49 protein-coding genes (1 of these 49 running past the window's edge) are annotated in these 57,671 nt (G+C 55.6%); 18 read left to right on the plus strand and 31 right to left on the minus strand.

All coding sequences use genetic code 11. The annotated features are described in order from the left end of the window. The first annotated feature begins 52 nt into the window (after positions 1 to 52). The gene (locus tag K0I31_RS17190; RefSeq protein ID WP_220079161.1) at positions 53 to 1,222 is read left to right on the plus strand and encodes an MFS transporter; all 1,170 of its coding nucleotides are present in this window, start codon (positions 53 to 55) and stop codon (positions 1,220 to 1,222) included. Here K0I31_RS17190 and K0I31_RS17195 read toward each other — a convergent pair. Both K0I31_RS17195 and K0I31_RS17200 read right to left on the minus strand, forming a co-directional pair. Then, positions 1,219 to 2,460: a cation:proton antiporter gene (locus tag K0I31_RS17195; protein WP_220079162.1), complete on the minus strand. Its 1,242-nt coding sequence runs from the start codon at positions 2,458 to 2,460 to the stop codon at positions 1,219 to 1,221. The genes K0I31_RS17190 and K0I31_RS17195 overlap by 4 nt on opposite strands. Before the next feature lie 78 nt (positions 2,461 to 2,538). Further along, positions 2,539 to 3,984: an MBL fold metallo-hydrolase RNA specificity domain-containing protein gene (locus tag K0I31_RS17200; RefSeq protein ID WP_220079163.1), complete on the minus strand. Its 1,446-nt coding sequence runs from the start codon at positions 3,982 to 3,984 to the stop codon at positions 2,539 to 2,541. 461 nt (positions 3,985 to 4,445) lie between these two features. Between K0I31_RS17200 and K0I31_RS17205 the strand changes: the two genes are divergently transcribed. From K0I31_RS17205 to K0I31_RS17215, 3 genes are all read left to right on the plus strand, one after another. Beyond that, positions 4,446 to 7,097, plus strand: a complete 2,652-nt coding sequence (locus K0I31_RS17205; RefSeq protein WP_220079164.1) for a DUF6242 domain-containing protein — start codon at positions 4,446 to 4,448, stop codon at positions 7,095 to 7,097. 250 nt (positions 7,098 to 7,347) lie between these two features. Continuing rightward, a complete protein-coding gene (locus K0I31_RS17210) occupies positions 7,348 to 9,279 on the plus strand; it encodes a bifunctional diguanylate cyclase/phosphodiesterase (RefSeq protein WP_220079165.1) in 1,932 nt (643 codons plus the stop codon). A 177-nt stretch (positions 9,280 to 9,456) separates the two neighbouring features. Beyond that, on the plus strand, positions 9,457 to 10,662 hold the full coding sequence (locus tag K0I31_RS17215) for a GGDEF domain-containing protein (protein ID WP_220079166.1): 1,206 nt from the start codon (positions 9,457 to 9,459) through the stop codon (positions 10,660 to 10,662). Here the strand turns inward: K0I31_RS17215 and K0I31_RS17220 are convergent. The 6 genes from K0I31_RS17220 to K0I31_RS17245 form a co-directional block, all read right to left on the minus strand. After that, positions 10,646 to 11,422 (minus strand): Crp/Fnr family transcriptional regulator, encoded by a 777-nt coding sequence (locus tag K0I31_RS17220; protein WP_220079167.1) that lies wholly within the window; start codon positions 11,420 to 11,422, stop codon positions 10,646 to 10,648. The two genes, K0I31_RS17215 and K0I31_RS17220, sit on opposite strands and share 17 nt — an antisense overlap. A gap of 122 nt (positions 11,423 to 11,544) precedes the next feature. Then, complete coding sequence (locus K0I31_RS17225; protein ID WP_220079168.1) at positions 11,545 to 11,997, minus strand: copper chaperone PCu(A)C; 453 nt, start codon at positions 11,995 to 11,997, stop codon at positions 11,545 to 11,547. Between the two features lie 20 nt (positions 11,998 to 12,017). Further along, positions 12,018 to 12,656 (minus strand): SCO family protein, encoded by a 639-nt coding sequence (locus tag K0I31_RS17230; RefSeq protein ID WP_220043425.1) that lies wholly within the window; start codon positions 12,654 to 12,656, stop codon positions 12,018 to 12,020. A 17-nt stretch (positions 12,657 to 12,673) separates the two neighbouring features. Beyond that, a complete protein-coding gene (locus K0I31_RS17235; RefSeq protein WP_220079169.1) occupies positions 12,674 to 13,510 on the minus strand; it encodes a hypothetical protein in 837 nt (278 codons plus the stop codon). A gap of 86 nt (positions 13,511 to 13,596) precedes the next feature. After that, positions 13,597 to 14,775 carry a copper-containing nitrite reductase gene (gene nirK, locus K0I31_RS17240; protein ID WP_220079170.1) on the minus strand — a complete coding sequence of 393 codons (1,179 nt, stop codon included), beginning with the start codon at positions 14,773 to 14,775 and terminating at the stop codon, positions 13,597 to 13,599. Between the two features lie 406 nt (positions 14,776 to 15,181). Continuing rightward, complete coding sequence (locus K0I31_RS17245) at positions 15,182 to 15,682, minus strand: MarR family winged helix-turn-helix transcriptional regulator (RefSeq protein WP_220079171.1); 501 nt, start codon at positions 15,680 to 15,682, stop codon at positions 15,182 to 15,184. Positions 15,683 to 15,859: 177 nt separating this feature from the next. On the opposite strand from K0I31_RS17245, the gene K0I31_RS17250 reads away from it, so the two are divergent. Beyond that, positions 15,860 to 16,756: a DMT family transporter gene (locus K0I31_RS17250; protein WP_220079172.1), complete on the plus strand. Its 897-nt coding sequence runs from the start codon at positions 15,860 to 15,862 to the stop codon at positions 16,754 to 16,756. Between the two features lie 88 nt (positions 16,757 to 16,844). Continuing rightward, positions 16,845 to 17,054, plus strand: a complete 210-nt coding sequence (locus K0I31_RS17255; RefSeq protein ID WP_144202655.1) for a TOBE domain-containing protein — start codon at positions 16,845 to 16,847, stop codon at positions 17,052 to 17,054. A 155-nt stretch (positions 17,055 to 17,209) separates the two neighbouring features. Here the strand turns inward: K0I31_RS17255 and K0I31_RS17260 are convergent, their stop codons facing one another. Then, a complete protein-coding gene (locus tag K0I31_RS17260; RefSeq protein ID WP_220079173.1) occupies positions 17,210 to 17,584 on the minus strand; it encodes a GFA family protein in 375 nt (124 codons plus the stop codon). A gap of 105 nt (positions 17,585 to 17,689) precedes the next feature. After that, positions 17,690 to 17,845, minus strand: a complete 156-nt coding sequence (locus tag K0I31_RS17265; RefSeq protein WP_190272400.1) for a hypothetical protein — start codon at positions 17,843 to 17,845, stop codon at positions 17,690 to 17,692. A 514-nt stretch (positions 17,846 to 18,359) separates the two neighbouring features. Between K0I31_RS17265 and K0I31_RS17270 the strand changes: the two genes are divergently transcribed. Next, positions 18,360 to 20,417, plus strand: coding sequence for a TonB-dependent receptor (locus K0I31_RS17270; protein ID WP_220079174.1), 2,058 nt, complete (start codon positions 18,360 to 18,362; stop codon positions 20,415 to 20,417). A gap of 75 nt (positions 20,418 to 20,492) precedes the next feature. Here the strand turns inward: K0I31_RS17270 and K0I31_RS17275 are convergent, their stop codons facing one another. The 5 genes from K0I31_RS17275 to yegS form a co-directional block, all read right to left on the minus strand. Continuing rightward, entirely contained in the window at positions 20,493 to 21,473 is a 981-nt protein-coding gene (locus K0I31_RS17275; protein WP_011867137.1) for a sensor domain-containing diguanylate cyclase, read from the minus strand. A gap of 200 nt (positions 21,474 to 21,673) precedes the next feature. Continuing rightward, on the minus strand, positions 21,674 to 22,210 hold the full coding sequence (locus K0I31_RS17280) for a response regulator transcription factor (protein WP_220079175.1): 537 nt from the start codon (positions 22,208 to 22,210) through the stop codon (positions 21,674 to 21,676). Next, positions 22,207 to 23,388 (minus strand): sensor histidine kinase, encoded by a 1,182-nt coding sequence (locus K0I31_RS17285; RefSeq protein WP_258406663.1) that lies wholly within the window; start codon positions 23,386 to 23,388, stop codon positions 22,207 to 22,209. Before K0I31_RS17285 ends, K0I31_RS17280 begins: the two co-directional genes overlap by 4 nt. 69 nt (positions 23,389 to 23,457) lie before the next feature. After that, positions 23,458 to 24,381, minus strand: coding sequence for a dTDP-4-dehydrorhamnose reductase family protein (locus K0I31_RS17290; protein ID WP_220079177.1), 924 nt, complete (start codon positions 24,379 to 24,381; stop codon positions 23,458 to 23,460). Then, the gene (gene yegS / locus K0I31_RS17295; RefSeq protein ID WP_220079178.1) at positions 24,381 to 25,304 is read right to left on the minus strand and encodes a lipid kinase YegS; all 924 of its coding nucleotides are present in this window, start codon (positions 25,302 to 25,304) and stop codon (positions 24,381 to 24,383) included. Before yegS ends, K0I31_RS17290 begins: the two co-directional genes overlap by 1 nt. A 201-nt stretch (positions 25,305 to 25,505) precedes the next feature. On the opposite strand from yegS, the gene K0I31_RS17300 reads away from it, so the two are divergent. Both K0I31_RS17300 and K0I31_RS17305 read left to right on the plus strand, forming a co-directional pair. After that, positions 25,506 to 26,201: an MliC family protein gene (locus tag K0I31_RS17300; RefSeq protein WP_220079179.1), complete on the plus strand. Its 696-nt coding sequence runs from the start codon at positions 25,506 to 25,508 to the stop codon at positions 26,199 to 26,201. 32 nt (positions 26,202 to 26,233) lie between these two features. Beyond that, complete coding sequence (locus K0I31_RS17305; RefSeq protein ID WP_220080890.1) at positions 26,234 to 28,084, plus strand: alkaline phosphatase D family protein; 1,851 nt, start codon at positions 26,234 to 26,236, stop codon at positions 28,082 to 28,084. 34 nt (positions 28,085 to 28,118) lie between these two features. Here K0I31_RS17305 and K0I31_RS17310 read toward each other — a convergent pair whose 3' ends face one another. From K0I31_RS17310 to K0I31_RS17320, 3 genes are all read right to left on the minus strand, one after another. Next, positions 28,119 to 29,027, minus strand: a complete 909-nt coding sequence (locus K0I31_RS17310) for a pseudouridine synthase (RefSeq protein WP_258406528.1) — start codon at positions 29,025 to 29,027, stop codon at positions 28,119 to 28,121. Positions 29,028 to 29,093: 66 nt separating this feature from the next. Then, positions 29,094 to 29,672 carry an LON peptidase substrate-binding domain-containing protein gene (locus K0I31_RS17315; protein ID WP_011867145.1) on the minus strand — a complete coding sequence of 193 codons (579 nt, stop codon included), beginning with the start codon at positions 29,670 to 29,672 and terminating at the stop codon, positions 29,094 to 29,096. A gap of 210 nt (positions 29,673 to 29,882) precedes the next feature. Further along, positions 29,883 to 30,938: an alpha/beta hydrolase gene (locus K0I31_RS17320; RefSeq protein ID WP_220079181.1), complete on the minus strand. Its 1,056-nt coding sequence runs from the start codon at positions 30,936 to 30,938 to the stop codon at positions 29,883 to 29,885. 117 nt (positions 30,939 to 31,055) lie between these two features. On the opposite strand from K0I31_RS17320, the gene K0I31_RS17325 reads away from it, so the two are divergent. From K0I31_RS17325 to K0I31_RS17340, 4 genes are all read left to right on the plus strand, one after another. Next, a complete protein-coding gene (locus tag K0I31_RS17325) occupies positions 31,056 to 31,496 on the plus strand; it encodes a hypothetical protein (RefSeq protein ID WP_220079182.1) in 441 nt (146 codons plus the stop codon). A gap of 28 nt (positions 31,497 to 31,524) precedes the next feature. Beyond that, the gene (locus tag K0I31_RS17330; RefSeq protein ID WP_220079183.1) at positions 31,525 to 32,583 is read left to right on the plus strand and encodes a DUF3080 family protein; all 1,059 of its coding nucleotides are present in this window, start codon (positions 31,525 to 31,527) and stop codon (positions 32,581 to 32,583) included. Between the two features lie 89 nt (positions 32,584 to 32,672). Further along, the gene (locus tag K0I31_RS17335; RefSeq protein WP_220079184.1) at positions 32,673 to 33,134 is read left to right on the plus strand and encodes a NanQ anomerase/TabA/YiaL family protein; all 462 of its coding nucleotides are present in this window, start codon (positions 32,673 to 32,675) and stop codon (positions 33,132 to 33,134) included. A gap of 362 nt (positions 33,135 to 33,496) precedes the next feature. Continuing rightward, positions 33,497 to 35,776: an aminotransferase class V-fold PLP-dependent enzyme gene (locus K0I31_RS17340; protein WP_220079185.1), complete on the plus strand. Its 2,280-nt coding sequence runs from the start codon at positions 33,497 to 33,499 to the stop codon at positions 35,774 to 35,776. Between the two features lie 81 nt (positions 35,777 to 35,857). Here K0I31_RS17340 and K0I31_RS17345 read toward each other — a convergent pair whose 3' ends face one another. The 8 genes from K0I31_RS17345 to K0I31_RS17380 form a co-directional block, all read right to left on the minus strand. Beyond that, positions 35,858 to 37,078, minus strand: a complete 1,221-nt coding sequence (locus K0I31_RS17345) for an OprO/OprP family phosphate-selective porin (protein ID WP_220080891.1) — start codon at positions 37,076 to 37,078, stop codon at positions 35,858 to 35,860. Positions 37,079 to 37,862: 784 nt separating this feature from the next. Continuing rightward, entirely contained in the window at positions 37,863 to 38,777 is a 915-nt protein-coding gene (locus tag K0I31_RS17350; RefSeq protein ID WP_220079186.1) for a pepsin/retropepsin-like aspartic protease family protein, read from the minus strand. Positions 38,778 to 39,099: 322 nt separating this feature from the next. Beyond that, a complete protein-coding gene (locus K0I31_RS17355) occupies positions 39,100 to 42,330 on the minus strand; it encodes an efflux RND transporter permease subunit (RefSeq protein ID WP_220079187.1) in 3,231 nt (1,076 codons plus the stop codon). A gap of 12 nt (positions 42,331 to 42,342) precedes the next feature. Next, positions 42,343 to 43,572 (minus strand): efflux RND transporter periplasmic adaptor subunit, encoded by a 1,230-nt coding sequence (locus K0I31_RS17360; protein ID WP_220079188.1) that lies wholly within the window; start codon positions 43,570 to 43,572, stop codon positions 42,343 to 42,345. Positions 43,573 to 43,639: 67 nt separating this feature from the next. Next, complete coding sequence (locus K0I31_RS17365; protein ID WP_220079189.1) at positions 43,640 to 44,920, minus strand: TolC family protein; 1,281 nt, start codon at positions 44,918 to 44,920, stop codon at positions 43,640 to 43,642. A 211-nt stretch (positions 44,921 to 45,131) separates the two neighbouring features. Continuing rightward, positions 45,132 to 45,563, minus strand: a complete 432-nt coding sequence (locus tag K0I31_RS17370; protein ID WP_144202619.1) for a hypothetical protein — start codon at positions 45,561 to 45,563, stop codon at positions 45,132 to 45,134. Between the two features lie 141 nt (positions 45,564 to 45,704). After that, the gene (locus K0I31_RS17375; RefSeq protein ID WP_011867156.1) at positions 45,705 to 45,887 is read right to left on the minus strand and encodes a DUF3012 domain-containing protein; all 183 of its coding nucleotides are present in this window, start codon (positions 45,885 to 45,887) and stop codon (positions 45,705 to 45,707) included. 49 nt (positions 45,888 to 45,936) lie between these two features. Continuing rightward, on the minus strand, positions 45,937 to 46,320 hold the full coding sequence (locus K0I31_RS17380) for a SpoIIAA family protein (RefSeq protein ID WP_011867157.1): 384 nt from the start codon (positions 46,318 to 46,320) through the stop codon (positions 45,937 to 45,939). 112 nt (positions 46,321 to 46,432) lie between these two features. Between K0I31_RS17380 and arfB the strand changes: the two genes are divergently transcribed. The 4 genes from arfB (at position 46,433) to accC (ending at position 49,237) form a co-directional block, all read left to right on the plus strand. Further along, entirely contained in the window at positions 46,433 to 46,843 is a 411-nt protein-coding gene (gene arfB, locus K0I31_RS17385) for an alternative ribosome rescue aminoacyl-tRNA hydrolase ArfB (RefSeq protein ID WP_220079190.1), read from the plus strand. A gap of 116 nt (positions 46,844 to 46,959) precedes the next feature. After that, positions 46,960 to 47,412 (plus strand): type II 3-dehydroquinate dehydratase, encoded by a 453-nt coding sequence (aroQ, locus tag K0I31_RS17390; protein ID WP_220079191.1) that lies wholly within the window; start codon positions 46,960 to 46,962, stop codon positions 47,410 to 47,412. Positions 47,413 to 47,418: 6 nt separating this feature from the next. Next, positions 47,419 to 47,850, plus strand: a complete 432-nt coding sequence (gene accB / locus K0I31_RS17395; RefSeq protein WP_220079192.1) for an acetyl-CoA carboxylase biotin carboxyl carrier protein — start codon at positions 47,419 to 47,421, stop codon at positions 47,848 to 47,850. 34 nt (positions 47,851 to 47,884) lie between these two features. Beyond that, complete coding sequence (gene accC / locus K0I31_RS17400) at positions 47,885 to 49,237, plus strand: acetyl-CoA carboxylase biotin carboxylase subunit (RefSeq protein WP_220080892.1); 1,353 nt, start codon at positions 47,885 to 47,887, stop codon at positions 49,235 to 49,237. A 70-nt stretch (positions 49,238 to 49,307) separates the two neighbouring features. Here the strand turns inward: accC and K0I31_RS17405 are convergent, their stop codons facing one another. From K0I31_RS17405 to K0I31_RS17420, 4 genes are all read right to left on the minus strand, one after another. Next, the gene (locus tag K0I31_RS17405; protein WP_220079193.1) at positions 49,308 to 52,505 is read right to left on the minus strand and encodes an HD domain-containing phosphohydrolase; all 3,198 of its coding nucleotides are present in this window, start codon (positions 52,503 to 52,505) and stop codon (positions 49,308 to 49,310) included. Between the two features lie 80 nt (positions 52,506 to 52,585). Further along, positions 52,586 to 53,638 (minus strand): MJ1255/VC2487 family glycosyltransferase, encoded by a 1,053-nt coding sequence (locus K0I31_RS17410; protein WP_220079194.1) that lies wholly within the window; start codon positions 53,636 to 53,638, stop codon positions 52,586 to 52,588. 25 nt (positions 53,639 to 53,663) lie between these two features. Beyond that, entirely contained in the window at positions 53,664 to 54,194 is a 531-nt protein-coding gene (locus tag K0I31_RS17415) for a phosphatase PAP2 family protein (RefSeq protein ID WP_220079195.1), read from the minus strand. Between the two features lie 104 nt (positions 54,195 to 54,298). After that, complete coding sequence (locus K0I31_RS17420; protein ID WP_011867165.1) at positions 54,299 to 54,553, minus strand: YgjV family protein; 255 nt, start codon at positions 54,551 to 54,553, stop codon at positions 54,299 to 54,301. A gap of 335 nt (positions 54,554 to 54,888) precedes the next feature. Here K0I31_RS17420 and rraA point away from each other — a divergent pair, with 335 nt between their 5' ends. Further along, a complete protein-coding gene (gene rraA, locus K0I31_RS17425) occupies positions 54,889 to 55,374 on the plus strand; it encodes a ribonuclease E activity regulator RraA (RefSeq protein ID WP_011867166.1) in 486 nt (161 codons plus the stop codon). A gap of 793 nt (positions 55,375 to 56,167) precedes the next feature. Here the strand turns inward: rraA and K0I31_RS17430 are convergent. Further along, a protein-coding gene (locus K0I31_RS17430; RefSeq protein ID WP_220079196.1) for an NACHT domain-containing protein crosses the window boundary here: on the minus strand, positions 56,168 to 57,671 show its 3' portion. 236 nt of this gene lie beyond the right edge of the window; 1,504 of the gene's 1,740 nt are visible here — the last part of the coding sequence; the start codon falls outside the window, past its right edge — the gene reads right to left on this strand; its stop codon occupies positions 56,168 to 56,170.

Below are 57,671 nucleotides of genomic sequence, written 5' to 3' on the forward strand. Positions count from 1 at the left end.
CACACACTTCCTTCCAAGGTGCCATTTACCCTACTTAATTTGGAGATTATTGGTGTTAGACGTCGCCGATAACTGTAAATCGAACAATCCTACGGCACCCGTAATAGGTCTCTCTTTCTTTGCCGTCGCCTCAGGTTTTCTGATGAGCCTGATCCCCCTATCATTGGGCAACTTCGGCCTGTCGTCGGATCTCGCCCCTTGGCTCGCCAGCATCTTCTATCTGGGGTTGCTCTTCGGCGCATTGAGGGTCGAGCGCCTGATCGCCAAAATGGGCCACAGACGCGGCTTTGTGCTGTTTCTCTCCCTGCTGATCGCCAGCATAGTGGCCATGTTGCTCTTGCCTGGTGCCGGCGTCTGGCTCACGGCACGCCTGCTCGCGGGTTTCGCCGTCGCGGGCGTCTTCGTGGTGGTCGAATCCTGGTTACTGATGGCCGATAGCGTCAAGGCGCGCGCCAGACGACTGGGGATCTACATGGCCGCGCTTTATGGCGGCAGCGCCCTCGGTCAGCTGGCCATAGGTGAACTGGGCACTCAGGGGGTCTTACCCTATCTGTTTGTCATCGTCCTGCTCCTGCTGGCCATAATGGCCCCAGTGCTGATCCGCTCTGGCGAGCCGGCCCACCAGGCGCAGCAGAGACTCTCGCTCAAGGAGAGCACCAACCTGAGTCGCCCGGCGATCATAGGCTGCCTGGTCTCAGGCCTGCTGCTCGGCCCCATCTATGGCCTGATGCCCGTCTATATCCACAATCAGGTAGACGAGCCGACCCAGACGGGACTCTTGATGGCGGCGATTATCTTAGGTGGCATGGCGGTGCAGCCGCTGATCAGCTATCTCTCGCCGCGGATGGACAAGCGCCTGCTGATGGCCATGTGCACTCTGGTGGGCTTGGTCGGTGTGGTCGGGGCCATAGAAAGCAACGCCTTTATGTTTAAGGGATTGAGCTACTTCATCCTGGGGGCGGCCAGTTTCGCCCTCTACCCTATCGCCATCTCGCTGGCCTGCGACAGACTGCCGAGCACCAAGATAGTGTCGGCGACCGAGGTGATGTTGCTCTGCTATAGCCTGGGCTCTGTGGCCGGCCCCCTGCTGGCCTTGAGCCTGAGCGACAAAGGCCACGGCATGATGATCTACCTGGCCATCTGTCTGCTGAGCACCTGCCTCTACATGCTACTCAAGAGCCTGCAGAAACTCGACGGTCAGACAGATCGTCTGCAGAGCTAAACAATACTGTCCTCGCCATCGGTATCAGCCTCAGCAGGCCGATGGCGTTTGGCATACCAGTTGGCCAATGGCTGAGCCGATAGACCATGGGCCAATATGCTCATCAAGACGGTCACAGTTACCACGGCATAGAGGGTCTCGAACCCCTTGATGCTGCCCATCTCGTGGGCGACGATCAGCACATAGAGGATAGAGGCGATCCCCCTGGGCCCGAACCAGGCGATAAAGGCACGGGTCGCCAGATCTAACTTAGTCCCTATCAGAGAGATCATCACAGGCAACATGCGCAGCAGCGTCAGGCTAAGCAGAGCGTAGATCATCACTTCCATGGTGACATAGGGCAGCGTGGTTGGCACAAACGCCAGGCCGAAGATGAAGAAGCTTATCAACACCAAGAGCTCCCCCTCGCTCTCGGCAAAGTCTTCGATATGCCCCCTGGCCATCTCGCTGGTGTTGCCGGCATAGAGGCCGGCGAAGAAAGCGGCGATAAACCCATTACCCGAAAACTCCTCCGCAAGATAGAAGGCCAATATCGCTAAGGCGATGGGGATCAGGTTGAGGTAGGTCTCTACCATGCCATCACGCTTGAAACAGAAGATCTGCAACTTGGTACCCAGATAGCCGACGGCGCCGCCCACCAGGGCGCCGAACAGGATCTGCTGCATCACGTAGACCAGCCAATGTTGATCCTGGGCGTGATCCAGACCACTCATGATTAAGGCCACCACAGTAATTAACACGGGGAAGATAATGCCGTCGTTCAGTCCGCTCTCCACATTGATGGTGGAGCGTATCGTCTTGGGCACCTTAGGGTCCGAGACCACCGCCTTACCCAGGGCTGCATCCGTCGGGGTCAGCAGCAGGGCTAACATCAGCAGATAGAGAAAGGGTTGGTCGGGAAAGAAGAATCCCGCCACCAGTGTGCCAGCCGCGACCGTGATCGGCAGGCCAATAAACAGCAGGCGCGCCGGTAGCTGCCATGACTGCTTAAGCAACCTGAGATCCAGCAGGGCGGCGTCGCTAAACAACACCAATACCAAGGCGATTTCCACCATGATAGTGACAAACTCGGCATCCACCTTCACCTGAGTCACATCCAGGCCGAAGGGGGACAGCAGCAGGCCGAAGGCGGTAAATACCATGGGACCTGAGATGTCGAAACGCGCCAACCACTTAGAGATATAGCCGTAGAGCAATACGACTAACGCAATGATAAGTATGACGATATGTTCATCCATTGGGGCTTTCCTTGGCTAGCTGATGGCTTGTAGCTTAAGCTAGCAGAAATTATTCCCCATGGCTCTAGCTGAAACGGACTATTCTCGGTCTAGCAGCCAAACCAGCTCCGGCAAGGCCGTCAGGTCTAAGGTATCGCCCCGCTCGGCGATCACCACATGGGGCGACTGGCTTCCCTCGGGCACCAATTCGGCCTTGAGCCGCTCCTGCGCCTCACGCTCACCATGGATCAGAATCAGCGGCGGCATGTGTTTAAAGTGTCGATACCAATGGATAAGCTCGGCCTGATCTGCGTGAGCCGACAACCCGCCGACCGTATGTATCTTGGCCTTCACCGGAATATCGCGACCATGTATGGTGAGCGACTCGGCGCCATCCACCAGCAGGCGTCCCGGCGTACCCAAGGCCTGGAAACCACAGATGATCACATCCGACTGGGGATTGGCCAGGTTATGCTCCAGATGGCTGCGGATCCGCCCGCCGTTGCACATGCCGCTACCGGCGATGATGATCAAGCCCTGATGGATCTCGTTAAGCTCCATCGACTCTTGGGTGCTGTCGATAAAGTCCACATTCGAGAGCAGCGGATGTTTGCCCGGCGACAGTCGGGTGAAGCGCTTAAAGTCCTCATCCATCAGCTCATAGTTGGCCACATAGATCTGGGTCGCCTTGATCGCCATGGGGCTGTCGAGACAGATACGCCAGTTGGACAGCGCCCACTCCTTGGCATAGAGGTGAAACAGATAGAGCAGCTCCTGGGCCCGCCCGACGGAGAATGCGGGTAGCAGAATATTGCCGCGGCTCTCCTTGATCGTCTTGGCGAAGATCGCCTTAAGCTCCTCTAGGGTATCGTCCCAGCTGCGGTGCAACCTGTCGCCATAGGTGCTCTCCATCAACACCAGATCGGCGTCGTCGATCAGCGTAGGATCATCCAGAATCGGCATGCCCGCCCGCCCCAGATCGCCGCTAAACACCAGCTTCTTGCGCTCGCTTCCCTCCCCCAGCCACAACTCGACCACGGCCGAGCCTAGAATATGGCCGGCATCGCTTAGACAAGCCGTCAACTGAGGCACCACCTGTACCGACTGACCATAATCCAGGGCGACAAACTGCTTGATCACCAGCGCCACATCTTCTTCGTCGAACAGGGGCTCAAGCGGCGGTAGATCCATCTTCACCCTCTTCTTGTTGAGGCGATCCACATCGCGTACCTGCAGCATGGCGGCATCCCTGAGCATCACCTCACACAGCTCTACCGTCGCCTTATGGGTATAGATAGGGCCGGTAAAGCCAGACTTGACCAGCAGAGGGAGACGCCCCGAATGATCGATATGGGCATGGCTGAGCACCACGGCATGAATTTCTGTAGGTTCGAAGAGGAAGGGCTCGTGATTGCGCAGTGCATCGAGCTTACCGCCCTGGATAAGGCCGCAGTCGAGCAGCACCTGACGACCCGAGATGTCGAGAAGATGACAGGAGCCCGTCACCTCCTGGGCCGCACCGAGAAAAGAGAGCGTCATCTGCATAACAGTGTCCTTTGAATAACAATGCCATTTGAATACTAAGATCCTTTGAGTAACAGGGCCTTAGAGTGCCCGTAAGCGGTAAGACAAAGAGAATACCTGGCCCAAACGAGCATGAAAGAAATGATTCGGCTTATGGTTAAAAGATAGTCTTTTTAGTAGCTTCCAACCAGTTGTCTCAAAGAGAATCACAACCCCAGAAGCGATAAATCTGGTTCTGCCCACACCAAAAAGGCTAATGAGCCTGACTAGGAGTAGACGCGAATATTCTCATTCCTTAGTCTTATTTTCTTGTGTCTTTATCATTGACCAATACACAACAAGCAAATAACATATCGACAACAAATCTTATTGATGTACAAAGACTTAATTAAGTAAAAACGAATCTAATACGAGATAAGATAGGGGGATGCACTCAGGCATTTCCCAAAATAACAACAAACAGAAAGATAGGGACATTCGCTATGCTTAAGGGATTAATGCGTATAGGCTGCTTGCTTATACTCGCCTCGCAACTCAGTGCCTGTGGCGGTGGAAGCGGCTCATCAGAAACAGATAAAACCGCGGTCAAACTCAACCAAACACTCAGCTTTAGTCAAAGTGGCACCATAGAGAAAACCTACGGTGACCAAGCCTTTAGCAACTCGCTTCAAGGTTTTTTGGGAACTGGAGCCATAAGTTATACCAGCTCTAACCCAGAAGTCGTCACCGTCTCCAATGATGGTTTGGTCGCGATATTAACAGCGGGTTCCAGCACTATTACCGCTCATATCGCCGAAGATGCCAAGTACCTGGCAGCCTCCGCCGCCTATCAAGTTAATGTCGCCAAGGCGGAGAGAGCAATCGCCTTTGAAAACACAGGCACAGTGGCGCTCTTTATCGATCAAACTTATCTGAATCCCGTCAATGTCGATGTTGCTAACGTCACCTTTAGCAGCCAAGATCCTGCCGTGGCCTCGGTGGATACCAGTGGACAGGTGACGGCGCATACGCCAGGCGAGGCGCAGATCTTTGCCGAGATCGCCGAGACCGCTAACTACCTTAAAGCCAGCAGCAGCTTCTTTGCTTCTGTCGCGCCAAAGTCGCTAACACTTAAGTTGCTGATAGGAACCGATAACACAAAAGTATTTACTGATGTAGATACTCCTCTGCAACTCGCCAGAACCACTCAGGCCGACTGTGACTTTAACAATCTCAGCAACTGCGATAACGGGCTGGTCGACAAGCTATCCACACAACCGCTAATAGACAGCAGCTTAACCACGACGAGTGATGCCTACTATAACCTCTTCCACGGCCAACATGCTGGTCAGGCAACCTATGTCGCCAACAATAACCTCACTCGCCGCACTTCGGCCAAGGCCGTTTCCTTCAATGGCTATCTCTGGCTTATCGGCGGCTATGAGCAAGCAGGCAATGATGCCAGTATCTGGCGATCGAGCGATGGCAACATCTGGCAAAAAGTGGTTGATGAGGCTCCTTTTGGCGTGCGTCCTCCTGTGGCTGTCATTACATTTTCAGACCATATCTGGCTCATAGGAAACCGACGTGACACTACGCTTAACGACGTATGGCGCTCAGCAGATGGCATCAATTGGACACAAGTAAATGCCGATATTGGCTTTGGCGAACGCAACAACTATTCGGTGACGACTTTCAAAAACAAGATGTGGATATATGGCGGCTTTGATTTGCAGACTCGCGAGCATGTCAAAGAGATCTACTCCTCTACCGATGGCATCACCTGGAACCTGGAATCGTCAGACTCGACAGCAACCCAGAGAGTAAGCACCGCCTTTGCTGAATTTAATGGCAAGCTGTGGCAATTTAGCGGCAGAAACGATACCGGGAGAGTCGCCGACATATGGAACTCAGACGACGGTATTCATTGGACATTGGTGACAGACACACCAGAATTCTCGGCTAGAGAAAAGCATGAAGTTAGGCAAGTCGGTAATCAACTAATTTTGCTGGGCGGTTATATTGATCAGCTCGATCCGAATCGCTCTCAGAATCCAAACGATGTATGGACCTCCACCGATGGCGCCTCTTGGACGTTAGCAACAGATGACGCTAACTTCGGTGTACAGTCGCCATACATGGCCGATAGGATACGCTTATACTTCACCACCGCGGTACATAATGATGCCCTGGTCGTTATCGGCGGCAAAAGTGATAATGGCGTCTTACTCAACGACAACTGGCAAACGACAGACGGCAAGCATTGGCTGCCGCTCAACAATCAGTTGCCATCCATGAAGGATATTCAGGCGGTCAGTCACCAGGGAGAGATACAACTGCTTTCCGGCGCCAACGAAGATTCCGAGAAAGTAAATACTCGTTGGCACTCTGCTGACGCTTTCAGCTGGACATTAGATGATTCCACTACGCTTCCCTTTCCGACGGACAGCAAACTACTTACTTTTTCCGGTAAAATTTGGGCCTTGCACGCAAGTGGTAGCTACTCATCACTCGATGGTAAATCCTGGACTCAAGAGGCGCTCACCGGGCCAAATGTTGGCACGCAAAACGGTCAATACTCAGTCTATCCATTCGACAATAAATTATGGGCTATCGACACACAAAACGGCGTCGTATATCGCTCAGAAGATGGCATCAACTGGACAGATGTAGGCAACAATAATTTCCCCGCACGCGCCGTAACCCAAATCAGCAGCTTTGGCGGAAAACTATGGGTGATAGCGGGTCATGAAACCCTATCTCGAACGACTCAACTCAGTGATATCTGGTCAACCACAGATGGCATCACCTGGACAAAGCAGGCAGATACCACTGGATTAGGCGCGAGACATATACACCAGCTCGTCGAGTTTGACGGTAAATTATGGGCCTTTGGCGGATATGACGCTAACCAAACCTTAACCGATCTCTGGTATTCCCAAGATGGCACCAACTGGACCAAGGCCATGGATCATTTATCCTTCGAGGCTAAGCGTGGTTATCGCGCCATGGTTCACGGCGGTCAACTCTTCGTTTTGGGAGGGATAATGCCCTATCCCTTAGATGCCACCAATCAAACCACCGCCAACCAAGTCTGGATGACGACTAACGGCACCGAGTGGCGCCGAGCGCTACAGCAAACGCTAAATTTCTAAGCCCAAGCGGCTAGCGGCAAGAACGAAAAGGCTCAATGAGATAACCACTCATCGGGTCTTTTTTGTTTTCGGCCTATGTCATCGCGCCAATCAAGTAAGCTTTTGCGTTAAAGCAAACCGAAAAGATAAGCAAAAAATAGCACTAAACCTGCCGCTGATTAAAAAAACAACAAACCAGCGAAAGACAGGGATGAAATCTTTAGGTTATAGTTAGTTAAACGGATGGCACACGCGCTTTTCAGGATCCCCTATGAAGCCCTATCAAGACGCTCTCTCATTGCTGGAGCAAGACCCACTCTTCAGCCAGACTCAGGTCAACACGGCCCAGCTTGCGGTGCCGGATGAGATGTTTAACGGCTGGCAGCAAACCTTAGATCTGCTGTCGGAAATCGTCGACACCCCGGCCATCCTGATCATGCGGGTGACGGAAAAAGATATCTCTGTCTTCACCACCAGCCATCATCCAGATAATCCCTATAAACGCCATGACACCGAGAGCCTGGGCCATGGTCTCTACTGCGAGACGGTTATCAAGCGCCAAGCTGAGCTGGTCGTGCCCAACGCCTTAAAAGATAAGGAGTGGGATCGCAATCCCGATATCAAATTGGGGATGATCGCCTACTGCGGCCTGCCGCTCACCTGGCCCAACGGCCAACCCTTCGGCACCCTGTGTATGCTGGATAACAAGGAGAGGGACTACGGCCGCACCTTTCGCCATCTGCTGGCGCGGTTTCAAAACGCCATCAATGCCAATCTCGCCAGCCTGTATCAGAGCGCCAAACTCTTCCATCTCAACCAAGTTTTAGAGACCAAGGTGCAGCAACGTACCCAAGAACTCACCAGGCTCAACAAGAAGCTATTGAGCGAGATAGAGCAACGTACCGTTATCGAGAATTCGCTTCAATTTCATAAGGATCACGATCCATTGACTGGCCTTGCCAATCGACTGGGGTTCGTGAATCAGCTCTCACAGCAACTCAGCCAACCCGATGAACTGTCTACCTATGTGATCTACTTTGGCCTGCGTAACTTCAAGTCGATCAACGAGAGCTATGGCTATGTGGTCGGCGACAAGGTGTTGCAACTCTTCAGCCAGCGCATCAAGCGCATCCTGGATAAGGATACCTTGTTTGCCCGCATCGCTGGCGCCGAGTTCGTCATCGCCCACAGGGGCAAGAATCCCCTGGAGCTTCCCCTGATCGACAGCATAATACAAACCGCCAATATTCCCTTCGCCCTGGCAGAGTTCAGCATCAATATTCCCTGCTGCATAGGGGTCGCGGTCGCACCGACGGACGCACAGGAGGCCTCTGAGCTGATGCAGAAAGCCGGTGCCGCCATGAGCATCAGCAAGGCCGAGGCCACGCCCTACAGCTTCTTTAACAAGCATACTCAGACCAATATCGAGCGCCGCTGCCTGCTGGAGTCGCACCTGGTGGATGCCCTCAAACATCAGGAGCTGAGCCTGCATTACCAGCCGCTGTTTAGCCTGCAACACAAGCGGGTTATCGGTGCTGAGGCCCTGCTCCGCTGGCACAGCCCACAGCTGGGCGATGTACCGCCGGATCAATTTATCAGCCTGGCGGAGCACAATGGTCAGATCATCGCCATCGGTAACTTCGTGCTGCATACCGCCATCGAACAGGCCGCCAAGTGGCGCAGCCAAGATCCCAACAGGCCGTTTAGGGTGGCGATCAACATCTCGCCGCTGCAGTTTCGCGACACCGATTTTGCCGACTATATTGCCAACCTCTTGAGTCTCTACCGCCTGCCGGCCTCCGCCCTGGAAATGGAGATCACCGAAGGCGTGCTGCTGCAAGATGAGCAGCTGGCGCAGCATATCATAGGCCAGTTGCAGGCCCTGGGGGTAAGGATCTCCCTCGACGATTTCGGCACCGGCTACTCCTCACTGAGCTACCTGCAAAAATACTCCTTCGACACCCTTAAGATAGATCGCTGCTTCATCACGAATCTGGAGAAGAACGAGCAGGACAGAGAGCTAACCCGGGCGATCATCGCTATGGGCAAGAAGCTGACACTCAATGTGATCGCCGAAGGGGTAGAGACTCAGGCGCAGGATGCCTTTATCCGTCAGGAGGAGTGCGACTTCGGTCAGGGTTATCTGTATGGCAGGCCTGTGGATGCGCAGACCTTCGAACGCGACTATCTGAGCGCTGACTAAACTTAAGTTAAGCCACGACAGTTCTAGAAGTTCATGGCCAGACCGAATCACCCAGCGTCGCGACGCCTGATAAGCGCGAGCCCGCTGACCGACAAGACGAATACAACAATTTAGTAACAAACAGTTTCACTCGACGCCACGGCTGCTTTATAGTGTAAAAAAATAAAAAGATCGCTTATGAATATTGACCCCATTGCCGAGCTCTTGGTGCTGTTTATCTGTCTGCTCGCCAGTACCTCTACCCTTGCCTGGGGCCTGATGGCCTACCCGCTGCGCATCGCTCCCCGCGCCAGCACCTATTTCTCCCTTGCCAACCTATTGATCTTAATGGGAGTGCTCCTCACCACGCTCAGGGACCAGACGCCGAGCTATCTCTACTGGTTGGGAGCAGACATGCTGCTGTTACTCGGTTTCGTGCTGCTTCGTAGCGGCACCCAACGCCTGTTTCGCCTGCCAAGCAGCATCAAAATAGATCTCACCTTACTGCTCCTGACGGGGCTCTTGATGCTAACTCAGCCACCCAGCATAGCAGCCAGCGATACCCTGGGCATCTTCTTCTCCTTCATGGCCGCCTGCACCTTCTTGCTGATGGCCAAGGACAATCTGGTCGCCCTAGAACACACGGTCAAACGCCCCATCGCCGTGATCCTCTTGAGCCCCATCGCCCTGATGGGCGTCATTTTTGGCCTCAGGGCGCTATTGCTGCTCATCGAGCCTACTCTAAAATCCCATCTGGCCAGCATTCAGAGCGCCGACGCCATCCCCATGTTATGGCTGTATGTGGTCATGACCCTATGGATCAACGTGATCATGATGGGCAACGCCCTCACCCGCCTGGTGCAGAAGATGCGCCAACAGGCAGACAGAGACTATCTCACAGGGCTGTGGAATCGGCGCGCCATGCAGCAGCAACTGGAGCAGCTGCATCAGCGTTGGCTCAGGGATGGACAGGCCTATAGCCTGATCCTGTTCGACCTGGATTTCTTCAAACAGATCAATGACAAGTTTGGTCACTCTGCCGGGGACGCCGTGCTCGTTAAGACGGCGCAGCAGATAGGTAAGGTCACCCGCGCCATGGACATCTTCTGCCGACTCGGCGGCGAGGAGTTTCTGCTGGTGTTACCTGGCACAGATGGCGCGGTGGCGGAGATCATCGCCCAGAAATTGCAGCAGGCCCTGAGACAATCCAGCCTCAGCTGGCAGGGCAGCCTGATCCCCATCAGCGCCAGCTTCGGCATAGTCACTACGGCAACAGGCGATACACCGGACAGCCTGTTGGCGCTGGCCGACAAGGCGATGTACCGCGCCAAGGAGACCGGCAGGGATCGCTGCTGCACGGCAGAGCGAAGGCTAGAGCAGGTTCAGGCTACACCATCTCAATAGCGATTTGCTGACAGGGCGCCTTACCCGAGCGAATGAGCGGCTCGCTGGTCTGCATTGCCTGATTGGCAAGTGGCATGTTGGCGCTGGTGTAGAGCTTAGCGAGATCTTTGATATCTATGGCACCACGAGACTCGCCGATGATCCCTTCGGTCACCATCTTCTTCATCAGGCGGGAAAAAGTTTCTGGCTGAATCGACAGGCGCGATGCCAACACACGTTTAGGAATATCCAACTCGACCCGTCCCTGGTTGTCGCCGATCTTCTGCATGTTGCGCAGCAGAAAAAGCAGCAGGCGCGACTGGGCATTCTGCACAGATAGCAGCTCTACCTCATTGATATCCTTGCGTAACCTGACACTCATCTCCGCCATGATGGCGATACAGGCATCGGGATTGCCCCTGAGCATGGCGAGGTAACCTTCGCTGTCGAAGCTGACCAGGGTGCAGTGGGATACGGCCTGGGCCGACACAGGGTAGGAGGCCTGGCGACTAAACATCAGCGCCTCGGCGAAGGTGCGCCCCTCGCGTACTACCTCTATCACCTTATCCTGCCCCTGCAGGCTGGTGCGATAGAGTTGCAGATGCCCCTGAATCACCAGGTAGAAACGTTTGGCCAGATCGCCCTGATAGAACAAATTTTCGTGGGCGGCCAGGGTGATCTTTGCGGCTTGCCCCAGCAGGCGACACAGCTCCTCTTCGCCCAGTGCCGAAAACAGGTGGTGTTGGTGAATGCAGGCCTTAATCTGTGGATCTGTTATCATCGCGCCTTCCTTAGTCCTGTCGCTCCGTTAATCTAAATCACAACCTGATAACAAGTCGTGATCTAGATCATAATGAACAGGTATTAAAGATGAATCAAATTCAAAAAGCGCGTGAAGCTAAATTAGTGGTGCATGCTGTGGTCGTGAGCCTCTCCCTGAGCCGTGACTTTGGCCATCACCGACAGGGTCTCGCCATCCGCCAGGGTAAGTGTCAACGCCACCTCTTCACCCAAAGCCGGCACGCCGGTCTTAAAGTCCGACATCATGCCGTGATAGCCGCCGGGCGCCAGTTTCACCATGCCATGGGGTGGGATCTGTATCGCCTCCACTCCTTGCATCCGCATCACCTCGTTCTCCATCAGCGTCTGGTGCAGCTCCACCACGCCGCGTGGGCTAGTAATCCCCTTGAGCACCAAGGGCTTGTCGCTCGGGTTATGTAGGGAGAGGTAGACGGGCACCACTCTTGAGGTGGGCGGCATGCCGCGGATCCAGGCGTCGTGTACCATCAGCTCGCTGGCCTGGGCGGCACCGAAACAGCTACAAAGCAACACAAATAAGCAGAAACGACCTTTCATATGATTTCCTTTTTTCATGATTAGAGCAGACTCTCGATCTGTTGACGCATCTCGTCTATGGGGGTGCCTGTGTAGAAGAAACCGCGCACCCGCTGTTTGCCATCGAGCACGAAGATCTTGGCGGTGTGGGAATAGAGATACCCCTGACGCTTAGGCGCCTTGCTATCTTCCAGGCTCAGCTTCTTATACTCGGTGGTCACCTTCTCCTCGGCAAGCTTGGTGTAATCGGCCTTAAACAGCGCGGCGACCTCATCTATCTTCTCCCGCTCATCCACCAAGCCGATAAAGCTGGGGTCGAAATAGCTGAGGTATTTGTTCAGATGCTTGGGCGTGTCGTAGTCGCTGTCGATACTGATAAAGAGCACCTGAATGCGATCTCGGGTCTCGCTCGGCAACTGATGCATCAGCTGGCTGATGTGGGCCATGGTGGTCGGGCAGATGTCGGCGCAGTTGGTGTAACCGAAAAACATCATCACCACCTTGTCGTGAAAGTCCGACAGACGAACCTCGCCCCCCTTGCTGCTGCGCAGGCTAAAATCGCCACCTATCCCCTTAAGGATCGGCATGTTCGCCATGCTAGCAGCGCTCATCAGGCTACCCATGAGCAGCACGCAGAGGCTCAGGGCCAGATGAAACTTACCTTGGTTAACTCGTGTCATAGTCAATTCCTTCTCTGCTAACAACGCACCTCGGCGCCAAGATCTGTCACCGGCGGCAGGTACTCGGCACGGTACAGCACTACCTTGGCCCCCTCTGGTGTCACGGCGAGCAGCATAGTCACGCCGACTCGCGCCAGCTCGACCTCGCCCTCGCTGTTGGTGGCCGTCCACTGATACTCGAAACTCAAACGGTATTGCCCTGCCTCGGGCGTCAGGCTGTAGTTCTTGATCACCCGCCGGCTGTCGCTGTGATTCAGGCTGTGCAGGTAGGCAAGATACTGACTCGGGGTCTGGCTAGCATCTTCGGGGCCGGTAAAGCTTGCATCCTTAGCTAACAGACTGAGCAGAGTCACGTCATCCAACCTATCTAGCGACTCGGTCCAGCGATAGAGCGCGGCGCGAACCAGATTGATCTCGGCGGCGGGGCGATAACGGGAAGTAAAGTCATCATACTCGTTGACCAGAGTGACGCTGCTGCGCACCAATCCTCGATTATCCAGGCTCAGGCGCTGCACCACATATTGCCCCTTCACGTCGCTCTCGTCTTCGGTTGGCGAGGCCAGCTGAAACTCTGTCTCCACCTCGACCTCGACACCCTCCTGACTGCGGGCGATAGGGGTGATAGACATGAGATGATGGGCGCCCTGGCTTGGCAGGCTGCCGGCATACTCGGCGTAGTCCACTAGATCGCTTTCTGGCGCCAAGCGCTTGTCGGCCTGGCCCATATCCAGATTGGCGTACCAGAGATAGACATTTGCCTCCAGGCCATAGTCCACCTCGGCGGCCGCTGCGCTGGAGGTTATAACAAACCCGCCCAGCATCATCAGCAATCCCATCAGGAGTAACCTTTGCATCCGCATCTCCCATCGTTGCGACGATAATTGGCTCGAGCCTCACCTAGACCCGAGCCCTTTTTGCCTAAACCCCTAGCGCTTAGCCCTTAGGCCGTGGCTATGCTAGATGGCTTCTTGAGCTGCACCATCAGGTTGTCATCCCACTCGCCGTCGACCTTCACGTGAGCAGCGGCGCCCTTGATGATCGCCTCGATCAGGTTGTGGTTCACATAGGCATACAGGCCTGGCTGGCGGAAGGTGTATAGGGCAGCGCAGGCACTGCCCCCGGCGACCATCCAGGTTTCCAGGTTGGTCTGCGGCGCATCGGTAAATGAACCCGCTGGCCAGACATAGTCACCGTGTCCGCCGATGATATGAGGACGGGTGTCGCGGTTCGCCTGAGAGTGTACGAAGAGCACAGACTCACCCACCTTGGCGGTCATGGCGTTCTTGCCTGTCAGGGCACCCACTGCGCCGTTGAACACCACGTGAGATGGGGTAAGTGTCTTCATCACCTCAAGCACCTCACTCATGCTGCCCATCACAGTGTCATAGGCCTTGTATTTGCCGTTGGCATCCTTTGGCACATAGAAGTCGGCCTCGCCAATGTAGTAGGCCTTGTCATATTTAACTGGCTTGCCTTCGGCATCTTTCAGGCCGTCACGAGGTAGCACCATGATGGCGCCGTGCATGCCCATGGCGACGTGCCAAGGGATCATCACCCCGCCCGGCGCGCAGTGATACACGAAGGTACCCGCCTTGGTCGCCTTGAAGCGGAAGGTCACCTCCTGGCCGGGCGAAACCAGAGTCAGCTCACCGCCGCCCAGGGCGCCGGTGGCCGCATGCAGGTCGATGTTATGGGCCAGGGCATTGGTCGCAGGGTTCACCAGGGTCAACTCGACGAAGTCATGTTGATGACAGACGATGAGCGGGCCAGGCACGCTACCGTTGAAGGCGCAGACCCAGGCCTTGGTGCCGTTTTCCAGCTCCACCTGCTTCTCTTCTACCACCAGCTTCACCTGCACCACCTTAGGCTTACCCTTGGCGACCTGATCATGCTTAGGCACCATAGGTGGTGGCACCAGATCTAAGGTGACGCGCTCAAGCTGCTCCGCCTTATAGTTGGCCATACGGTCTGACTTGGTCTGCGTGGTGGCCGAGGCACTGCTTGATACCAAGCCGGCCGCCATACCCGCGCCCACCAGGCCCAGACCGACTGAACCACTCAAGAAGCTACGACGTTGCTGATCGACATTCACTGCAGGGGTAGAAGATTGCTTTTCCATAAAATACTCCGTTGTTAGCGCATTTCACCAAAGGGGTTCAAACTGCCAGAGCCACTGTGATGAAGGTGTTATTACCTTGTTGCAGTTAAGACTATGCCTTTGACGCAGATTGAAATTGACTTTGGTCAATTCGCTCAAGAAATTTCAAATTGGCTAAATTAGCCGAGAAAAGCGGGAGGTTTCAGGCGAGAAACGGGGTGAAAAAACAGACAAAAAACCTCGCTATCCCAGACGGGACGGCGGGGTTAAAAGGACAATAGGCGGCGAGGTTCAGGCTGTCAAAGTGACCGGGAAAGCCCCAGCAAGCCTTACCAATTGTAATGATAAGTTTACAGAAATGAGAAAGCCAGACGGTGAAAGAGTCGGCAGATTCAGGTTGCTCTCTACCGACAGAAGAAGGATAAAGTTAAGACTCGAATGCCTGCAGCCAATGTTTAAACAGCGCATCCAGCTGCTGTTTCTCATCGGGCGACAGACGACTGGTCAGAGCCTGCTGCGCCACCACGTGGGCCTCTATCGCCTCGTCGATCAACGCGAGTCCCGCCTCGGTCAGGCCGACACTGACGCTACGCCTGTCTTCCTGACAATGGCTGCGGGAGACCAGCCCCTTCTTCTCCAGACCATCGACACGGTTGGTCATGGCACCCGAGGTGAGCATCATGGCCGCCAGCAGATCCGAGGGCGTCAGACGATAGGGCTCACCCGAGCGACGCAGGGTCGCCAGCACATCGAACTCCCCCATGCTGATACCAAACTGCTTATGACAGGCACTGACCTCTGTCTCCAGATGTTTATAGATACGCATCATACGGCCGAGGATCGCCATCGGTAGGGTATCCAGTTGCGGCTTCTCCTTGGCCCATTGGGCCCTTAGGCGATCGACGCCATCGAGGTGATTTGAGTTCATCTGCTCTCCGAGAACACATAAAGTGGTGTCAGGCTCAGTGGTCACGGCCATATAGGAAACGGTAACCACAGGCATTTATCTTCAGGTAAAGATAATTAATCCTTAGATACTTTACAAGCAGAATCAAAAGGTGCAGACTTATATCTTCACGTAAAGATACTTTTTATTGAGATAAATATGAATGTACTGCTAGCCATGATCCCCGCCTTCTTCTGGGGCACCACCTACGCGGTGACCCAATATACGCTGCCGGACTGGCCTCCTCTGTTGCTTGGTGCCTTGCGAGCGCTGCCGGCCGGCCTTATCCTGCTGGCGATCAGGCCCAGCCTGCCAAAGCGTCAGGAGTGGAGCCTGCTGATTCGCTTAGGCTTTATCAATATCGCCGCCTTCTTCAGCCTGATCTTCGTCATGGCCCTCACCCTGCCCTCGGCCATCTCGGGCGTCGGCATGATCTCTGTGCCTGTATTTGCCATGCTCTACCAGTGGCTGTTTCATGGGCGGCGCCCCGGCCTGACCCAGGGCTTCTTCGGCCTGGTGCTGATCGGCCTGGCCTGGCTACTGTTTAACCCCAACTCCATCAGCCTCAACCCCATAGGTCTGCTCGCCATGCTGGCGGCCATCAGCTGCATCATAGTCGGTAGCGGCATCACTAAGGCTCTTGGGGATCGCATGCATTGGTGGACGGTATTGACCTGGCAGCTGATCATCGGCGGCGTGCTGCTGAGCCTGGCGGCAGGCGTGCATGCCTGGCTGGTGCCCCAAGGCTATGGCAACGCGCTTAGCCAGCTCAGCCCGAACAACCTTGTCGGCATCAGCTGGATCATCCTGCTCAATACCGTGCTGGGCTATATCATGTATGTCTGGTTGCTGCAGCGCATGAGCGTGGTGGACTTTACCTTTGGCGGCATCGCAAACCCAGTGGCGGGTATCGTCTCTGGCATGGTGCTGCTGGGCGAATCTTTCACGCCGCATCAGTACCTGCTGATGTTGGCCATGATCGCCGCCTCACTAATGCCGCAAATCATAGGCTTGATCGGTGAGCGCAGGCGTGTCGCTCAAGCTAAACTCCAATAGGCTTCACAAATATCTATGTTTGAGTTTCCCCAATTTACACTAAGGGTTACCATGGCTTTTTCATTAATTAACAGGAAGATAAATTAATATGAAAATTAGCGCACGCAACAACCTTACTGGTAAGATCAAGGCAATCGAAGAAGGTTCGGTAAACAACGAAGTGGTGATCGAGCTAGCTCCGGGCGTTGAGATCACCTCTGTGGTCACCAAGAAATCATGTGAGCAGTTGGGTCTGGTGGTGGGCGGCGAAGCCTATGCCATCATCAAGGCGAGCAATGTGATGATCGCCGTCGACTAATCACTCTTTCGAGATTGATTTAGGCATAGGGCAGGAATGTTAAAACAGATGCCCTATGCCGACACGGCTGAGTTTAAACGATAAAATCGAGACGCTTTAATCTAAGCGATTTTAATCTAAGCGCTTTTAATCCCGGCGATTTTAATCAGGCGCCTTTAATCCAGATATTGCCAGGTGTCGGCGCCATCGAAGTGGCGGATCTGAATGTTCTCACGCAGCGCCTGTGGTGCCATCCTGAAGTTAAGCGCTATCCTCGGCTCGCTCACCTTGTCTGTCGTCAGGGTATGGGTCACGCAGCCACAGCGCTTGCAGTGGTAGAAGACCAGATACTTATCCCCATGGCTATACCCCACAGATGCGCTTCCCTCCTGGCCGGACGGAGCCTGCTCGTTAAGGCTAACCTCCTGGGGATCAAAATAGCCCCACAGGGCGGCATAGCGGCTGCAGATGGAGCAGTTGCAAGAGGTAAGGGTTTCTGGAGGCGTCGCCAGGGTCACTTGTACCTGCCCACAATGACAAGAGAGCTGCATGTCAAAATATCCTTATTTTTTAAGTCATGCCTAACCTAAAGGGTTAACTCTCTTATATCAAGACAAGGCCGATTTGGCCGCGGTTACCGCTGGCGATAATGGCGATCAGTTATACCCCAGGATATAGCAATCTGGCTCTTCATCTTTAAGATCTGTCTCGTTGCCCGCCAACATCTCCTGCAGCCATTGACGACGTGTCATGGCGCCATGATCAGATTCAGTCTCGGTAACCCTGTGTGCTGTGTTTGTTTCGTGTTCCATAATCAATACCCAATTCATCTTCACCCGTCGGTAATTCATCCGACCCTAATTAAGTATTTGAGAGCACAACAAAACGCCCGCCACGTTTAATTTATCAAACACTTAAATTTGATTAAATGACTGAAAACTATTGATGTCAATGAATTTTATTGGTCATACAAATAAACCAACAAAAGCTGCGCGCAGAAACCCTCAAACCACAAGATATTGATTATAAAAAATTTTATAAACTGAATTCTGTATTCAATCTTTTAAAAACCATAAACCAAGCTACTCGTATCCTTAAAAAAATTAATCTTCTGACCATCAAAATTAACGCCACTCACCCGATTGATAAAGCAAACACTTGTTTGAATATCAATTCCTGGCGAGCCTAAAAGCTAAGAATCGGAAGCCAAACCACTCGGGCGCGCACCGGGTGCGACACCTTGTCGCACTATCTGAGTTTGCCTTTGTCAGGCCTAAATAGGGCTGCCACAATGCCACCACCTAAATTCCTAAGAACTACAAGATTATGGCGCTGCGTCTCTCTTTCCTTACGCTCTCAATCGGCACAGCCTTGCTGACCCTTCCCTTTGCCCAGGCTCAAGAAGCCGCCTTCGAGATCATCGAAGTCCATGGTGCCCATCAGGGTAGCTATACCTCTGTGACGCCAGAAGCTCAGGCGCCCGTCAGTGACATCAGCGGTCTGCTCACCCAGCTCCCAGGCACGGCCGTCAATGGTAATGGGCCGCTGACCGGCATCGCCCAGTATCGCGGCCTGTTCGGCGACAGAGTCAACACTCAGGTCAATGGTGTCTCCCTCGCCGGCGCCGGCCCCAACGCCATGGACACTCCGCTGAGCTATGCCAGCCTGATCAACAGCGAGCGCATCGAGATGCACCGTGGCATAGCCCCCGTCTCGGCCGGCACTAACACAGTGGGCGGCAGCATCAAGGTGATCGAATCCCAGGCCAGCTTTAACGATACTCAGGGGCGCATCGCCGCCCAGTATCAAGGCAATGGCCGCCAGAGCCATCTGGGGGCCAAGGTCAATGTGGGGGGCAAGACCCACGCCCTGCTGGTCTATGGTGACCTCATGCATGGAGATGAGGATATGAAATCCGGCGGCGATCTTCGCCTCTCTCCCACCGGCTACGACAAGCAGATCATTGGCGGCCAATACCGCTTCAACCTCAGCGACAAGGGGCTGGACGATGAGTCCATCGCCATAGGCTATCAACATCTGGAAACCACAGAGGCGGGCACTCCGGCGTTGCCTATGGATATCGACTTCATCCGTACCGACAGGGTAAAAGTGGAAGGCGAGCACAGGCTCGATACCTGGGATCTCAACTGGCATCTGGCCTATAGCGACGCCAGACACGGCATGGACAACTTCAGCGAACGTCAGAAGCCCGAGAGTGCCAACGCCCGTTACAACAACGCCGAGAGCCAGAGTTATGATATGGCGCTGACACTGGGCAGAGATGCCTGGCTATTTGGCCTCGACAGCCAGCTGAGTGAGCACAACTCGCTGATCACAGATCCCACCAAGCCCATGTTCAGGGTCGACAACTTCAACACGGTGCAGGACGATACCTATAGCGCCTTCGCCCAATGGCAACAGGATATCGACCAGTGGCATTGGCAGCTCGGTGCCAGGGTGAAACACTACCGCACCGATGCCGATGAGGTCAGCCACTCGATGGCTGGCGCCATGCCGGCCATCAAGGTGTTGATGGACAGATATAACCAGGCAGATCGCACCCAGGCCCAGACTGGGCTGGATCTGGTGATCAACGGCCGTTATCGGGTCAATGAGGAGCTAACCTGGATACTCGGGCTAGCCCGCAAACAGGACAGCGCCAGCTATCAGCAGAGATACCTGTGGATCCCGATGCAATCGACCGGTGGACTCGCCGACGGTCGTACCTATGTGGGCAAGATGGATCTGGATCTGGAAACCGCCTATCAGCTGGAGCTGGGCGCCGACTTCAACCGCCAGGGACTAAGCATCAGCCCACGAGTCTTCCTGCATCGCATCGACGACTATATCCAGGGGGTGAAGTCTACTGATCCCGCGGTGATAATGGCTGCCAACATGATGGGCAGCCAAGATCCGATGGAATTTGCCAATGTCGATGCCCAACTACTAGGGATGGATATTAACGCCAGCTATGAGATCACAGATCAGTGGCAGCTGGATCTCTTGGCCAGCTATGTCAGCGGCGAGCGCCGCGACATCGACGACAACCTCTACCGCATAGCGCCGCCAAAGGTAAATTTGGGGCTCAACTTCAGAGAAGGCAACTGGTCTGCCCGCATCGAAGGGGTGATGGTGGCGTCTCAGGACAAGGTATCAGAGAGTCAATCCGAGCAGGCGAGCGCGGGCTACGGCCTGGTGAACCTGGTACTGGCCTACGACAGACAAAACTGGCTAGTTAAGGCTGGGGTCAACAACCTTTTCGATATCGACTATGAAGATCATCTCGGCGGCTACAACCGGGTGTTCAATGCCGACCTGGCACCGGGGCAACGCATGCCGGGCACTGGCATGAATGCCTGGCTCACCGGGGAGTATCGCTTCTAAAAGTTAACTCGTTTTTGGGAACCCTCCACTGCGCTCCCGGCCCCGAGCACCCTGCACGCTCGGGGCTTTTTTTATCTACAACGCCTGTTTGTCACGTTTACGGCGCAGCATATCCTCGTCGGCCTGAGCCAGCAGGGTATCCAGTCGCGCATCCTGATCCACTATCTTATGGCCTATGGTCACTGTCACCTCGGGCAGATGGCTGTCGAGCATGGCATTATCCAGTCCCTGCATGATGCGCGTCTCGGTGGCAATCACATCCTCGTCGCTCTGACACATGAGCAGCACCACAAACTCGTCGCCGCCTATGCGCCCCACCACATCTGACCCTCTGACGCTCTGCTTGATGATCCCCGCCAGCAGCTTGAGTACCTCGTCGCCCACCGAGTGGCCGTGGCCGTCATTGATCCCCTTAAAGTTATCGACATCGATATAGAGCATCGCCAGACGGCTGTCGTTGCGCTGAGCCAGTTTCATTCGCTGTCTGGCTAACCCATTAAATCCACGACGATTATTGATATGACACAGGTCATCCAGATGCGCCAGCTGCTTGAGCTCACCGTAGATATCCAGCAGGGCGAGATCCGCCTCAAGGATCTCCTTGAGTTCGTGGATCAGCTCGATATAGCTGTCTTGATACTCAGTCTTGGCATAATCCATCACACAGAAGGTGCCGAAACAGCGGCCATCGGGCCAAAACACCGGTACCCCGAGATAGGAGGAGAAGCCATCGTTTTGTACCTCGGGATTGGTGTCCCAGCAGGGATCTACCTTGGCGTCGGGCACATAGAGCGCCGCCTGGGTTTCGACGATACGCCGACAGAAGATATTGGTATCGGGCGGGATCACCACCCCGGACGGATAGGGATTGCTGACCTGCTTGCTGGCGATGGTCACCTGAAATCCCTTTGGGGTGTATTGCACCAAGAAGCTGGCCGGCGCGTTAAACACATGGGCCAGCAGGTTAACGGTCTTCTGCCATTTATCGAGCGAGATGAGATCGATAGGATTATCGAGAAGAAAGCGTTCACTGCTGTACAAAGATTCTGTCGACATCGCCTTTCCTTTCTTGAGGATAACGAAATCGCCTTCCTAGCGTCTTGACCTCAGGTCAAACACACCTGCCTGTGAACTAGCCATGCCTTAGAGCATAGAGGTCAACGGAGAGCAATTCAAACCCAAATAACAAACATTGTAAATGCATCTTTTATTGAATTATGGGATGAAATGCTCACTAGAGCAATGCTCTAGCAAGCTTATTGACTGATATCTTGAGGCTTCTTAAGCAGCTTGCGCTGCAGAGTTCGCCTGTGCATTCCCAGTTGCCGCGCCGTCGCCGACACATTGCCCTTGTTGGCGGTCAGCACCTGCTGTAGATGTTCCCACTCCACCCGCTTAGGACTCAGGGGCGCCTCATCCACCTCGGGGGAGATCGCCTTGGGCGCCTTATCGTCCAGCACCCTCAGCAGGGTCGCGGTATCCGCCGGCTTGGTCAGATAGTTATCGGCCCCCAGACGCATCGCCTCGACGGCGGTGGCTATGCTGGCATAGCCGGTCAGCAGCACCAGCACGGCCTGGGGTACGGCCCCCTTGAGCGGCGCGATCAGTGCCAGGCCATTGTCCTCGGCCAGCTTCATGTCCAGCAGAATATGGCTGGGTTTAAACTGACGCGCCTTCAGTAGCGCCTGGGTGGCATCGTGGGCCAATTCACACTCAAAACCATGCTTGCCCATGCGCCGTGCCAGGATCCCGGCGAAACTCTGCTCATCTTCGATGATCAATAAGCGCTTCATGCGGCCCCCTGTATCGGCAGGTAGACCTGGGCCACGGCGCCACCATCCACATGACTGCCGAGGATCAAGCGCCCGCCCAGACGCTCCAGGCTCGCATGGCTGAGCAACAGGGCGACCCCCATCCCCTTGGGCTCCTCGATTATCTGATGCCCGAGCTGCTGCACCAAAGACGCCGGAATACCCGAGCCGAAATCGCGCACCCCAAGCACCAGTTCATCCCCCTGACGCAGGGCAGAGAAGCTCACCTTCTGCTCCCCCGTCGCCTCCTGGCTGGCCCTGGCACCATTCTCGATGAGCGCCAGCAAGGCGGGCTGCAGGCTTGCATCGACTCGCAACTGCAGCCTGTCGAGGCCATCATCTGGCTCCAACGACAGTTTCACCGCCGGCATCAGCAGATTGACCTGCTCACTCAAGCCGCTCAGCAGTTGCTCGGCGGATTCCAGCCGCTGCGCCCCCTCGCGGATCGATTCGGTGGCGCTGCGCAGCGCCGTCAGGGTGGACTCGCACACCGCCAGCGCCGATTGCATCTCCTGCAGTGCAGGACTATCGCCCTCCTCCTGCAACTCATCCACCAGCAACCTCATGCTAGCCAGTGGGGTCGCCAGTCGGTGAGCCATCTGCGCCGAGGCGGTACCCAGGGCGATCAGCTTCTCCTGACGCAACTGCGCCTCGCGCATAAAGGCGAGCTGAGCATCCTGGCGCCGCATGCGTTTGGCCAGCAGGGCCACACTCGTGGTCAACACCAGGGAGGAGATAATGAAGTTGACCCACATCCCCAGATAGTGGGACTGCATATCCATGCCGTGATGACTCATGGCGCTCTCTGGCATGGTAAACAGCATCAGGCTGTAGGCCAGGTTCGACAGCAGGGCCAATGACCAGGGCGCCCAGAAGGGCAGCAGCACGGCGGCGATGGCTATCGGCAGCAATAGCAGGGAGATGAAGGCGTTGGTGGCGCCGCCGGAGAAATAGAGCCAAGAGATCCACAGCAGTGTATCGAGCACCAGGGCGATAAACAGCCCAGACTCGCTACTGAGCAGGGGCTTTCTCAACCAGAAGGTGAAGCTTAAATAGAAGGCCTCGAGGATCAGGGTGAGATTCAGCGCCGGGCTGTGAAGCGACAGGCCGAAGGTGTCGGTAAACAGGAAGGTGAGACAGAGTTTTAGCATCAAGGCCATGATGCGTAGCAAGGCCAGTTGGTCGGCGGCCCGGTAGCGGCCATAACTCAGAGTCGTCACATTGCTTTCCTATTTGAGATCAAAGACTAATCCTATCTTCGCCAGGGCATCGCCCGAGCGGGACAGGCTGTATTTTACGCCCTGTTCGAAGTCGATTTCACTCTTTATTGCCAAAGATTTGAGGCGCGCCATACTCAGGCTGCAATCCTTGGGTCGCTTGGCCAGGTCGCTCGGGCTCGACTGAGGCGAGACGTGCTGGCTGCTCAGCCCCAGGATCTCGGCCATCTTAAGCAGCATCTGATACTTGGTCATGCGCTCTTCGCCGGTGAAATGATAGATGCCCGCAACATCGCCCGCCTGTTGCTGACGCGCAACCAACTTAACCAGGGCGTTGGCGATATCCAGTGTCGAGGTGGGGCTGCGCACCGCCCAATCGTCCTGCTGGGTAGGCGCCTGATTGACTAATTGTTTTAGCATCACCAACACCGCCGACTCATCCAGCAACTCGACCCGGCCATAGAGGATGGGCAGGCGCAGCACGGCAAACTCTCTGGACACCCCAAGCAAGGCCAGCTCCCCCTCACGCTTAGTCTCGCCATAGAAATTGAGTGGATGGGTCTGGTCCTCTTCGCCATAATCGGGCGAGGTGCCATCGAACACATAATCTGTGGAGATGTAACAGAGCCAGGCACCATTAGCCTTAGCCGCCAGGGCGAGCTGGCGAGTCGCGGCCAGGTTGAGGGCCTTTGCCGCCTCTGGGTCGCGCTCGGATACATCCGGTCGCCGCTCGGCCGCGCAGTGTAGAATCACCTCGGGTTTGTGGGTCTCGATAAATCGGTTCACCGCCCCCTCGTCGGTCAGATCCAGCCTATGGGTATCGGCTCCCGCGCGCGAATAACCGCAGGCCAGTATAGTCACCGGCTCCTTTGCAAATCGCTCTACTAAAGCGCGCCCCAGCAGGCCGGTGGCGCCGGTTATCATTATATTCAACATTAATGGGATTCTCTGTTAATCGGCTCGCTGCCTGATTGCAGCAAGGGGCAATTTTCGGGTAATACCATGGCGATCGCGCCGGCCTGAAGCTCGAACTCCACATGAAACTCGGCGATGGGCTCGCCGTCGAGATTAATGGGCATAGGCGGATTGGAGCGCCAGCTGGCCTGGGTATCGCGATGATATTTCACATACTCATTGTCGGCCTTGGGCGATTGCAACTCGGCGATCACCTGCGCCAGGGCCTCGATGGGAAACTGATGCAGGGCGACTAAGTCCATCAGACCATCGTTGATATAGGCATCCGGCGCCAGCACCTGGCCACCACCGGCCTGACGACCATTACACACTGCGCCCACCAACAACTGCTGCTGGCTGGCCTCGCCATGTATGGTAAATTCGCCGTCATAGGGTTTGAAGTTAAGCGCCTGCACCAGCCCGGACAGGGTATAGGCGCCGCCACCGAGAAAGTGTTTCAGCGCCAGCGGCGTATTGGCGGTGACCTGGGCGCCGAAACCACCACTGGCAATATTCACCACATACCTGTCGTTGGCGCGGATCACATCCACATCATAGGCAGAAGCTTCGGCCGCCAGCCTCAGCGCCGCCTCCAGATTAGCTGGCACCCGGGCCGCTGTGGCAAAGTCATTGGCGGTACCCAGCGGCAAGATTGCCAGCTCGCAGCGCTTATCCTTATCATGATCCATCAGGGCGCTAACCAGCTCGTTGAGCGTGCCATCACCGCCCGCCGCCACCAAGCGATGACAGCCCTCGGCGATAGCCTCATCAACCAACCGGGCCACATCTCCGGCCTCGAAGGTGACTCGCACCTGAATCTCATGATCGGCGCGCACGCTGGCGATCGCCTGACGCAGCAGCTCGTCACCGGCCTTCTTACCATTGAGTATGATGCGAAGCTTCATGTTTACTCTCCAACTGAATTGCCTTTGACAAGGCGCCAAGCACTCGACCCATGATAGCAGCAAGCCGCGACGGGCTAAACCTGACTTGCAGCCGAACGACAGCATTAAACGAGTTTAATCCAAGGGAATTTGCCGCGCTCGGCGCAACAGGATATCCTCTTAAATTATCAAGGATATCAGGCCCTAGCTCGGAGCTTAACCATGAACAGATTACTCTTACTCGCCATTGCCGGAATACTGCTGCCAGCCTGCAGCCTGCAGGCCTCTCAAGCCAATAGCGAGCCCTCTTCAACAGCGCCCTCTGCAGCGCAAAGCGCACCGCAAACCGAGAGCCAGGCGCCCAACAAGCCAGAGAATCACACGTCGAGCCAGCCCAGCTTCGACTGTGGCAGTGACAAACTCTCCAGCATAGAAGTCCTGGTCTGCCAAGACAGCGAACTTGCCGCGCTGGACCGCCAATTAGCCGAGGTCTACCAGGGCGCCAGCGCCAAGGCCATCAACGAGCAGCCGCCACTCTTGAAAGCCGAACAGAGAGGCTGGATAAAGGGGCGCGACGAATGTTGGAAGAGTGACGACAAACATAGCTGCGCGTTTGACAACTACCGGATGCGTATCGCCGAGCTACAGGCTAGGTATCGCCTCATCGCCCCCAGCGCCGAGGTTAGCTACCAGTGCGACGGCATAGCCGCCAAAGAGGTGGTGGTGAGCTATTTTGCCACCGAACCAGGAACCCTGATCGCCGAGTTCGGCGATAGCGTCTCGCTCATGTACAGCCAGCCCAGTGGCAGCGGTAGTCGCTATCAGGGGCGCAACGAGTCGCTGTGGGAGCACCAAGGTGAGGCGCGCATCACCTGGGGCTATGGCGCCGAGCCGATGATCTGTAAGCTCGCCGACTGATCATGACCCTGCCTCTGCTGCTGACAGGCCCCATGCTGCGTCACTGCGACGCAGACCATTTCACCCTGACGTTGGTGACCAGTGAGCCGCTGTCGCAGTTAACCCTCACCCTGGGTGAGACTCAACACCTGCTTGCTGATGACGCCATCGAGTGCCTAGAGCTAGGTACTCACGCCTTCTTCTACCTCATCTATTTGAGCAAGCCCGGGCTCAACCCTGTCGGCACCAGCATTCCCTATGGCCTTAGCGACAGCCATCACGGCGACCTGCTCGCGCCGCTGGCGCAGCTGACCTATGGCGAGAATCAGGCGCCGAATCTGGTGATCAAGCCAGAGATCGATACCCTGCTGCACGGTTCCTGCCGCAACGCCCATCATCACAGCAGCGATGCCATGGTCGCCGCCGATACCCGACTCGAGAATGGACCAGATGCGGCCGAGCGTCCAGCGCTGATGATGCTGAGTGGCGATCAGATCTATGTCGATGATGTCGCCGGCCCCATGCTTTACGCCATCGGCAGGGTCATAGAGATGTTGGGCCTGTATGAGGAGGAGTTTCAACAGGCGCCGCTCACCCATAGCAAGCAGATAAGCTACCACCCGGCGGCCATGTACCAGAGGCACAAGAAGCTGTTGCCGCGCACCGAATACCCGGCCGGCAGCGCCCTGGTGCGTTGGTATATCAACCACCCCATCTTTACCTCCTCCATCGCCGAGAATCACCTGGTGAGTCTGGCGGAAATCGTCGCCCTCTATCTGCTCTCCTGGTCGCCGGAGCTGTGGCAGCTCATCGATATTCCTAAGGAGGTGACCGGCCTGTCGCCCGCCAATCAGCAGAGATGGCAGAGGGAGTGGGTTCACTTACTCGAGTTTAAGGCGGGGCTGACCAAGGTGAGACGTCTGCTGGCGCATCTGCCGACCTATATGATCTTCGACGACCACGACATCACAGACGACTGGAACCTCACGGCAAAATGGGAACAGGCGGCCTACGGCCATGCTTTTTCTAAACGCATCATAGGTAATGCGCTGATCGGCTATCTGGTGTTTCAGGGGCTGGGCAATCAGAAGGACAAGTTTAGCGCCGCAATTCTGCCTAAGCTCAAACAGTTTCTCGCCGGTCGAGAGGAGGCGCAGCACGATGAGCTGATCGATGCCCTGCTCGGCTTCGACGAGTGGCACTATAGCCTCAATACCTCGCCCAAGTTGGTGGTGCTCGACACCCGCACCCAGAGATGGCGCAGCGAATCCAACCTGGCCAAGCCCTCCGGCCTGATGGACTGGGAGGCCCTGATGGAGTTTCAGCAGCAGTTGGTGGGACAGGAGAAGGTGATTATCGTCTCGGCGGCGCCCATGTTCGGCGTCAAGCTGATCGAGGCGGTGCAGCGCGCGGCCACCTTTATCGGCGCCTCTCTCCTGGTGGACGCCGAAAACTGGATGGCGCATCCAGGCACGGCCAACACCCTGCTGAGCATCTTCCTGCACCGCAAGACGCCGCAGCAGTTCGTTATCCTCTCCGGCGATGTACACTACTCCTTCGCCTACGACATAGGGATCCGCTTTCGCACTCAGGGACCGCAGATCTATCAGATCACCTCGAGCGGCATCAAGAATCAGTTTCCCGAGAAGCTGTTACCCGTGTTCGACAAGTTTAACGGCTGGCTCTATGGCCATTTCTCGCCGCTGAACTGGTTCACCAAACGCAAACGCATGTCGATTCGCGGCCGCCGCCCCAACGGCATGCGCAGTCAGCGGCTGATCAACGCCAGCGGCATAGGCCTGGTCAGCTTCGCCAAAGATGGGGCGCCGTCCAAGATAGCCGTACTCCATGGCGACATGAGCACCACAGAGTTTCTGCCGCCGCGCCAGTCCCGCAAAGGCTAAGTCTCGCAAGGGCTAGGCCCGGTCAGCAACAGATCTAAACAGACAGTTCCGGCAGGCAGATATCCAGCTTTCGACCGGTGACTGGATCAGTGAAGGCGAGACGACGCGCCAGCAGCTTCATCGGCTGGGCAACATCCTCGGCGCTTCTGGGTAATAGAGTCGGATAGAAATTATCGTTAAGGATCGGCATCCCCAGGCTGTTCATGTGCAGGCGCAGCTGATGAGTCTTGCCGGTGATCGGCATCAGCTCGAAACGACCAATCTCTCCCTCGACGCTCACCAGGACGATCTCCGAGTGGCTGTTGGCCTCGCCGTCGACGATGCGCATGGTAAAGCTGGGGCTTCCTTTATCGATGCGATTCTGCACCGTCCAGCGTCTGGGCAGGCTAAGTTTACCGGCGTGATACTCAGCCAGTAGTTCTGGGGAAAGGCGCGCCAAGGCCTGATATTCCTTGGTGATCTGTCCATGGCGAAACAGGCCATGGTAGGCGTCGCGGCTATCACTCTGCTTGACCAGCAGGACTATGCCCGCGGTGGCGCGATCCAGACGATGGGCGGCGATCAGCGTCTCACAGCCGGTGCGCTCCCTTAGCCGATTGATCAAACACTGATTGATCACCTCACCGCCCGGATGCAGGGCCATGAAATGGGGCTTGTTAGCAAGCACTATCTGCTCATCTTGATACAGAATCGACTCGCTAAAGGGAGGCTTCTCCTCATGGGCGACCTCGCGGTAGTAGTACACCTTCTGCTGAGGCCGATAGGCTGTTGTAAGTTCCAGCGGCTGACCATCTTGCCAATGCACCTTGCCCTGGATGAAGCGCTCGCGCCAAACATCTGCGGAAATATTATCGAACCGCTGACAGAAATAGTCGTAAACACTCGCCGGTGGATTTTTGGTTTGAGGTAAGACGATGAAGGAGGCTTGAGCCGCTCGAACCATGACAGAAAGGCCTAAAGATGAAGGAGCGGCCATGGTAACAAAAATTGCGGCCCGGATGAGAGCAAATTATTGCCCGGCGTGGGACTTGATCAGTTCGAGTACAAAATCCATCGTCTTGTGACAATCGGGCTGATTGACCAGCACCTGCTTGTCACGATTATACAGGGGCAGCACCTCGAGCCAGCGCTGGCTGACCCAGGTGGCATCTTCCAAGTGCAGATCCGCATATAGCTCCTGCAGGGCCGGATTGACCAGATAGAACTGCTCTAGTGCTGCACTGATCAGCTCAAATTCGCCCTTGATAGGCTCTTCACGCCAATTGTTACAGCTGAGCGTCCTGGCGATCCAGTTACCGTCGCGCCGCTTAGCCGCCGAGAAGATCTTCACCCTCTGCTTGCCTTCCAACACCAGGCCTAAACAATCGTCTTCGAGCTGATTAAAGTCTATGATCTCGCACTGAGTCGCCAGCGGATAACAGGGGGGATTGGCCTGAGGCCGTGACATGGCAAAGGCCAGGGGGAAGTGCCCTTTGAGCACCTCGGCAATCAGTTTCAAGCTGCTAGGCCCCGCCACTCGTATCTCTATTCTGCCGTCGGGCAAAAGTAGTTCGTCGCGGGTGATCAACGCCATCTCTTGAGTCAACATAGCAACCTCCTCCCCCTTGGTCGGTGATCGCCGTGAGTGTCGATTCAGTGCGACTAAAAATTAACCAAGGAGCAATAATGATAAAGTGTAGCAGTTGTCAAAATTACTGCTCGAAACGCCATTATTGGATCGGCGATGCCATGCCAATCAAAATACCCGGTCCTTCGCTTATTAGACCCAGAAAGATTCCCTTTTGTTGCAGCCACTTCATTAGAAAGTGTTAATGTGACGCATAATATCGCCACTTTTTAATACCTTATCTAAGTCCTCTGCCAGCACCTCACTCATCTGCGCCGCCTGTCGCCAGTAGCGTATCCGCTCCTCAGTATTGAGGCGACTGAAGTCATTTCGGTCCGGCAGTTTGCCATAGGGGAGTTGGCTCAAATACTCCTGGCTGGGGGCCAAGATCAGGGCATTGTCATAGTTATGTTTGGCCCGTCGCCAGGGCAAGGATTTGTCGAACCAGCCGGGCAGGATCTTGCTGTAGAAGTGGGGATACAGGGTCAATCCAGGTGCGTGGGCCAGGGGAAGATCGAAGTGATAATCTGTGATGCCACCATCGTAATAGTGGCCGGCGGGAGCCCCTTCGATGCGCTCAACAGGCGCCAGCACCCAGGGGATAGAGCCGGTCGCCAGCAGAACCTGGGCAATATTCTCTCCGGTCAGGGCCAGGTGACGACCCGGCAGATCCTTTAACTCATTAAAGGGCGAGGCTGCGCCGCCGCTACCAAACAGGTAACGCTCGAAGTGCCATCCTAGGGTGCGACGACTCAGCAGATTAGTGACCGCCGTGGTGGCAAGGCCGGCGCCAAGTGCGGCTCTATGGGACAGACGGTTGAGATGACGGCCACGACAAGCGATGAAATGGCTCTTGATCACAGGATTACTGACGATATCCGCCCCCTGCTGCGCCCCCAATATGCCAGAGACGATACCGGCGACCTTACGCGACACCTCGCTCGCCGTGGGCTTGGTCTCGTAACGCTGGCCAATATATTCCCGCTCCAACCGCTCGTAGGCCGCCAGGGGATCCTGCTGTGCCAAACAGGCCAGACGCCAGGCGCCGGATGAGGCTCCCAGGGTGTAGAGAGGCGTCTGTCTCGCCTTGAAGAAGGTGCCAAACAGATACTTATCCAGCGCGGCTATGCCAAGCCACTTTGGTCCACCCGATGCTGCCAACACCTGGGTGAAGAGCTCGGGTTTAAGTCCCTGCTCGGCGATCTGTTTGTAGGCTGTCGGCCCGGCGAGAAAACGTAACTTAAGCACCTAACTCGGCTCCCTGAATTTATCTGTGTGCGTGGCTTAGGCCATTCTATAAGAATTGCACTAAACTTGTCAGCGCGATTAAAATAGGCCGGTGGCAGGAGGTCACTGAGGATTAAAATGGACGACACGGTAACAATTAAGCCCTATCAAACGCTCGCCTGCGTCATCATCACGCTGACGGCCAGCCTGTTTATCTTAAAGCTGCTTTTCCTGAGCGCCTTCGATGACCAATGGTGCCTTTTCATGGGCTACTGCCTGGCCATGCTCATCTGGGCTGGCGCATTACTGAAACAAGAGATCGTTTTTACCCCGCGGGCGATCGCCTTTATCAATATCCCCCTCATAGGCAGGGCTAGCCTTGGCAAGGAGTCCCAGATCGCCTATAGAGATATTACTGGCTGCCACCTAATGCTCGCCGGATTGGAGATAGTGACAGACACAGAGGCCATCAGGGTTAACCTCAGGCTCAACGACAGGCTCATCTCCTGCCTCAGCGATAGTTTCGAGCGCCACGGCCTGCAAGCGACCCGAGAGGCTGAGCAGAAAAACCTAGCCTGAATTCACCCCACTCTCGGAAGGAGTCAACTTGCCACAGACTCACATCAGACGAACGACCAAGGGCCTGCTGATGCTCTGCCTCTTGCTCTGTCTCTTGCTCTGGCTGCCTGGCTGTCAGCGCGTCAAGGATGTGGATTATCTGTGGCAGGACTACGGCCAGCGACTAACCCATGTGATCGACCAGCCCTACTCCCCCCCGGATTTTAAGCCCATGCAGCTCGGCAAGGCCGACAGACAGGAACAGGCCTCGATCACCATCTCGATTCTCGACACCCTATCTTTGGGCCATTGCCCCCTGGGCCGCCTCATCGCCGACCACAACAGCACCCTGGGCAAGGTGGCACCACCCAGCCAGCAACTCATCTACCAGATAAGCTTTATTCAGCTGGCCCCCGCCTGCATCGACACCTTGGATGAGGGGAAGCTCAAGACCAAGCTGACACAGGCACTCCAGCAGAAACAAGCTGATGCGATGGCCTACTTTAATCGGGTGCTCACCGGAGACAAGAGCATCACCAAGAGCCTGTTTATCGGCTACGACTCCTTGGTACTCGATGAGATGCGCGCCGGTCGCTTCGAGCTCGAATCATCCATCGGCCAGCTGCTGAGCATCAAAGGTCACATCAAGCAGCGCCAGTGGCAGCTGATAGACACGGCCCAGATAGAGCCCGCCCTCGCCCTTATGGCCCACCAAACTTTGCTGCAGAGATACCTGAGATCCCTCGCCTACAGTCAGGCACAACTTGTTGCCCTCAACGACTATCTGCAGCAACACAGCGCATCGGTCACCTGTCGCCCCTATCATGCCAACCGCAAACAGGAGATACTGCAGAATGTGTTTCATAAATACTATCTGGCCCAGACTCAGGCCTATCTGTCACAGCTCAATCAGCTGCATTATCGCCTGAGCGAGCCGCTACTCGCCCTCTTTGCCGGCAGCAGCCATCAGGCCTTCATCGAGCACTATTTCGGCGAGCTACCAGGGGCCCTGCCGGAGCAGCTAAAATCCCAGATGCGCAGACACGTCAAGTGGTGGCAGGCCTTCAGGGAGAGTTGCAATATTGCCCCGCCTAGCTCCTCCACCTAACCGCTAGATAAGCTGCTACACCCCAGGCTATCTTGCCAGCCAAAAAGCCTGCTACACTATCGGCTCTTTACAAGCCTGAGCCTCCAATCATGATCTTAGACACCTTAGAAAACCTGGCACACTACACCCACCTGGGACCGCGTATTGCCAAGGCACTGCAACACCTCAAAGAGACAGATTTCACCCAGCTACCGGTGGGCAACTACGAGCTGGACGGCAAAGATATCTTTGTCATCGTCAACGACTATGAGACCAAGCCCAGAGAGGTCGAGCCCTTCGAGGTGCATCGCAAATATATCGACGTTCAGTATGTGGTGAGCGGCGAAGAGGAGTTTGGCTATCTGCCCCTGGCGGATCAGACCCCATCCAAGCCCTACTACGACAAACACGACTACGCCGAGTATGACTATGAGTCGAACAAGGCGCGCGCCGCCTTTATTCCCTTCAAGGCCGGGATGTTTGCCCTCTTCTTCCCCCAGGACATGCATATGCCGGGCGTATCGGCGACGCCGCAGAAGGTGCGCAAGGTGGTCATCAAGGTGAAAATTTAGAGTCTGTTGGCTCTTACTGTTTGTTAACGCCCGCGCCTGTCGCGGGCGTTTTGCCTTCTCGCACTCACACCTCATACCCATCTGATACAAAATGTTACCCGGGCTTATCCTCACCCGCCATAGCCGATACCGACGCTCGGCCCCACCCACATAGCTCTGGCGCCGCTTCTCTTATACGGCTCTCTCCGAATTCTCATACCTAGCACTCGCTCAAACCCCACTAAAAAATGCCTGTTTGGCACCAAAAACATGATCTTGATCAATACTCACAAGCTGCTAATATAGCCACATCGAATTACATATACCATTTTGTTATATGGGAATTTTTTCTAATAATAAAAACAGCAAGAAGCGAGTATCCCATGCACCACACATCCCCGCTTAGCCAGATCTATCTAGACGCCAACGCGACCACTCCGGTACTGCCTCAGGCCGCCAAGGCAGCCCTAGGCGCCATGGAAGATCTTTTCGGTAACCCCTCGAGCAGCCATATCACGGGCCTGAAAGCCAAGAGCCTGATGGAGCAGACCCGCCTGCGCGCCAAGCAGATCCTGGGAAGCGGCCAGGGCAATATCATCTTTACCAGCGGCGCCACCGAAGGCATACAGACCGCCATTCTCTCCGCCCTCATCAAGGCCAAGGCCAGCCTGGATCCCAACAAGCAGTACAGCCTACTCTATGGCGCGACCGAACATAAGGCGGTGCCCAACTCATTGGCCCACTGGAATCAACTGTTAGAGATAGGCGCCGAGCTCAAGGCGATTCCCGTCGACGACAAGGGCGCACTGGATCTCGACTTCATCGCCGCAGAGGTGCCCAACGCCCTGATGATCTGCACCATGGCGGTCAATAACGAAACCGGCGTCTATCAAGATCTTAAGGCACTCGATACCTGCATTCGTAAGCACAATCCTGAAGTATTCTGGATGGTGGATTGCGTCCAGGCCCTGGGTAAACGCCCATTGGCCCTGGCGCAGACCAGCATAGACTATGCGCCATTCAGCGGTCACAAGCTGTATGCCCCCAAGGGGATCGGCTTCGTCTATATCCGTGATGGTGCCCCCTTCACCCCCTTCATCGCTGGCGGTGGCCAGGAGGGCGGACTGCGCTCGGGTACAGAAAACCTGCCGGGCATGGCCGCCCTGAATCAGGTGTTCGCCATGCTGCTGGCCGAACAAGATAGCGCCTTCCATAGCCTGTCGACCCTTGTCGATTACCGTGAGCAGCTGGCCAAGGCATTGAAGCGCGCCTTCCCGACCCTGGTGTTTAACCACAGCTTCGACAACAGCGTGCCCACTACCCTAAACTTTGCCGTGCCCGGCTTTAGCAGCAAGGAGATCATGGATCTCTTCGACGCCGCCAATATCCGTGTCAGCTCAGGCTCGGCCTGTAGCTCTAAGGTTACCCGCAGCTTCGTGCTCGATGCCATGGGCCTCCCGGCCTGGCAGAGCGAGTCGGCCATTCGTCTCTCCTTCGGTCCGGCCATGACCCAGTCTGAGGTGGATCTAGCCTGCGAGCGCATTCAATCTGCCGCCAACGCCCTAGGCAACAGCTGTCTCACCCTGAGCAGTGGTGAGGCATCAGCAGATAAGCAGCCGCTGAACGGCCTGGTACAGCTAAAGTCTGGCTCCAGCTGCAGCTGGATCTATGCCGACCAGGAGAGTAAACAGGCGGTGGTTATCGATCCCCTGCCGGAGCTCGATCAGCGTATCGACACCCTGTTGCAGTGCCAGCAGCTCGAGCCTATCGCCTTCATCGACACCCATGGTCACGCCGATCATGTCTCGGGCCGCGTGGCATTAGCCGCCCGTTATCTGCCACAGCAGACCAGCGATCATCTGGGCTGGCCTGAGGATCACCAGATCACCGAGATAGGCGCCAGACCGGCGCAGGCAATCTCCCTAGGTCAGTACTCTCTGGTGAAGCTGGCTACTCCGGGCCACACTAATGACAGCATCAGCCTGCTGCTATGCTCGCCCCAAGGCGAGGTGATCTACGGCTTCTGTGGCGACCTCGTCTTGATGGGCAGCCTGGGCCGCACCAACTTCGACAGCAGCTGCGCCAAACAGATGTACAACAGCCTCAAGCTGCTGCACAGCCTGATTGGTGACGATACCCTGCTCTGCCCGAGCCATGACTACAACAACGAGTTCACCACCAGCTTCGCCGCCGAGTTCAGGGGCAATCCGCTGCTGAACGAGGTGATCAACGGCACCATCTCTATGGCGCAGTTCGAGCAGCAAAAAGCGAGACTGGATACCCATCTCAAGGATGAAGCCGGCAGCGAGATCATCTGCGGCGCCTATACCGGTGGTTGCAGCAAAGCCAAGGTGAAAGAGTACGATAGCCAGTCGCTGCAGCAGCAGGTGGGGCAGTCGCCGCAGCTTAAGTTACTGGATATTCGCGAGCCCCACGAATACGCCCTGCAACACGAACTGGGCACCCTGGGAGGGCAGACGATCAACGTGCCTATGACCAGGCTGGTGCAGTTCGTGCAGGAACATAAGCAGGAGAGTGATGCCGAATGGGTGCTGGTCTGTCGTAGCGGCAGCCGCTCACTGGTGGCGGCCCAGGCGCTGCACAGACTCGGCTTTAACAAGATAGCCCACCTCAAAGGCGGCTACGCGCTGAGCGACAGTTAAGGTTTGCTATTTCCCCTCAGCAGACCGACACAAAAAAACCGCATCAAGTGATGCGGTTTTTTATCGGCGCACACTAGCGCACTAGAAGTAGTAGCCAAAGTTGATGTTAAAGCGCTTATTTGTACCGCCATCGCCCACCATGGAACCACCAATGAAGGGCTGGTTCTCGGCCACCACGAAGTCGAAATAGGTATAGAGGCCACCTGCGGTGACCGCCACTCCGGTCACATTCATGAAGGTATCTTTCTGCCCACCAGGCTTGTCGGTAACCAAGGAGTAGTCGTTATAGAAGGTCAGGTTTGACACAGGCCCCCAGGCCACCGGCAGGCTATAGGCTAAGTCGGCCACATAACTGGTCGCCTCGGCTGGGATCGAGTCATAAAAGGCATAGGCGGCTACCACCATGCGCTCCACATCCATGCCATCGACATCATATTTGTAGTCGGTGAGCTGCAACTTGAGGTTCCAGCGATCGTAGTTGACCACGCCGTGCAGCGCCGCCGCGACCTGGTCGCCATCTGTGCCGTTCTCGATCTCAAGCTGACCCAACTGGCCCGACACGCCTAGCTCAAGCTTAACCTCATCGAACACGAAATTATGACTGTAGCGGGCGTTGAAGGTGTTCTTCTCACCGGCGGCATAGCCCGCCGTTGGCGCATCGTAGATCCCCTCGCCCGGCAGACGAACGCCCACTACGTCATAGGCATATCTGTGGGTGCGGTCCGACACATAACCGTCGAGGCCACCCTGCTCATCATTCTTGTAGAAGGCCAGGTCCAGTCGGTTGCTGTCGCTTTTATAGGTGTAATTCAGACCCAGGTCATAATCATCTTCCAGGCCGAGATAGAAGTTAGAGCTGAAGAAGTAGTTGTTGGAGGCGTAGGTCAGGATACCGAAAGGCACCTGAGTCACCCCTATCTTACCCTGCTGCTCATCGTCGAAGTTGTAACCCACCCAGGCGTGATGGATCACATTCATATACTCGAACCAACGGTACTGGGCAGAGAAGATAACGTCATCCAGATTACCGTTCACATCGATACGGAAGAGATCGAAGTCGAAATCGCCACCGCGATCGGCGTTGGCATCGGAATAGTCTTCATAGGAATACTGGAAACGGGCCGCGCCACCAAACTTGATCGACTTGTCCATCTCCTTTGCTTCGGGTGCCTGCTCCTTTTCGGCCTCCAGCTGCTCGATGCGTGCCTTGAGCGCCTTAAGCTCCTCGTCTACCGTGGTGGCACCTGCGTTAGCGCTCAGCGCCAGCACAATACAACTGGCCGCAAGGGTATAGCGAATCATCATTCATCCTCTTTGATTTATTTAGTTTTCTGCTTTCAAGCTGCCATCTGCCCCATGGATAGTGAGGGACATGTCCGCCACTGCGCCTTACCCCATCAAGACGGAGCTCCATTAAGACTAAGCCCCATCAAGACTAGCCCCATTAAGATTGAGCTCCATCAAGGCTTAGCAACTCCGGAAAGCCCCAATAAAGACTTAGTCATAATCATTCCAGCTCAAACAATAAAAATGACTGTCGGCGCCATCAGAACCAACATATTGATCTGACCAAAATCCGACAACACAGGGCACAAGTGAAAGCTTATAGGCAAAAATGTAACACGAATAGCCCATAAATTACATATTGACCAAAACCATGAAACTCTTAATCATCGAGATGAAATCCAGAAAACTAATAACAACTCAAACCAAACAAGGAATAAGCGCTCGAAATAATGACTAGTTTAAAAGTTATTTTAAACGGCAGAATTGCCCAAAGAGAGGGCTCAGAGAAACGAGTGACAAAACGTCAAATAAACTAGAGAAGAGAGATACAGCTGCGACATTCGATAACCCTCAAGCCTAGCTATAGCAACGGACAGCTTGTCGTCGATAGCGACTAGATTTCTTTAGGAAATTTGTGAATGCCTGACCGAGAAATAGAGTGAACTGAAGCGGATTCTCTGTCGACAGAGACTAGGGGAAACTGCTGTGAACCTTGAACCTATGCGGCATAAAACGTGCGCTGACAGCAGCACAGCTTCTGTCAGCTTCAGATAAAATCGAAGTGAAAAACTTTAGCGCCTTACGACTCTTCTGGCAGGCCGACATGCATATGCCCGCTCTTATAATCTATGGTTAACACGAAATGTTTAAGCACGTCGTAACCCACTAGACCTTTAATATTCTTGCCTCTGATGTGAGAGAAGCTGGTACTCGCCTGACCAGATATTTGCTCAACCTCTCCCTCACCGGGTACGCTTACCATTACATTTTCCAGCGTGAAGGGGCCAAACTCCACCTCGGGCATGCGAAAGTTGTCTGTACTCGCCATGCCATTCACCCCAACACCCATACCGGATTCCTTGCCAAACTTGTCTAACCAATCATTTTCCGTGGCCATCAGTCGCTTTAGAAACAAGCCGCCGCTGTTGCCAGTGTCTAAGATAAGCCAGGCTTTCTTCTCACCATTCAGGCCGACCTGCACAACGGGCTGACCCGTACCGCGATCCATCTCCATGCGAATATTTTCCAGCTTGGCCAGATCCACCGAGTCTCGATCAAATAATCTCATCCTCTGGTTAGGGTAATCGATTTGAAAGATAAATTTCTCAAGCAGTCCGGCCCCGAGTAGCAGCTGTACCTCATGATGACCGATCCTCAGGCCCGCCAGCTGATCGAGCTTGATATCGGCGCCAAACAAGTTGGCCTTAACATTGTTAAACAGCTGACGCGTCTCGGTGCCGTAAACCCCTTTGATATTGATTTTGCCCCCCTTGGCAAACTCAAAACCATGGCGATTGATAAAACTCAAATTGATGGCATTGACCTGGGAGCCACTATCTAAGATGGCGCGTCCCTCTATGCCATTAATGGTCACGGGAAGGTTTATGTGGCCGTCGATAATCTTGAAATCGACCCAGTTAGTGACCGCAAGAGACGGGAAAGCGCTCAATAGAGCAAGTAGAGGGAGCAATAATTTACGGGTGATGGCAAACATCTATCATCCTTAATTTGACGAGAATTCCTTGGCGGTCAATCTAAAGTGGGAGTCCAAAATTGTCAATAAAATGTAACAAAACCTCTGCTACAGGAGGTAGGAGATAATAGGAAAAAGCGCGGCGTCCTGCCGCGCGTGCTTACTAAAGGGCACTCCCCTTTGTAGCCTCTCCCTACAGGTTAGGAATAGGGAGAAACAGAAAAGGAGACTTCTTGTGCCCTAGAGCGTCACCAAGGAGACGCAACTGCGATGGCAAACTGAAAACACCGCTGCCTCCGGCCGTCCCTGGCCCCATCGAACCACTTGGTCTTGGTGCAACAAACTAATCTAAGGCTTCCAACTCCTTGTCCCCCTTAAGCACTTTGGTCTCGTAGAGCCAGCGATACAGGGTCGGCAACACCAACAGCGTCAGCGCGGTAGAGCTAAACAGGCCGCCTATGATCACCACCGCCAGCGGCTTTTGGATCTCGCTGCCCACACCGCTAGACAGGAGTATTGGGATCAGCCCCAGCGCCGAGGTCAGCGCCGTCATCAGCACAGGGCGCAGGCGTCCCACAGTGCCTTCATACACGCTGATGTAGAGAGCTTCTCCCGAGGCGCGCCTCTGGTTGATCGAGTCCACCAGCACCACGCCGTTGAGCACCGCCACACCAAACAGGGTGATAAAGCCGATAGAGCTAGGCACCGACAGATAGGTGCCGCTGATATAGAGGGCCACCACGCCGCCAATCAGCGCCAGCGGCACGTTGGCCATGATCAGGCCCACCTGCTTGATGGAGCCGAAAGAGAAGTAGAGCAGCAGGGCGATCAGGGCGATGGAGATGGGCACCACCAACATCAGCTTCTGCTGAGCCCGCTGCTGGTTCTCATACTGACCGCCGACCACGACCGTATAACCCGGTGGCAGATCCGCCTGAGGCACTATGGCGTAGATATCCTTGACCACAGAGCCCATGTCGCGTCCCGACACGTTGGCCTGCACCACCACCCGGCGCTGCACATCGTCACGGCGAATATTGGGCGGCGCCATCTCGACCACCACATCGGCCACCTCGCCCAGGCGCACGGTCGCACCATTTACGCCGCTGAGCAGGAGATCTTCCAGCGCATCGGGCGCGCTGCGATATTGGCTGGCCAGACGCACATTGATGTCGTATCTGGCGTTGCCGTCGATCACCTGCCCGGCGCTGACCCCGCCTATTCCCTGACTCACCAGGCTCATCACCTCATCGACGCTGATGCCATAGCGAGCCAGCAGATCGCGCTTGGGACGCACCACCAGCTGGGCCTCGCCAGACACCTGCTCCAGGGAGACGTCCACCGCCCCCTCGATACTCGACACCAGCTCACTAAGTTCCTGCCCCTTGCTGGAGAGCACCTCGAGATCCGGGCCAAACAGCTTGATCGCCAGCTGGGCTTTCACCCCTGAAAGCAACTCATCGACACGGGTGGCGATGGGCTGGGAGAAGGTAAACAGCAGGCCGGGGAAGACGCTCAGCTTCTCTTCCATCTTGCGCTGCAGCTCAAGACGGGTCTCGGCGTGTTCCCATTGCTCGATCGGCTTGAGGCCGATATAGATCTCTATGTTGCTTACAGGCTCAGGATCGCCGCCCAGTTCCGGGGCGCCGATACGGCTCAGGGCGTAATCGACCTCGGGAAAGGTCATCAACATGGCCTCGAGCTTGGGCGCCACATCCAATGAGGTGCTCAGGCTGGCCGTTGGGGCCAGGGTCACCCTCAGGTTGATGGTGCCCTCCTCGAGCTCGGGCACAAACTCGGTACCTAGCCTCGGCAGTAGCGCCATGCTGATGCCGAACAGGGTCACAGCCGTCAGCAGCACCAACTTGGGCCTGCCCATGGTGGCACTAAGCAGGTGACGATACAGGGCCTCAACCGGCTTGAGAACCGGGCTCTCCCTCAGGGTCACGCCGCGCTTGAACAGATAGACAGCTAAAGCTGGCACGCCGATCAGGGCGACAAACAGCGCCGCCACCATGGCCAGAATGATGCTCACCGCCATGGGCTGGAACAGCTTGCCCTCTACCCCTTCCAGGGCAAACAGCGGCGCAAACACCACTATGATGATGGCGGTGGCGAAGAAGATGGGGCTACACACCTCCTTGGCGGCCAGCATCACCCTCAGGGCGATGCCGCTGCGCTCTCCTTCTCCCAGGCCATCTTCCTCGCCGTGGTAGGGGTCAGACTCACCCGAGGCGCGTGCCTTGGCCTGATCGAAATGCCGTCTGTCCGGCTGGGTCAGATGCTTGAAGATGTTCTCCACCATCACCACAGAGCCATCCACCAGCATGCCGATAGCCACCGCCAGCCCGCCGAGGGACATCAGATTAGCCGACATGCCAAAGTAGGCCATCACCATCAAGGCCAGGCCGATGGAGACGGGAATAGAGAGCAGCACCAACAAAGTCGCGCGCAGATTCACCAGGAAGAGCGCCAGGATCACCACGATGAACAGGAAGGCCATCAAGAGGGCATCGCGCACCGTCTCTACCGCCTTGTTCACCAGATCCGCCTGATCGTAGAACACCTCGAAGGAGACGCCCTTGGGCAGGGCCTGTTCTATCATGGCGGTGCGAGCCGAGATATCGTCAATGGTCGCCTTGGTGTTAGCCCCCATACGCTTAAGCACCACGCCGGCGACCACTTCGCCCAGCGCCTTTGGCGTGCCGCTATCGTCGCGGCGGGTCATGGTGACCGCGCCAACACGGATCTCGGCGCCAAAGTCTACCTTGGCGATGTCGGCCACCCGCACCGGCGTGCCGCTCACCTCTGTGAGTGGGATCTGGGCGATCGCCGCCAGGCCAGCCTCACCCGCAGGCAGCAAGCCGTAGCCGCGAACCACCAGCTGCTCCTGTCCCTGGTCCATAAACCAGCCACCTGCGTTGCGGTTGTTGCTCTCCAGCGCCTGGGTCACCTGGGCCATGGAGAGGCCATAGCTGCGCAGCTTGTTGGGCTCTATCTGCACCTGATATTGACGCACCTCGCCCCCGAAGGAGAGCACGTCGGTCACGCCCCCCACCGGCATCATGATGAGTTTCACCAGATAGTCGTTAAGGCTCCTTAGCTCGGCGGCATCTATACCGGACTCAGGCGTGGCCCGCAAAATGTATTGATAGATCTGTCCCAAGCCTGAGGTGTTGGGGCCTATCTCGGGCACCCCCACCCCGTCAGGGATCATCTCCCTGGCGGCCTGCAGCTGCTCAAACACCTGCTGACGGGCAAAGTAGATATCTGTGCCCTCGGCAAACACCACTGTGACTATGGAGAGACCGGTGCGTGACAAGGAGCGCACCTCGGTCACCGACGGCAAAGCATACATGGCCGATTCCACCGGATAGCTGATCAGCTTTTCCACCTCCTCGGCCGCCAGCCCCTCGGCGGCGGTGTTGACCGTCACCTGTACATTGGTGACATCGGGAAAGGCATCAAGATTGAGCTTAGGTAACATGGCGACGCTGGCTACCACACCACACAGCAGCGCCAGGGCCACCAGAAGCCGATTGCGTATCGCGCTATCGATAAGTTTCTGAAGCATAAGGGCTACCTCTTAGTGGTTGTGAATGTCGAAGCCTGACTTGGCCTGCTCTGACGCCAGGAAGAAGGCGCCCGAGACAACTACACGCATCTTGGGGCTCAGCCCCAGCACCAGGTTCATGCCGCGTTGGCGCTCACTCACCTCGACCTCGACGGCCTCGAAGCCATCCCCCTCTTCGACAAACACCTGCCAGTCGCCGTCACCGCCACGGGTCAGCGCCGCATCGGGCAAGATCACCCCATCCTGATTGTTGTCGGCCAGATAGATCTCGGCAAACTGACCGGCGTGCAGCACGTGGCCCGGATTGGCGAAGGCCACCAGGATCTGCTCGGTGCGGGTGACGCTGTCGATCTCATGGGAGCGGCCGATCACCTCGGCCTCCAGGCTAAAGTCGCCCACCTTCACCAGCGCCTTACTGCCTACCTTGATCTGTTGAGACTGGGTCGGCGTCACCTGGGCCTCGACCCAGAGGTGAGACTCGTCGGTGAGCTGCATCAGGGCGGTGCCACCGCTGAACACCTGGCCTTTCATAGCCACATCCTGCTGCACCCGGCCGTCGAGCGGCGCCAGCAGCTGATAGCTGCCTATGGTCTCGGGATCAGACTCCAGCGCCTTGATCTGCGCCGGCGTCATCTTGAGGGCGTCGAGTATGGCGCGCTTGAGCTCGGCATCCACCTGCGCCTGCAGACGGCGGCTGGCACTCACCGCGCTCTGGCTCATTCGCTTCACCCGGCTCCACTCGGCCGCGGCATTGATGTAATCCGCCTGGGCCTGAGCCACGGCTGCGCCCCCCAGAGTCAACAGGGGCTGGCCCGTGGTGACCTCCTGTCCCGGCACCACATGACGCGCCAACACCCGCACATCCAGCTGAGGTGCCAGGGTCACGGTACGCTCCCTGTCCACCACTAGTGTGGCTGTCGCGACCGCGGCCAGGCTGAAGCCCTGACTGCTTACCTGCTCCACACGGATCCCCGCCAGCTGACGCTGCTCCTCGCTGAGCACTAGCTCGCCACCATGGGCTTCTTCACCACCCAGTGCTGCTTCATCGCCCTGCTCTCTTTCCTTGTCGTGAGCCTGCTCTTGAGACACTTGCCCCTTGGCTGACTCTGCTTTGTGATCATGCCCCTCGGCGCCGAGGGCGACGCCGCCTACGGCCGTCATACTCATTAAGACGCCGAAGCCCATGGCCCGCATCAGTGGGCTTAGCTGTAGAAAACGTGTTTTATTCGATTGATTCTTCATACTTTTCACCTAAATTCTTTATCCGTTTTGCTAAAGTCTGCTCGCTAGCTTTAACGCCTTAGCGCGACTAAACGCCTTCTCGGCCGAGCTGACGCTGCAGATAGCTCTCGAGCTGACCGCTCTGCCCCATCCAGTCGAGCCAGCTGCGGTATAGGGCGCTCTCGAGGGAGAGCCCCGCCAGATAGCTGTTAGCCAGCTGCCTCTGCCCCTGCAGGTAGTCGCTGGTGCTGATGTCGCCCGCACGCCACTGCTGTGACAGCGCATCCTGCACACCGGCGCCAGAGGTGAGCACCAACTCACGCCACTCGCGGTAACGCTGCTGCAGCCTGGGCAGGCTTAGGTGAAAAAGTTTGGCGGCCTGGGTGAGAGTGCGCTCACGGGCCAGATAATCTTGCTCGGCGATGGCGACCTGAGTTCCGGCCGCGGCCTTGGCCTCGCGATAATCGTTGCGGATCTGAATCGGGATCGACAGCCCCAGCCCCAGCTTGTTCTCCTCGCCTTCACGCTCGGCGCTCAGGCTGATACTGGGATCGGCGTTGGTGTCTGCCGCCACCTGCTGGCTGACCAACTTGGCCATCATCACCTGCTGGTAGGCCCCGGCCAGCGCGGGCAGATCCGGGCCGACCTCCTGACTGGTGTCGACGCTGAGGGCGCCGATAAACTCGGCGAAGGGCAACTCCAGCTCGCCAAAGCGGCTGAGCACGCTGGCATCGGCGGCCAGCGAGGCCTGCTCGGCATTGGCGTGATCCGCGGCCTTACTGGCCAGATCCAGCTGCATTAGCTGCAACTCGGCTTGTGACAGGGCCCCCGCCTCCAGCTGTTGCTTGGCGATGGCGACCTGCTGCTTGGCGCTCTCTAGCAAACGTCCCTGAAAGGCGAGTAATTTCGCCTGCTGCGCCTGCTCCACCAGCGCCATCAAGAGTTCGCCATAGAGCTGACTGCGGGCCAGACGATTGTCGGCCAGCAAGATCTCGGCCTCGAGCTGGGCCACACGTGTCGCCACCCCGCGTTTGTCGCCCCAGTCCAGGGTCTGACTCACCTCCAGGGTATAGGTATCTTCGCTGGCATTTTGGTAGCTCACCCCCAGCTCAGGGTTATAGACGGGCCTATCGGCGGCCTCCACCAACAACTGGGCCCGACGCACCTTGGCTTGCTGCGCCTGGATCTCAGGCAGTTGATTCACCTTGCTCATCAAGGGAGCGAGCCAGGCCTGAAAACCTGTCTGCTCTATCTGTGCCAGCAAGGGGGCCGGTGCTATTTCTCCCGCTTCTGAGTAAAGGGTTTCGGCGAACAGGGGCGCGCCCCATATCGCGCCCAATAATGCGGTGGCGATTAAGCTTTTTCTCATCGCAATTCCTAATCTTAAGGATCAGGTGTCTCTGCTGCCTGCCAAGGCATGGCTAGCCTTAGCTAAACAGGCAATGCACAGCATCGACCCGCGGCAAGACAATTCACCACGGCCCAAGACTGGCAGTTAACAGAAAACGCCCGATAAAAAACGGTAACCCAACAGCGCCCGCGCCATGCACAGGGCCTGAAAAGGCATTATTTTCAGAAGATTAAGAAAGTAAGATAGGTGGGCGATAAGCCGCTTGTTGCTCTGGTGGCAGGTAGTGCAATCTGGCACTCGCGGGTTCATCGCTCACGGGCACAGAAGGGGTCAGGGCCAGCTGAGACACTAAGGTCACGTGACCGCCATGACACTGGCAGTCGAGGCAGAGATCGAAGGTCTGAGTCTCTGTCTTGCTGATCTGGTGTTGATGTGGCGTCTCTAGCTCGGGCTCATCGAAGGCGCATTGGCAATCGACACACTGAGCCAGGCTCACCACTTCGGCAGTAAACTGCAGATGGGGATGGGTTTCGCTCTCCTCTTCATGGCTGCCAAGATGCAACTGATGCGCGCCAAGATTCGCCCCTGCAAACTGCAGCGCGACCACGGCGATCATCATCAAGGCAATCTTGTGAACCAGTTGTCGAAAGAAGAGACTCAAGCAAACTCCAAAGGGGAAAAAGCGTAAAAAGGTCGAGTAATCAGACTCAAGGGGTGGCAAATAGTTCCACGGCTATCGCTAAATTAACAGGAGATTCGTCCCGCCATGCCAGCCAGATCACACTTGCCACCCGCAAAGCCATTACTTGAATACGCAGTGCTTGGTGTAGTCGGCGGCTTCGTTGGCCGTCCAGTCACCCTTAGGCTTATCTTCCATCTGCTTACACCACTTTTCGCTACCTACCTCGGGAGCACAACCAGAAAGTGACGCCATCAGAGCCAGGGCCAGTGCAGCAGACGTCAGAGAGAGTGAAGATTTTAACATGAAGATATTCCTTTAGGAGGTCAGATAATGTTGTTCCCAGTCACCGAGCCTAAGACTCGCGCACCAGCGGACAACTCAACTTAGCGGTGATCCACTCGATAGCCTGGGGCTTATCCTCGAGAGCATACCACGCCACCTCCCCCTGCATAAAGGGGCCCATAAGACGCACGGCGTTACCAAACCAATCGGGCCCGCCCACCAGCACCAAGGCATCGAACCTGGGCAGTTGCAGCTCACCCACGCCCGAGAGTGACTGGCTCTCCCAACCTTCCAGCAGCACGTCGGCCTCGATATAGAGACACACCTTGCCCGAGGCCTGCTGATATTCCTCAATGATGGGGACTATCTTGTTGCAATAGTCCTGGGTCGACAATCGCCCGCTGGCAAATAAACTGATCACCCCATTGGTGATATCGGCGATTTGACATAACATACTCACACTCCGAGAAGGCGCCTAATTTGGCGACCATTTTGCATCATTTTGACTAGCCAATGATACAGGTCTAGATCAAATAAGCCGAACATGCCGACAAGCGAGCCCTCAGTTGATAAAGATTTCTCAGCGCGTCCAAATAGCCGATAACGAACTGGAATGGCAATTCATCCGCTCCAGCGGCGCCGGTGGCCAGCACCTCAACAAGGTCTCCACCGCGGCTCAGCTGATCTTCGACATTCGCCAATCCTCGCTGCCGGAGTTTTACCAGCAACGCCTGCTCGCCAAGGCCGACCACCGCATCACCAAGAGCGGCAAGATCATCATCAAGTGTCAGGCCAGCCGCAGCCAGGATGCTAACCGTCAGACGGCGCTGGATCAGTTTATCGCTCTGGTGGCCAGCGTTGGCCACACCGCCAAGAAGCGAGTTGCCACCAAGCCGACCAAGGCCAGCCAGCGCAGGCGGGTCGATAGCAAGAAACAGCGCGGCGCCACCAAGGCCCTGAGGCAGAAGCAGTTTTAATCCACCCTATCTCTTTGCCTCACCTTGATTTTTGCTAACGAGACGCCAAAATCGCCGATAAGTGTGCTAAGTTGCAGGTATCTGACTTAAAAGACTGAATCCATAAGGTGTTGTGCATGAGTAAAGCGGTAAAAATTCTCCTGGTAAACGGCCCCAACCTCAACCTGCTGGGTCGACGCGAGCCCGGCCACTATGGTCATCACACCCTGGCGCAGATCGTCGAGCAGCTTAAGCTTATGGCTGGTGAGCAAGGCGCCAGCCTGGATCATATTCAGTCCAACGCCGAACATGAGCTGATCGACGCCATTCACCAGAGCGACGCCGACTTCATCATCATCAATCCGGCAGCCTTTACCCACACCAGTGTGGCCCTAAGAGACGCCCTGCTCGGCGTCGCCATCCCCTTCATCGAGGTGCACCTCTCTAACGTGCACGCCAGAGAGGCCTTCAGGCATCACTCCTACTTCTCCGACAAGGCGGTCGGCGTCATCTGTGGCCTGGGAGAACAAGGCTATCGCTACGCCCTGGACTCGGCCATCGCCCGCGTCAGAGCCGCTCAGGAGAAGTAGCCAGCCATGGATATTCGCAAGATAAAGAAACTGATCGAGCTGGTGCAGGCATCGGATATCACAGAGCTGGAGATCAAGGAGGGCGAGGAGTCGATTCGCCTCTGCCGCCAACCAGCCGTCTCGGCCAGCGGACAAAACGCCGGCGTCACTCTAGCTAGCTCCTCCGGCGCAGGAGAACCGTCCGAGCAAGAAGATTATGATGATGAGACCCTGCTGCGCTCCCCCATGGTGGGCACCTTCTATCTCGCCCCCGCGGTCGATGCCGCCCCCCTGGTCAAGTTGGGTCAGCGGGTCGAACAGGGCGAGCCTGTCTGCATCATAGAGGCGATGAAGATGATGAACCAAATTCAGGCGCCCCACGCTGGAGTGGTAACCGCACTTCTCTGCCAGAGCGGCGATGGCGTCGAGTTCGATCAACCTCTAATGGTGATTGAATAGAGGCAGATTCCAGGAGGCTAAGGTGACAGCTTTGATGCGTCGATTCGACAAGGTCCTGGTCGCCAATCGCGGTGAAATAGCCCTGCGCATCATACGCGCCTGTCGCCAGCTGGGCATCAAGACGGTCGCCGTATACTCCAGCGCCGACAAAGATAGCGGCCACCTGAGGCTCGCCGATGAGCAGATCTGCATCGGCCCCGCCCCCGCCAAAGAGAGTTACCTCAACATCGCCGCTATCCTGGGCGCCGCCGATCTCGCCAGGGTCGATGCTATCCATCCAGGTTACGGCTTCCTGGCCGAAAACGCCGACTTCGCCCAGCAAGTCACCGACAGCGGCTTTCACTTCATCGGCCCAGAGGCCGAGACCATACGCCTGATGGGTGACAAGGTGAGCGCCATCGCCGCCATGAAGGCTGCGGGCGTGCCGACCGTGCCCGGCTCAGACGGTCTGCTGGGTGATGATGAGACATCCAGCCTAGAGATCGCTGCCCAAATCGGATACCCGCTGATCATCAAGGCCACCGCAGGAGGCGGCGGCAAGGGGATGCGGGTCGTCGAGGATGAGGCTCAGCTGCTTGGGGCCATCGCACTCACCCGCCAGGAGGCCGAGGCCGCCTTCGGCAACGGCGGCGTCTACCTGGAGAAATATCTCACCCGGCCGCGCCATATCGAGGTGCAGGTGCTCTGCGACCATCAGGGCCATTGCATCTCACTCGGGGAGCGTGACTGCTCGCTGCAAAGAGCTCAGCAGAAGGTGATCGAATCCGCTCCGGCGCCAGGGTTAACGCCCGAGCAGCGCCAGCAGATAAGTCAGAGCTGCATCAGGGCCTGTCAGGCCATCGGCTATCGCGGCGTCGGTACCCTGGAGTTTCTCTATCAGGATGGCGAGTTCTACTTCATGGAGATGAATACCCGTATTCAAGTGGAGCACACCATCACAGAGATGGTCACCGGGGTGGACCTGTTAGTGCTGCAGCTGCGAGTTGCCCAGGACGAGCCCCTCGCCTTGAAAGAGTCGTTAATTCAGCCACAGGACCACGCCATCGAGTGCCGCATCAACGCCGAAGACCCCACCAGCTTCGCCCCTTCTCCCGGGCGAATAGACAGGCTCGTGGTGCCCGGCGGCCTGGGGGTGCGCTGGGAGTCCCACCTGTCCCCCGGCGCGAGTGTGCCTCCCTACTATGATGCCATGATCGCCAAGCTGATCGCCTGGGGCGACGACAGAGCCCAGGCGATTGCCCGCATGCGCACCGCGCTGGATGAGCTGGAGATCACTGGCGTTAAGACCAATGTGCCCCTGCTCAGGGCGCTGCTGGCCGATCCAAAGGTGCAGCAGGGAGAGACCTCGATTCATTATCTCGAAGAGACCTTCTTGCCTAGACGATAAGTGCCTGGAAGCTACCTTTCTACCTGAAAGATGAGTGTCCTTGCTTTCTCCGCGCGCGAATGCCAACAAGCTAAGCTACCAAGTACTTGTCGATATCCACCTCGTCTATCTGCTCCGGCGCCAGGTAACGCTCGGCGTACGCCAGATAGATGCCGCTAGAGAGAAACAGCTTAAACACCTCGCCATCCACATGGCTGTCCAGCACCATCTTATGCAGAATATCGATGGCGACACTCAGCGGCTTGGCCTTCTTGTAGGGTCTGTCGGCGGCGGTGAGCGCCTCGAAGATATCCGCCAGCACCAGGATGCGCTCGGGGATCGACAGATCCTCGCCGGTAAGCTTTCTGGGGTAGCCGGTCCCCTTCAGCGTCTCATGATGGGTGGAGGCATATCTGGGCACGCGGGCCAGCTCTGGCGGGAAGGGCAGGTTCTCCAGCATCTTGATGGTGCTGGTAATGTGCTGATTGATCTTGAACCTGTCCTCGTCGGTCAGGGTGCCGCGAGAGATGCTGAGGTTATAGATCTCGCCCTGATTGTAGAGCGCCTCGGGCACCGTCATCTTGATGCCAAACTTAGGATCGAACAGCTCGGGGCGGTAGCGGGCGATCACATGCTGGGGCTTGTCGGCCAGCAGCTGCTCTGTCACCGGCAGGCTGACGTCGGCGGAAAATTCAGGGTGATTCAGCTCCTCCACCGGCGACAGGCCGAGACGATCGTCGAAGTGGCGCTGCCAGGTGATTTGCGACAGCGCCTTCAACCTGTCGACATCGGCCTGCTCCATAAACTCGCCGCCCACGTTGGCCCCGGCAACAAAGGCGAAATCCTCCGTCAGCTGCTCGCGGCGCCGCTCAAGCTCAGCTCTATGCTCGGCCTGATGTTCGGGATCTGCCTGGCACTGCTCGAGATAATGGATCTCAGCGTCGCGCCACAGCACCTCGAAGCGCATGCGGACCTCATGGATACGGTTGTAGATCAGCTCCAGCTTGCTGCCCTTATCCACGATATGCTCAGGCGTGGTGATCTTGCCGCAGTCATGGAGCCAGGCGGCGATACGAAACTCCCTGTGTTCGTCGGCGTTCTTGAAGCGAAATTCCTTAAAGGCGGGCAGATCCGACTTGGCTGCATACTCGGCCAGCATCAGCCCCAGCTCGGGCACCCGGTTACAGTGACCTGCTGTGTAGGGCGATTTGTCATCGATCGCCTGGGCGATCAGCTTGATGAAGGCGTCCATCAGCGCCTTGTGGTCCTGCTCGTGCTGACGAATCGACTCTGACATATCCACCAGGGAGATCGCCAGCTCATCGATCTCCTTGATGTAGGAGTCCACCTTGGTCACCTCGTCATAGCGGCGAAACTTCACCTTGAGGTTCTCCAGCGCCAGCAGTTTTATCGGCGAGATGATGGGGGAGGCAAACACCCAGGAAAACGGCAGCGCCAGCAGCAAGCAGAGGCCTGTGATGGCAATCGACTTCTTCACCTTATCCAGGCTGGAAGCCAGCAGCATCTCCTGGGGCACCAAAATGGCAAAAAACTCCTGCTCGGCGGCGTGACTTCCGAGAGGCGAGACATAGACAAAGCTGGGCTCGCCATTGAGCGAGATGGCGACAAGCTGCTTCTGCCGCCCGGGGTCGGCAGCGAGATCGATCAGCGCCTTGTAGGGCACAGTGCCCTGTACATTAGCCGGGGCCACCTGCTGCCCCTCGGCAAACCATTTGCTCCGTAGCGCCCGCACCTGTTCTGGGCTGATCTCGGCGATCGCCCTGTCGATCAGCGCGATGACGTCGGCGTTCTCTGGATGCATCACTATGCTCAGCCCGGCGTGAATATCGATGGGGGCGTAATCCAGATCCTCGTGAAACTGCAGGTCGTCGATAAAGTACTGCTGCGCCGTGTAGTGCAGCACTATGCTGTTATCGATGGCCGCATACACCCGCCCCTCTTTCACCGCCTGCAGTATGCCCCGAGTCGATGACACCTCGACCACCTCGATCTCGGGAAAATACTGTCTGATGATGGGGATGATCGACCAGCCCTTGGGAATGGCCACCCGCCTGCCCGCCAGCTCGGCCACATGCTTTATCGGCGCCTGATCCGGCCCTGTCACGGCGGCGAAGGGCATGCTCAGATAGGGCTGACTAAAGACCCCAAGCGATTGATTGGCCTCGCTATTGAGCACTGAGTGCAGCAGGTTGATCTCCCGCGCCTTGAACTTGTCGACAAATTCCGGCCAGGTGAAGCCATTGTTGTAGTTGATGGTTAGGCCCGTCATCTCGGCCACCAGATTCAGCACGTCTATGCTGTAGCCCATGGGGCGGCCGGCCACGGCAAAGTCGATCGGCGGCCAGTCGGTCTCGTTAGAGGCGATAAGCGCCGGGGTATTGGCCACCAGCACCTGCTCCTCTGGGGTCAGGGCCAGCGGCTTAGCCATGGGAATATCCCCTTGAGTCGCCTGCTGACGATTAGAGGCCACCAGGGCGCCGCTGGCGCGGTAGACATAGACCTCGCGCCCATCTTGAGTATCTCCCCTTCCCAGCTGCGCCAGATAGTCATCCAGGCTCGACAGTGCCACATCCACCGCCAGCACGGCGTCGCTACCCGGCAGGCGGATCGAATATGTGATCCCCGGCGCCTGCAGGTTCTGAAACAGGTAGGGCTCAGTCTTAAACACCTTGTCCGGGCGGGCGTCGATAAACCAGGGACGGATGCTGGCGTCGTAATCCGTGGGCTCCATTCGGCTGGCGCGCTGATGAAAATCGGCATCTAAGTAATGAAAAGCGCGGATACGCCCCTGCCCCTTGCCCTGAATGCTGATGATCACCCAGCGATCTTCCAGGGAGGCCTTGAGCTGCCGCCGCACTATAGGATGGGCATCGAGATTAACTAGCTCAAACAGATCCCCATCTGGGCTGCCGAGATAGATGGCATAGATAAACCTGGCCGAGCGCATCGCCTGGCTGAACACCTGCTTGGCCTCTTGGCTCAGCCCCATGGGGGTGTACAGGCCCTCGAAGTTAGCCACCAGCTTAGTGGTGTTGATCGCCTGGCTATCGAGCTGATTCAAGTAACTGCCTGTGCTGTCGGCGCTCTGATTGTAGAGCTTGAGGCTGGCCTCGGTGGCCAGACGCTGGCTGAAATAATACTGCAGGCCGATGGCCACCGCTGCGGTGAACAGGGTGGCGATGATAAAGGTGCCCACCACGGTAACGCGTATGGTAAGCCGCTTGGGTTTGGCTAAGGTGAGGCCCAGCATGCGGTGTCCTTGTCCCATGAGTATCCGACCCAATGAGTATAGTCAGAGATCCGCATGCCCCACGCTTAAAGTGAATTAACTCCCTAAAAAATCACACATTAGGGGCTTTTCTTGCGCCAGGACTCGGGCAGCTCCACCTGCTGCCACAGCTCCTGACACAGCTGCTCCCCCTGATGCCAGTTACCCTGCTTGATCCAGGTCACCAGGGTATCGCCCACCTGAGGATAGTCGATAGGCTCAGGCTTGGAGGCCCGCAGCCAACGCTTAACCGCTGCGGGGTCGAGCCACTTCATGCTCTCGGCCGCACCAAGCAGCTCAAGCGCCGCCACATTTGACAACTGCTCGAACTGGCCGTGTAGCGGCTTCACCAACAGCTTCTTGCCCAGGGTCAGCGCCTCACTCGCCAGCTCGAAACCGGCACTGGCGATCACCCCGCCGCACTGGGCCAACCTGGCCTTGAAGCCCTCACGGTTAAAGCCGGACCAGATCACATTGTCGGCGCACGCCACAGGCGCGCCGGAGCCGTGAAAGACATAGAAGCGATACTCGCTAAAGTCCTTGAGCAGCTGATGGATATCCTCGGGCGACTCGAACGGCAGATAGACCAAAATATCGTGGGAGTTATAGGCCACCGCCTCGCTCACCTCCACGAAGGGTGGCAACAGGGGGAAGCCGAAATGGTGCCAATGGCAGCCCAGCGCCCTATCGACCGGGGCAAAGTAGTTGAGCAGCATCTGATTAAACCAACCGTTGCCCACCTTAGGCACATCATATTGTAGCGCCGCCTGATGGCTCACACCGATAGAGGGCACCCCCTGGATGCGCGCCGCCCAGGCAGAGACGGGCTCGAAGTCGTTAAGCACCAGATCGTAACCGCTGAGATCCAGGCCGCGCACGTCCCTCACCAGGGCGCTCACCGAGTTCTGCAGCGCCGTCTTGGCGATGCTAACGCAGCCATTTTGGGTCGCGAAGGTTAATCCGGCCTGGGTGCGGTACTCGCCGAAACACTGCATGTCGAAGTAACGTTGACTGTCACGTCCCGAGAAGAAGAAATCGACATCGACCAGCTGATTTTTAAAGGCTTTTGCCATGACTCTGGCACGACTAAGATGGCCATTCCCTGTGCCTTGCACGCCGTAAAGAATACGCATGTTTGTGCTGACTCCTGCTAGTGATTTATTGACCGACGAGAGGTAATGCCAGGTAGCAACTCGTCACGCCCAGAAGGGCACCAGCCAGAATATCCAGCGGGTAATGCACGCCCAAGATGATACGCGAAACACCGATAGCCGTGGCCCAAGCAAAGGCGAGCCAAGCGAAAGTGGGATAACACCAGGCGATGGCACTGGCCATCACGAATGCCGCGGCCGTGTGGCCCGATGGCAGGCTGAACTTGTCTGACGGCTCGAAGGTCAGCATCAGGTCGTTGCCGCCGGGCAGCGACTGATGGCAGGGGCGCGTACGCCGAATGCTGTTTTTCAGCACCAGATATAGGGGCAACTCTATGATGAAGGCCGTGAGCGCCGCGTTGAACAGTGTCTCACCGCGCTCATCGAGCAGCAGTAGGAGCACACACAGATAGAGGTAATATGGTCCGTCGCCCGTGGCAGAGATGACTCTGGCCTTAGGGTTTAGACGGTAAGCCACGCCATAGGCGTTGATCGCGGCAAAGGCTTGACGATCGAACTTAGCTAAGGTCTGAAACATAAAAGGCTCCGGATCATGATGATATGATCAGGAGCCTAAAAACTCGCTATGACGCCTAGGTGACATCTAGCCTAAATATTTATGACAGCAAAGCTCGGCAGACACTAGGCCTCGGCGGTTTTACCCACCTGAGTCTTGGCACGGAACAGCTTCACTAGGTGATAGACGTTGATACAGGCAACAAAGGCATTCATGCCGGCAACCGGCCAGGCCGAGATGTAGATCCCGTAGATCACAAACAGTGCACAACCGGTAAAGTTAAGACATCTTAGCCAAACTATATCTTTCATCATCAAAGAGATAGCCACCATTACTGAGGCGGAATAGCCAATTAGTTCAATTGTGTTTGAAGCTTCCATAAGGCACCTTCTTAAGGCCCTCTGCCATCCATAAGCTAACTGGGGGATCCGTGCCCCTAAAGCAAGTTAAAGTTAAGTTAATCGTTACTGCCTACATGCTAACAAATTTAGCCCCAACTTGTAATTAAAATACGTTATTTAATGACCTCGGTCATGTTTTTTGCACAATAAGAAAGCAATGTAAGAAAGATTACAACAAGTTAGCCAAACGCCGCTATTATCGCCAATAGCGTGAGTTATAACGCTTTTCTTTTTAAGAATCCCTTATATACTGGCTGGTAACAATATATTGCTGATTTATCCCAGTAAAATGCCTCTCTACAGGAGTATGACTTATGGAATACAACACCTCAGAACTTTGTGACACTTACATTGATGTGGTCGATGTTGTTGAACCCATGTTCAGTAATTACGGTGGTTGTAGCTCTTTCGGCGGTTCAATTAGCACCATTAAATGCTTCGAAGACAATGGATTAATCGCTGAGGTTCTGCAACAGGATGGTGAAGGCAAAGTACTGCTGGTCGACGGTGGCGGATCTCTGCGCCGCGCTCTGGTCGACGCCAACATCGCCGAGATCGCCGTGGCAAACAACTGGGAAGGCATTATCGTTTATGGTTCGGTGCGCGATGTCGACGCACTGGAAGATCTGGACATTGGCATCCAGGCCCTGGCCTCTATCCCTGTGGGCGCAGACGGCCATGGCGTGGGCGAACTGGAGATCCCGGTTAACTTCGGCGGCGTCACCTTCCTGCCAGCCGACCACATCTACGCCGACAACACAGGCATTATCCTGTCACCCGAGCCTCTAGATATCGATTAAGCTGATGCCCGAAATGGCATGATGATTTTGGCTAAGCTGTTTAGGCTAGATAAGTTAGCCCTAGCCTGAAAGCAAAAAGGACGACCATGAGTCGTCCTTTTTTGTGGCCTATCGATGGCCACCCATCTCTCACTGTAATCAATAGTTATGTCGAAATACCTTCGGCCAGTAAAAAACAGCGTTATCTTTTTTGCCTCAAACTAGCTTGATATTTAAGAGAGAGCTTTAAACCATAGCTTTATGGTGTATCAATTGCCTGCGGCAGGTGCAGTGCAAGGACGCACCAATGTCGTGATCACATGGATGTGAAGGAACGACCTTATGTGCAGGTACTGCTGAGGCACGCTGGCTCTTTTTAAACATTTTGCCTTTGGCTTGGTGAATGCCAGTCAGGGTGTTTGAAGTCGAACCTTCATTGCTATTAATAGCCTGCGGCTCGCTTATGTGCAGATACTGCCTCGGGACGCTATACGTCATCCCTGACCGCTTAACGAAAACATCCCTGTTTTCGATACCCTCAGCAGCATCTACACTGGGTTATCTATCTCTTCGATTGAGCCGCATTTGGTCCCCATCATCCTGTCAAAGCTAAGTTGTTTTTAGACAAAAGTGCGCTAACGCAAACACTCTAAAGGTAGACTGAAGGATTAGGAAAAGTATTGGTAACGCCCGGCTCAGGCGCAACCAGCCAGAGCGGGGTTTGTGCCATAATATGTGCTCGCGCCACTGGCACAAATGGCGCGGCGGTTGGTTGTCGCTTGGAACCGCTTGTTAGCTGTACACCCAATAAAGTCTATGAGTACATAATTAAATCTAAATGAACCATTTTTAATAGTTCTCTAATTTTTTTAGTAAATACAGCCTGAGATAAAAGCATATCATGTAATATTGAGCAATGATAAGTGCTGCCGACTCCAGCGTTTATATAGTCGTATTTAACCCTTGCAGCTAGTGTTACAGCCAATTTATCAGGCGAGTGGATTCTTTCAACAGCTAAGAGAAACACCTCTCTGTATCTATCACTTTTGTATGCGAGATCAAATAATTTTTCTACATCACCTCGCTCTATGAATGACAATGCGGCAAAGAACTCTTGAAAGGTTAAGTGGGAGAAGCTATAAATATCATTCGACTTCTCAACGAATATGCCCATATTACTTTCCATATCAAAGAGCAATTCATCCGCTGACACTTCTAGACCGAGAAGATTTATTTCATCCGAAAACATTCGGCAAAGATCATGTTTCCTTAGAAAAATAGATTCGTTATCTAAGGTTTTCCTCGCAATATTACTCAATATATAGGTTTTACGGGAATTTGAGATCTCTGTAACCCTTCTACACCGGTCAATTTCTCTAAACGTATCCCACTTATACATCAGGGTGTCAACACAACTTTGGTAAAGTTCAAATCTATTTTCAGGTATGCTTCTATTATAATCGTACATCAAGCAGACCATAGTCATTAACAATGGCGTTTTACATAGCTCTTTGGCTACCAGGGATTTCTCTAGATCTCCTAGAAATTTTTTTAGTTTTTTCTCATCTTGAAACCAGTGTTTGGAAAAAGAAATAACTTCCTCATGGTCAAAGTCGTCAACTTCGCAGATTTTAAACCCTTCTAAAGAATGATGGTAGGAAGCTGTTCTGCAAGTGGCTACATACTTATTACTTCGATACTTATTTGCAAAAGAACGAAACGATGCTAGCACATCCTTTGATACACTTGCTGGCAGCTCATCAATACCGTCAACTAGCAGTAGGCAGTTTCCTTTAGTAAGTTGGTCCATAAACCAAAGTCGAGTATCCTGCCCACCACTAACCTCAGATGCACAGCATAAAGTAAAGTTCAAAAACCATTCATGATTCTTGGTCAAGTTGTCTTGCTTGGAATAATCTCGTAAAGGTATATAGACTGGCAACAATGGTTTAATTTGACTACCAGTATCAATAAACCCAGTGTAAACAAGCGATAGATATTTCAGAAAAGTAGTCTTTCCTCCACCTGGCTGACCTAACACAAGTAGAGTATTGGTCGATTCAACGAAGGATAGTATTTCCCTCCCTCTCAGTAACTTAGAGCTTTTGGTAGTACCTTCAACCTTATTGTCGCACGACTCAATTAACGGTTTCCTCTTATCTACAGTTTTCGATTTATTTTCTTCTTTATCTACTATGTGTCCATAACCTAAGCTTCTTATCGCACTATCTGCATTAAAGCTTAGCGATCCAGATTCAACATTAAAATCATTATCAGGATTGTAGACAGAATTAACCTTTGGAGTATCGGATAAGTGC

The organism is Shewanella spartinae, assembly GCF_019457555.1.
In the GTDB taxonomy this organism is placed as follows: Bacteria; Pseudomonadota; Gammaproteobacteria; order Enterobacterales; family Shewanellaceae; genus Shewanella; species Shewanella loihica.

What these genes read in the sequence shown, in the direction of transcription:
- K0I31_RS17380 (WP_011867157.1), bottom strand. Translation starts at nt 46,320, where the DNA reads ATGTTATGTCAAATCGCCGATATCACCAATGGGGTGATCAGTTTATTT.
- K0I31_RS17220 (WP_220079167.1), bottom strand. Translation starts at nt 11,422, where the DNA reads ATGATAACAGATCCACAGATTAAGGCCTGCATTCACCAACACCACCTG.
- K0I31_RS17265 (WP_190272400.1), bottom strand. Translation starts at nt 17,845, where the DNA reads ATGGAACACGAAACAAACACAGCACACAGGGTTACCGAGACTGAATCT.
- rraA (WP_011867166.1), top strand. Translation starts at nt 54,889, where the DNA reads ATGGAATACAACACCTCAGAACTTTGTGACACTTACATTGATGTGGTC.
- K0I31_RS17225 (WP_220079168.1), bottom strand. Translation starts at nt 11,997, where the DNA reads ATGAAAGGTCGTTTCTGCTTATTTGTGTTGCTTTGTAGCTGTTTCGGT.
- K0I31_RS17275 (WP_011867137.1), bottom strand. Translation starts at nt 21,473, where the DNA reads ATGTCGACAGAATCTTTGTACAGCAGTGAACGCTTTCTTCTCGATAAT.
- K0I31_RS17270 (WP_220079174.1), top strand. Translation starts at nt 18,360, where the DNA reads ATGGCGCTGCGTCTCTCTTTCCTTACGCTCTCAATCGGCACAGCCTTG.
- K0I31_RS17205 (WP_220079164.1), top strand. Translation starts at nt 4,446, where the DNA reads ATGCTTAAGGGATTAATGCGTATAGGCTGCTTGCTTATACTCGCCTCG.
- yegS (WP_220079178.1), bottom strand. Translation starts at nt 25,304, where the DNA reads ATGAAGCTTCGCATCATACTCAATGGTAAGAAGGCCGGTGACGAGCTG.
- K0I31_RS17290 (WP_220079177.1), bottom strand. Translation starts at nt 24,381, where the DNA reads ATGTTGAATATAATGATAACCGGCGCCACCGGCCTGCTGGGGCGCGCT.
- K0I31_RS17235 (WP_220079169.1), bottom strand. Translation starts at nt 13,510, where the DNA reads ATGCAAAGGTTACTCCTGATGGGATTGCTGATGATGCTGGGCGGGTTT.
- K0I31_RS17315 (WP_011867145.1), bottom strand. Translation starts at nt 29,672, where the DNA reads ATGTTGACTCAAGAGATGGCGTTGATCACCCGCGACGAACTACTTTTG.
- K0I31_RS17410 (WP_220079194.1), bottom strand. Translation starts at nt 53,638, where the DNA reads ATGCGTATTCTTTACGGCGTGCAAGGCACAGGGAATGGCCATCTTAGT.
- K0I31_RS17335 (WP_220079184.1), top strand. Translation starts at nt 32,673, where the DNA reads ATGATCTTAGACACCTTAGAAAACCTGGCACACTACACCCACCTGGGA.
- K0I31_RS17415 (WP_220079195.1), bottom strand. Translation starts at nt 54,194, where the DNA reads ATGTTTCAGACCTTAGCTAAGTTCGATCGTCAAGCCTTTGCCGCGATC.
- K0I31_RS17375 (WP_011867156.1), bottom strand. Translation starts at nt 45,887, where the DNA reads ATGTTAAAATCTTCACTCTCTCTGACGTCTGCTGCACTGGCCCTGGCT.
- K0I31_RS17350 (WP_220079186.1), bottom strand. Translation starts at nt 38,777, where the DNA reads ATGTTTGCCATCACCCGTAAATTATTGCTCCCTCTACTTGCTCTATTG.
- K0I31_RS17250 (WP_220079172.1), top strand. Translation starts at nt 15,860, where the DNA reads ATGAATGTACTGCTAGCCATGATCCCCGCCTTCTTCTGGGGCACCACC.
- K0I31_RS17345 (WP_220080891.1), bottom strand. Translation starts at nt 37,078, where the DNA reads ATGATTCGCTATACCCTTGCGGCCAGTTGTATTGTGCTGGCGCTGAGC.
- K0I31_RS17360 (WP_220079188.1), bottom strand. Translation starts at nt 43,572, where the DNA reads ATGAAGAATCAATCGAATAAAACACGTTTTCTACAGCTAAGCCCACTG.
- aroQ (WP_220079191.1), top strand. Translation starts at nt 46,960, where the DNA reads ATGAGTAAAGCGGTAAAAATTCTCCTGGTAAACGGCCCCAACCTCAAC.
- K0I31_RS17420 (WP_011867165.1), bottom strand. Translation starts at nt 54,553, where the DNA reads ATGGAAGCTTCAAACACAATTGAACTAATTGGCTATTCCGCCTCAGTA.
- K0I31_RS17280 (WP_220079175.1), bottom strand. Translation starts at nt 22,210, where the DNA reads ATGAAGCGCTTATTGATCATCGAAGATGAGCAGAGTTTCGCCGGGATC.
- K0I31_RS17300 (WP_220079179.1), top strand. Translation starts at nt 25,506, where the DNA reads ATGAACAGATTACTCTTACTCGCCATTGCCGGAATACTGCTGCCAGCC.
- K0I31_RS17355 (WP_220079187.1), bottom strand. Translation starts at nt 42,330, where the DNA reads ATGCTTCAGAAACTTATCGATAGCGCGATACGCAATCGGCTTCTGGTG.
- K0I31_RS17195 (WP_220079162.1), bottom strand. Translation starts at nt 2,460, where the DNA reads ATGGATGAACATATCGTCATACTTATCATTGCGTTAGTCGTATTGCTC.
- K0I31_RS17310 (WP_258406528.1), bottom strand. Translation starts at nt 29,027, where the DNA reads ATGGTTCGAGCGGCTCAAGCCTCCTTCATCGTCTTACCTCAAACCAAA.
- K0I31_RS17405 (WP_220079193.1), bottom strand. Translation starts at nt 52,505, where the DNA reads ATGGGACAAGGACACCGCATGCTGGGCCTCACCTTAGCCAAACCCAAG.
- K0I31_RS17210 (WP_220079165.1), top strand. Translation starts at nt 7,348, where the DNA reads ATGAAGCCCTATCAAGACGCTCTCTCATTGCTGGAGCAAGACCCACTC.
- K0I31_RS17215 (WP_220079166.1), top strand. Translation starts at nt 9,457, where the DNA reads ATGAATATTGACCCCATTGCCGAGCTCTTGGTGCTGTTTATCTGTCTG.
- K0I31_RS17285 (WP_258406663.1), bottom strand. Translation starts at nt 23,388, where the DNA reads ATGGCCTTGATGCTAAAACTCTGTCTCACCTTCCTGTTTACCGACACC.
- K0I31_RS17260 (WP_220079173.1), bottom strand. Translation starts at nt 17,584, where the DNA reads ATGCAGCTCTCTTGTCATTGTGGGCAGGTACAAGTGACCCTGGCGACG.
- K0I31_RS17340 (WP_220079185.1), top strand. Translation starts at nt 33,497, where the DNA reads ATGCACCACACATCCCCGCTTAGCCAGATCTATCTAGACGCCAACGCG.
- accC (WP_220080892.1), top strand. Translation starts at nt 47,885, where the DNA reads ATGCGTCGATTCGACAAGGTCCTGGTCGCCAATCGCGGTGAAATAGCC.
- nirK (WP_220079170.1), bottom strand. Translation starts at nt 14,775, where the DNA reads ATGGAAAAGCAATCTTCTACCCCTGCAGTGAATGTCGATCAGCAACGT.
- K0I31_RS17365 (WP_220079189.1), bottom strand. Translation starts at nt 44,920, where the DNA reads ATGAGAAAAAGCTTAATCGCCACCGCATTATTGGGCGCGATATGGGGC.
- K0I31_RS17255 (WP_144202655.1), top strand. Translation starts at nt 16,845, where the DNA reads ATGAAAATTAGCGCACGCAACAACCTTACTGGTAAGATCAAGGCAATC.
- K0I31_RS17325 (WP_220079182.1), top strand. Translation starts at nt 31,056, where the DNA reads ATGGACGACACGGTAACAATTAAGCCCTATCAAACGCTCGCCTGCGTC.
- K0I31_RS17245 (WP_220079171.1), bottom strand. Translation starts at nt 15,682, where the DNA reads ATGAACTCAAATCACCTCGATGGCGTCGATCGCCTAAGGGCCCAATGG.
- K0I31_RS17200 (WP_220079163.1), bottom strand. Translation starts at nt 3,984, where the DNA reads ATGCAGATGACGCTCTCTTTTCTCGGTGCGGCCCAGGAGGTGACGGGC.
- accB (WP_220079192.1), top strand. Translation starts at nt 47,419, where the DNA reads ATGGATATTCGCAAGATAAAGAAACTGATCGAGCTGGTGCAGGCATCG.
- K0I31_RS17230 (WP_220043425.1), bottom strand. Translation starts at nt 12,656, where the DNA reads ATGACACGAGTTAACCAAGGTAAGTTTCATCTGGCCCTGAGCCTCTGC.
- K0I31_RS17305 (WP_220080890.1), top strand. Translation starts at nt 26,234, where the DNA reads ATGCTGCGTCACTGCGACGCAGACCATTTCACCCTGACGTTGGTGACC.